This is a genomic window from Mesorhizobium sp. M7A.F.Ca.MR.245.00.0.0, assembly GCF_003997415.1.
Taxonomy (GTDB): domain Bacteria; phylum Pseudomonadota; class Alphaproteobacteria; order Rhizobiales; family Rhizobiaceae; genus Mesorhizobium.
Map to the genome: position 1 here is coordinate 282,472 of NZ_RZTE01000002.1, position 53,539 is coordinate 336,010.

The window sequence follows — 53,539 nt, forward strand, 5'->3', positions numbered from 1 at the left end:
GACCTTTTCGAAGACGCGGCCGTGCATCATCGACATGGTACCGCCGCCGCCACGGCCCTCGTCTCGTTCCCACGGCGTCTTTTCGAAACGGCCCGGCGACCACGAGGCCAGCGGCCCGCCAAGGTCCTGCTCGATCTGCTCGAAATTGGCGCAGATGCGTTCGCGCAGCGCCTCGAACCACAGCCGTGCCTTCATCTTCTTTTGTTCGATGTCGGCGGGTAGGCCTGCCGGTATTTCTGGTCTTTCCAAGTGCCGTCTCCGGTTGGGGCGGCGAGTCCCACAAATGACTCGTCTTTTGCCGGCGCGATCCCTAATCTCTTAAGGGCAAGGGTCAAGTCACTTTGGTTTTGCGCATGATCCTTTCCGAAACTCGATTCCGATTTCGGGTCATGCGCCAGGTGCAAGGAGTTGTTTCGTGCGCACCCCGGCAAGACCGCCGCTGGATGGCCTGAAGAAAAGGCTCGATCAAAGCCGTGCCGAGCGCGTGCGTATGCCGCGTGACGGTTTCCTGCGCGAGACCTTCGTGCTGCCGCGCTCCGATGCGCGGCTCAAGGCCAAGGAATGGTTCGAGCGCTTTCCCAAGCAGGCCTACTGGACCGAGATCGAAAGTTGGTTCGAGCGGCCGGGCGACCTCATCGAGTTCACCATCAGGCGGTTGCCAGCGGCTGACTAGGCTGTCCTCGAGAGAGGCGGAGCAACCAGCCTCCTTGCCCCTGTCCCCTCGCGCGCCAGCCGGTCGCCCTTGTTGCGCAGCGGGCATTTGTCGATGGACATGCAGCCGCAGCCGATGCAGTCGGTCAGCCCGTCGCGCAGTTTCTTCAACTGGGCGATCTTGTGGTCGAGCCCGTCGCGCCAGGCGGTCGACAGCAGGTTCCAGTCGTCGCGCGTCGGCGTGCGGCCCTCGGGCAGTGACGCCAGGGCTTCACCGATCTCGGCCAGCGAGATGCCGACCTCCTGCGCGACCTTGATGATCGCCACGCGCCGCAGCACGTCGCGGCCGTAGCGGCGCTGGTTTCCCGCCGTACGGTGGCTGCGGATCAGGCCGCGGGCCTCATAGAAATGCAATGCCGACACCGCCACACCGCTGCGCATGGCGACCTGGCCGACTGTTAATTCCGTGACAGCAGCCATTTCGCACTTTCCGCTTGACCTCAAGTTAAGTTGAGCTTGTAGCGAAGAAATATCGTTTGGGCAAATGCAGGAGAAGGCGATGTGCGCCTGGGTGAGAATAAGTGGAGAAAGCTCTGTCGTCGTCGACGACAGGGGTGATGTTGTCGATGGGTTGTGGATTCTATCCGAGTTGCCGGATGGCTTCGCCCGCCGCCATGGCGACGGAAAGCGCGACGTTGATGCTGCGCGCCGTACCCTGCATCGGGATGGTCAGCCGCGTATCCGCCGCCTGATGGACAGGATCCGGCACGCCTGCGGATTCCCGGCCGAACAGGAGTATGTCGCCTTCGGCGAAGATGAAGCTGGTGTAGGCCGTCGTGGCTTTGGTCGACAGCAGCACCAGCCGGCGCGAACCAGCCTTGCGCCATTCCTCGAAGGCGTGCCAGTCGACATGCCGGGTCAGGGCAGCCATTTCGAGGTAGTCCATGCCGGCTCGCTTGAGCGCTTTGTCGGAGAGCGGAAATCCGGCCGGTTCGATGATGTCGACGCCAAGTCCGAGGCACGCGGCGAAGCGCAGGATTGTTCCGGTGTTGCCGGCAATGTCAGGCTGGTAGAGCGCGATGCGGAGACGACAGTTCATTTCCGCGTCCTTCTAATAAGTGGCGGATCGGCCACAGCGGCCTGGCGGTTTTGGAAATTGCTGGACCTGCGGGTGGCCATTTTCTGCGAAGTCGGTTATACGGCCAGCATTGTCAACCCGAACCGATGGAGGGGTAATTCATGATGACCATGCACATCCAGCGCCCCTCTCGTGGGCTTACCTGCCTGCCGGCGGTTTCGGTACGACGATTCTCCTGACTCTCTAAGACTTGATCGCACCGATTCCCGCCGAAACGATTTTTCGGCTCTCGAAGGAATCCTGCGATGTTTTTCAAAAAGTCAAAAGGGCTGAACGCCCCATCTGAAGCTGTCCGGACCGACGATCGTCGTCATGTCCAGACCGACGCAATGCGTGCCTCCGGCCGAATGCCGGCGGACGATATTGCTTCGCCTTTTTATCTCGATTTTCACACGGAGGACGGACCGATGTTCGATCCCTACAGAATACCTGGCTCGAGGAGCCTGCATATCCATCGACTGCCGACCTGGGCGCTGCTGATCGGCGACACCTATTCGTCGGCGGTGCACGCCGAGGTTCGCCGCCGGCCGCATCGCGGCATGCTGCCGGATGTCGATTTTTCGCGCGCGGTTCCCGATCTGAGCCGGCCTTCGCTGGTGCGCCGGATCATCCGGCTGATCCGGCCGGGCGCGAAAAACCGGGCTGGCGGCACCGTGTCGTCAGGATCGTCTGGCGCAGCTGTCGGCGAAAAGCCCGCGAGCCCCTATATTGCGCGAAGCAGGGCCGACGGTCCGGGTGATTCCAGACCGTCGGCCCTTGACGCCATGGGTTCCGGGGATTTCGTACGCTCACGTGCCGCGTAAGCGGCAAACACATTTCACAGGCATAACCTATGTTGTTGTTTAGCTGGTTTGAAAAAAGGCTCGATCCGTTCCCCGCAGCGGAACCGGTCGAGCCGCCCAAGACGCTGGTTGCCTTCTGCCTGCATTATACGCGCGGCGCATGGCCCTATATCCTTTTCGACGCGGTGCTGGTGACGGCCATCGCGATCGCGGAAGTATGGATGTTCGGCTTCCTCGGCCGCATCGTCGACTGGCTGTCGGGACAGAATCGCGAAACCTTCCTGCAGACGGAAGCCTGGAAGCTCGCCGGCATGGCCTTCATCGTGCTGTTCGCGCTGCCGAGCACGGTATGGCTGCATTCGTTTCTCAACCAGCAGACGCTGATGGGCAATTATCCCATGCGCATCCGCTGGCAGGTGCACCGCTATCTGCTCAAGCAGTCGATGAGTTTCTACCAGGACGAGTTCGCCGGCCGCATCGCGACAAAGCTGATGCAGACGGCTCTCGCCGTGCGGGAATGCGTCATCAAGGTGATCGACGTCCTGAACTACGTTATCGTCTATTTCCTCGGCATGCTGCTCATCGTCGGCTCGGCCGACTGGCGGCTGGCCGCGCCGCTCGGCGTCTGGCTGGTCGGCTATATCCTTTTGCTGCGCTACTTCATCCCGCGGTTGGGCAAGGTCGGCGAGGAGCAGGCCAATGCGCGCTCGATCATGACCGGCCGGGTCGTCGATAGCTACTCCAACATCCAGACGGTCAAGCTGTTCAGCCATGCACGCCGCGAAGCGTCATTCGCCAAAGACGGCATGTCCGGCTTTCTCGAAACGGTCTACCGGTCGATGCGGCTGGTGACAGTGCTTTTTGGCTCGCTTTACATCCTGAATGCATTGCTCTTGTTCTCCGTCACCGCGATGGCGTTGTGGCTGTGGCTGGGGCAAGCAGTGACGATCGGCGCGGTCGCCGTGGTCATCGGCCTTGTGCTCAGGATGTGGGGCATGTCGCAATGGATCATGTGGGAAATGTCGGGCCTGTTCGAGAACATCGGCACGGTGCAGGACGGCATCGCCTCGATCTCGCTGCCGCGTCTTGTCGAGGACAGGCCGGACGCGAAGGAGATCAGCGTTTCCAGGGGTGAAATCCGCTTCGAGGACATCCGCTTCCACTACGGCAAGCAGAAGGGTGTGATCGAAGGCTTGTCGCTGGCGGTGAAGCCGGGCGAAAAGGTCGGCATCGTAGGCCGTTCCGGCGCCGGCAAGTCGACGCTGGTCAACCTGTTGCTGCGCTTCTATGACCTCGAAGCCGGCCGGATTCTGATCGATGGCCAGGAGATCGCCGGTGTGAAGCAGGATTCGCTGCGTGCGCAGATCGGCATGGTCACGCAGGACACCTCGCTGCTGCATCGTTCGGTGCGCGAGAACATCCTCTATGGCCGGCCCGATGCCTCGGAAGAGCTGCTTGTCGAGGCGGCGGGGCGCGCCGAGGCGCTGGACTTCATATCAGGGCTTTCGGATGCCGGTGGCCGGAAGGGCTTCGATGCCCATGTCGGCGACCGCGGGGTCAAATTGTCCGGTGGCCAGCGTCAACGCATCGCCATTGCTCGCGTTATGTTGAAGGATGCGCCAATACTTATCCTTGACGAAGCGACCTCGGCGCTTGATTCCGAAGCCGAGGCGGCGATTCAGGAGAACCTCTACAAGCTCATGCAAGGCAAGACCGTCATCGCCATCGCGCACCGGCTCTCAACCATCGCGGCGATGGACAGGCTGGTGGTGATGGACAAAGGCCGTGTCATCGAGGAAGGTTCGCACGAGGAACTCGTCGCCCGCGGCGGGCTCTACGCCCAGCTCTGGCAGCGCCAGTCGGGCGGGTTCCTGCTTGAGGGCGGTCCCGCCGACCCCGCCAACGATGCACTTGCAAAGGGCCAAGCAGCCGAATGATGACTGCCGTCTATCGCTGGTTCGAGAACTGGGTCTATCCGTTCAGGGAGCCAGCGAATCTTCGGCCACCGACCAGCGTCGGCGGTTTCCTCTGGCACTATGTCGGCCAGGCGAAGTTCGCCTTCTTCGCCATGCTGGTCATCGGCGGCATCGCGCCGCTGGTCGAGGCCGGCCTGTTCTACTTCGTCGGGCGGCTGGTCGATATTCTCGACCAGCTTCCCGCCGAGCGCAGCTGGCACGCACTGTGGGCCGCCGCCGGTCCTGAACTGGTTTTCATGGTCGTGGTGGTGCTGGTCATCCGCACCGTCGTCGTCGGCCTGTCGGCGCTGGTCGATGAGCAGACCATCACGCCGGGCTTCTACAACCTGGTGCGCTGGCAGGCACACCGGCATGTCTCGCGCCAGTCCTACGCCTTTTTCCAGAACGATTTCGCCGGCCGCATCGCGACAAAGGTCTGGCAGGCGGGGCAAGCCACCGGCGACCTGATGGAAAGCTTCATCGAGGTGGTCTGGTTCATGATCGTCTACACGGTGACGACGCTGGCGCTGGTCGCAGGCCTCGATCTCAGGCTGGCGGTGCTGGTGGTGATCTGGATTTCCGCTTTCGCTTGGCTGGCCAAGCTCTACTTGCCGGCAATCCGCAAGCATGCCGAGGAGACCGCCGAGGCCGGCTCGATGATCACCGGCCGCATCGTCGATTCTTATTCCAACGTGCAGACGCTGAAACTGTTCTCGGCCGACGGCGACGACCGCTACATCAGGAACGGTTTCGACATCTATCTCGACGCATTGCGCCCGTTCACCCGCCGGCTGACAGGCGTGCGCATGGCGCTGACGACGCTATCGGGCATCATGATCACGGCGATCGGCTGCTTTGCCGTTTATCTCTGGGTCGAGGGTTCGATCACCGTCGGCGCGGTTGCCTTCACGCTGTCGCTGGTGCTGCGGCTCAACATGCTGCTCGGCCGGCTGATGATGCAGCTCAACAGCATCTTGCGAAACCTCGGCGTGCTGGAGAACTCCAAGGCGCTGATTTCGCAGCCGCTCGGCCTCACCGATGCGCCCGACGCCAAGGAACTTGTGGTGGCAGGCGGGCGTATCGAGGTGAAGAACGTCGAGTTCCATTACGGCAAAGGGTTCGGCGTGCTGAACGGCATCGACCTTGTCGTCAAGCCGGGCGAGAAGGTCGGGCTGGTCGGACCGTCGGGCGCCGGCAAGACGACGCTCGCGAACCTGATCCTGCGGCTCTACGATCTGGAGGGCGGCTCCATCATGATCGATGGCCAGGACGTCTCCGATGTCACGCAAAATTCGCTGCGCGCCAATATCGGCGTCGTCAGCCAGGACACGGCGCTGTTCCACCGTTCACTGCGCGACAACATCAAGCTCGGCATGCCAGATGCGACCGATGCGGAGGTGATCGCGGCGGCGAAAAAGGCCGAGGCGCACGAGTTCATCCTGACCTTGCGCGACAACAGGGACCGCGCCGGCTACGAAGCCTTTGTCGGCGAGCGCGGCGTCAAACTGTCGGGCGGCCAGCGCCAGCGCGTGGCGATCGCCCGCGTGTTTCTCAAGGATGCGCCGATCCTGATCCTCGACGAAGCGACCTCCGCACTCGATTCCGACATCGAGGCGGCGATCCAGGAGAATCTGACGCGGCTAATGGAAAACAAGACGGTCATCGCCATCGCCCACCGGCTGTCGACGATCGCGGCACTCGACCGACTGGTGGTGCTCGACGGCGGCCGCATCGTCGAGCAAGGCACGCATGACGAGTTGGTAGCACTCGAGGGGCTCTATGCGCGGCTGTGGAAGCGGCAGTCCGGCGGTTTTCTCTATCACGAGGACAGCGTGCTCGAAGAGACACGCCCGGCGGAGTAGCTCCATGGGTGGATCAACAGGCGCCATCTCAGAGGTCGGCTACGTTCTCAAGCGGCTCCGGCCGACCATGCCGGCTTTCGACATGCTGAAGGAAGAGAGCCGGCAGGAAGGCTACTGGATGCTGGTGCGCCTGGCGGATGGCTGGGCAAGTGGCCGCAACAAGTTCCTGAAAAGGGGCGAGGCGCTGTACGGAGCCTGGGATGGAAGGGAACTCGCCGGCGTGTGCGGGTTGAACATCGATCCCTATTTCGAGGCCAGGGACCAGGGCCGGGTCCGGCACCTGTTCGTCAGTGCGCGCCACCGTCGCGCCGGCCTTGGCCGGATGCTGGTTGAAACCGTTATCGACAGGGCACGTCACCATTTCGCCGCGCTGAACACCCGCGCGCCGCAAGAGGCTTTTGGTTTTTACGCACGGCTTGGATTTACGCACGTGGAAGGCGAAGAATTCGTCACTCACCGCATGATTTTCGGGAAAGGAGGCTGAAATGTCCTTGCGTCCGCCATCTCATCTTGCCGGCGGCTCGGCCGCCGAAGCCGCGTTCGACGCGCTCGGCCATGAAATATTGGCGGAAAAGGCGGCAGCACTCGGCCGCGCCGGCCAGCGGGTAGAGGAAACGCTGGCCAGGCTGCGCGACAATGCCGACGAGCAACTGCGCCCCCGGCTGCTCAAGGATGCCGCCGAGGCGGTGCATGGCTATTTCATCCAGCGCGAGCTGTGCGGCTTGCGCAAGCACGATGCCGTCATTCGTGAATACAACATCCCGAAAGCGGTGCTGGCCAGGCTCGGCGCGAAATAGAGATCACTCCAGCCATTCGGTGATGAAGCTGCCGTTCTCGTGGATGTCGGTCGTCTCCAGCGGGCCTGGGCCGAGATTGGTGAATTTGTGCGGCGTGTTGGGCGGCACGATCAGGATCTGGCCGGCGGATGCCTCGATCTCCTGGTCGCCGACAGTGAACAGGCCGGTGCCCTGGCGGATGATGAAGATCTCCGCGTAGGGATGCGTGTGCAGGCGGGGGCCGCCGCCGACGCCAGGCAGATAGTTGAAGATCAGGCAGGAGTTGGAGCCGTAGGCGCCACATTGCAATTCGCCCTTCCAATGGTCGGAGCGAACAGACCAGGTGTCGCGGTCTATGACGTGTGCCATGATGGCAAGGATAGACCCGGCTGGCGCCTTGTGTCGAGCCGAACAGGGGCGTCGGATTTGCGGTTGTTTCCCGGTTGTTTAGCGATGTTTGGCGGCTATCCGGCGTCGCTTTGAGCGGTGGCGGATTTTGTCCCCGCGACAATCTGCCCTTGTGCCTTCACCCGTCTGGACAAAAACGGGCTTCACGCATAAACCGAAGTCCAAATGCCGGAGGAATTCGCAAGCCTGTTCGCCATGCGCTGTCGGGTTGGCGTAATTGAGCGGGGAACAAGGCTCAGCCACCGGCACGGAAGAGGCGAAAGGATCAGGCACCCGTGAGCGCAACCGACACCCAGGATCCCAACCGTCGTGATTTTCTCTACGTCGCCACCGGCATGGCCGCAGTGGTCGGCGCGGGTGCCTTCGCGTGGCCGTTCATCGACCAGATGCGCCCCGATGCCTCGACGCTGGCGCTCGCTTCCGTCGAAGTCGACGTCGCCTCGCTGACGCCGGGCATGTCGCTGATCGTCAAATGGCGCGGCAAGCCGGTCGTGGTCCGCAACCGCACCGAACAGGAAATGAAGGACGGCGAGGCCGTCAAGCTGGCCGATCTCAAGGACCCGATCGCCCGCAACGCCAATCTGCCGGCCGATGCACCGGCGACCGACGCCAACCGCACCACACCCGGCAAGGAAGCCTGGATGGTGATGGTTCAGGTCTGCACCCATCTCGGCTGCATTCCGCTCGGCCAGGAAGGCGATTTCGGCGGCTGGTTCTGCCCATGCCACGGCTCGGTCTACGACACGGCCGGACGCATCCGCCAAGGCCCGGCGCCTGAGAACATGGCGGTTCCGGTATTCAAGTTCATTTCCGATACCAAGATCCTTATCGGTTGAGGCAGGGGACATTTCGATGAGCGAGGGACACTCGACCTATACGCCCAAAACCGGTCTCGGACGCTGGTTCGACGCCCGTATGCCGCTGCCGCGGCTGGTCTATGACAGCTTCGTCGCCTATCCGGTGCCGCGCAACCTCAACTACGCTTGGACGTTTGGCGGCATCCTGTCGATCATGCTGGTGGCGCAGATGCTGACCGGCATCGTGCTGGCCATGCACTACACGGCCGACACCAATCTCGCCTTCGGCTCGGTCGAGAAGATCATGCGCGACGTGAATTCGGGCTGGCTGCTGCGCTACATGCATTCGAACGGCGCCTCGTTCTTCTTCGTCGCCGTCTACATCCACATCTTCCGTGGCCTCTATTACGGCTCCTACAAGGCGCCGCGCGAGCTGCTGTGGATCCTCGGCTGCATCATCTATCTCCTGATGATGGCGACCGGCTTCATGGGCTACGTGCTGCCATGGGGCCAGATGAGCTTCTGGGGTGCCACCGTCATCACGGGTTTCTTCAGCGCCATTCCGCTGGTCGGCGACTGGATCCAGCAGCTGCTGCTCGGCGGCTTTGCCGTCGACAACCCGACGCTGAACCGCTTCTTTGCGCTGCACTATCTGTTGCCGTTCATGATTGCCGGCGTCGTCGTTTTGCACATCTGGGCGCTGCATGTCGTGGGCCAGTCGAACCCGACGGGTATCGAGGTCAAGTCGAAGACCGACACTGTCGCCTTCACCCCCTACGCGACCATCAAGGACGCGTTCGGCATGATCGTGTTTCTGTTCTTCTTCGCCTATTTCGTCTTCTACCTGCCGAACTATCTCGGCCATCCCGACAACTACATCGTCGCCAACCCGCTGAAGACGCCGGCCCACATCGTGCCCGAATGGTACTTCCTGCCGTTCTACGCGATCCTGCGCGCCATCACCTTCAATGTCGGGCCGATCAACTCCAAGCTCGGCGGCGTGCTGTGCATGTTCGGCGCCATCGTCATGTTGTTCCTGGTGCCGTGGCTCGACACTTCGAAGGTACGCTCGGCCGTTTACCGGCCCTGGTACAAGCTGTTCTTCTGGCTGTTCGTGGCCGATGCCATCCTGCTTGGCTGGCTGGGCTCGCAGCCGGCCGAAGGCAGCTATGTGTTCATGGCGCAGATGGCGACATTGTTCTACTTCGCCTTCTTCCTGATCGCGCTGCCGGTGCTCGGCCTGATTGAGACGCCGCGACGGCTGCCGAACTCGATCACCGAGGCGGTCCTCGAGAAGAACAAGGGCGGCAGCGGACATCCGGCGGGCGCTACGGCGGCGCCGGAAACCAAAGGCTGAGCCGGTAGAGAATCTAAGGGGATTTGGCATGAAAAAGATTCTCACCTCGCTGGCGCTGGTCGGCCTCGTGGCCGTCGGCATCGGGTCGGCGGCGGCGGGCACTTGGGCGATCGCCGCCGAAGAGGCGCACAACGCCGCCGCGCCGACGCATTTCCCGATCCACGAGCCGAAGGAAATGGACTGGAGCTTCACCGGCCCGTTTGGCACCTATGACAAGGCGCAGCTGCAGCGCGGCCTCAAGGTCTACAAGGAAGTCTGCGCGGCCTGCCATTCGATGAACATGGTGGCGTTCCGCACGCTGTCGGACCTCGGCTATTCCGATGCGCAGATCAAGACGCTGTCGGCCGAGTACACGATCCATGACGGTCCCAACGATGCCGGCGACATGTTCGACCGTCCCGGCAAGCCGTCCGACCACTTCCCGCCACCGTTCGCAAACGACGAAGCGGCCGCCGCTTCCAATGGTGGTGCTGCTCCGCCCGACATGTCGCTGCTGGCCAAGGCGCGCGGCGTCGAGCGCGGCTTTCCGCAATTCGTCTTCGACATCTTCACCCAGTATGACGCGGGCGGGCCCGACTATATCCACTCGCTGCTGACAGGCTATAACGAGACACCGCCTGCCGGCATGGTCATCCCGGAAGGCACCCACTACAACCCCTATTTCATGTCGGGCGTGTCGCTGAAGATGCCCAACCCGCTGTCCGACGGCCAGGTGACCTATGATGACGGCGCGCCGCAGACAGTCGACCAGTACTCCCGCGACGTTTCCGCCTTCCTGATGTGGGCGGCCGAGCCGCATATGGAAGACCGCAAGAAGACCGGTTTTCGCGTGCTGGTGTTCCTGCTTCTGTTCGGCGCGCTGGTCTATCTCACCAAGCGCAAGGTGTGGGAAGGCGTGGCGCATTGAGCCACACAATCAAGTGATCGCGAAGGGCGCCGAGAGGCGCCCTTTTGCATTTCCGGAGGCTGGTCATGTCACATGGCCGTCACCGCATCCGGCGATCCTGTGCTGCTCTCATCAAAGGATCGCATTCATGAAAAGATACGCATCGCTCGCGGCAGGCCTGTTGCTGCTCATCGTCGGCTCGGCCGCGCAAGCGGAAGACGCCCAGCCCTTCATCACCAACAAGGATGTCGACCTGACGATGATCCTGCCGCCGCCGCCGGCAAACGATTCGGCACAAACCAAGGCCGAACTCGGCGAGGTGCTGACTTTGCAGGTCACGCGCACCCCGGAGATGGTCGCCAGCGCGGTGGCCGATGCCGAGGAGAATGTCTGGCGCTTTGCCGACGTGATGGGGCCGAAATTCAACAAGGAAACGCTGCCGAAATTCAGCGCCTTCTTCGATCGCGTGGTGGCTACCGAAGGCGCTGTCGTCGATCCGGCCAAGGATGTCTGGAAGCGCCCGCGCCCGCATCAGCTCAGCGATCTCGTCAAGCCTGCGGTCAAGCTGTCGAACTCCGGTTCCTGGCCTTCCGGACACGCCACCGTCGGCACGATGATGGGCATCATTCTGTCCGACATGGTTCCGGAAAAGCGCGCCGAGATCATGGCACGCGCGAGCAAATACGCTCACAACCGCGTGGTTGGCGGCATCCATTTTGCGTCCGATGTCGAGATGGGCAGGATTTCCGGCAGCGTCATTGCCGCGGTCCTGCTCAACCGGGACGACTTCAAGGCTGAATATGAAGTGGCCAGGGCCGAGCTTCGTTCCGATCTCGGCATGTAATCCTCGTCAGCCGGATTTAGACGGGAAGGGGCGCTTAAGGCGCTCCTTTCTTGTCTGCGCCATTGCTTAGGCGGAAGTTCGGCAATTAGTCCGTTGGCATGGCGGCATGAGGTTGATATTCGACGCATCGAACGGTGGCGAGAAGCTCGTCCCGCCATGGCTTTTGGATTTCGATGATGCGGCTCAGCGACTGTCACAACTTTTCCGATTTCCGCCACATGGCGCAGCGGCGGCTGCCAGGGCCGATCTTCAATTACATCGACGGCGCGGCGGACGACGAGGTCACCTACCGCCGCAACACCGAAAGCTTCGAGACCTGCGATCTGGTTCCCAACGTGCTGCGCGGGGTGAGCGAGGTCGACATGTCGGTGACGGTCATGGGCCAGAAGCTGGCGATGCCGTTCTATTGCTCGCCGACCGCCTTGCAGCGCCTGTTCCACCATCAGGGCGAGCGCGCGGTCGCCAAGGCCGCGGCCAAGTATGGCACCATGTTCGGCGTCTCGTCGCTTGGCACCGTCAGCCTCGAGGAGGCGCGCAGCATCAGCAGCAGCCCGCAGGTCTACCAGTTCTATTTCCATCGGGATCGCGGTCTTAACCGGGCGATGATGCAGCGCGCCAAGGCGGTCGGCGTCGAGGTGATGATGCTGACCGTCGACAGCATCACCGGAGGAAATCGCGAGCGCGACAAACGCACCGGCTTTGCCATTCCCTTCAAGCTCAACTTTGCCGGAATGGCGCAGTTCGCGCTCAAGCCGGCCTGGGCGATCAATTATTTCACGCATGAGGGGTTCAAGCTGCCGCAGCTCGACGAGCATGTCGACATGGGCGGCGGCACGATGTCGATCAGCCGCTACTTCACCGAGATGCTAGACCCGTCGATGACGTGGGACGATGTCGCCGAGATGGTCAAGCTTTGGTCGGGTCCGTTCTGTCTCAAGGGCGTTATGTCGGTAGAGGACGCAAGACGCGCCGTCGACATCGGCTGCAGCGGCATCGTGCTGTCGAACCATGGCGGGCGGCAGCTGGATGGCTCGCGGGCGGCGTTCGACCAGCTTGCCGAGATCGTCGATGCCGTTGGCGACAGGATCGACGTCATCATGGATGGCGGCGTGCAGCGCGGCACGCATGTGCTGAAGGCGCTGTCGCTCGGTGCCAAGGCCGTCGGTGTCGGACGCTACTATCTGTTCCCGCTCGCGGCGGCGGGCCAGCCCGGCGTCGAACGGGCCCTTGAGCAGATGCGGGTCGAGATCGAACGCGGCATGAAGCTGATGGGCTGCAGTTCGATCGAACAATTGTCGCGCAAGAACCTCCGTTTCAGGTAATCTCGACCCATGAAATCCTCCCTCGAAGACACATTGCTCGCCGCGATCCGTACCATTCCGGACTATCCCAAGCCAGGCATCCTGTTTCGCGACATCACCACGCTGCTCGGCAATGCGCGCGCCTTCCGCCGCGCCATCGACGAACTGGTGCATCCCTACGCCGGCCAGAAGATCGACAAGATCGCCGGCATCGAGGCACGCGGGTTCATCCTTGGCGGCGCCGTCGCCCATCAGCTCTCGGCCGGCTTCGTGCCGATCCGCAAGAAAGGCAAGCTGCCCTACGAGACGGTGCGCGTCGCCTATAGCCTGGAATATGGCCTGGACGAGATGGAGATGCACAAGGACGGCGTTGCTCCTGGCGAGAAGGTGATCCTTGTCGACGATCTGATCGCCACCGGCGGCACCGCGGAAGCGGCGGTCAAGCTGCTGCGCCAGATCGGCGCCGACATCCTCGCCGCCTGTTTTGTCATCGACCTGCCGGACCTCGGCGGTCGCGCCAAGCTCGAAGCGCTCGGCGTGCCGGTCAGGACGCTGATAGGGTTCGAGGGGCATTAGGTTTCTCCCTCGCCCCGTTTACGGGGAGAGGGAAGCGAAGCGAGCAACGCGAGCGGAGCAGGGTGAGGGGTAAGTACGACCGTCGAGTTTAAGACACCAACGCTGGCGCCGCCCCTCATCCGCCCTTCGGGCACCTTCTCCCCGTAAACGGGGCGAAGGAAAAAGCTACTCCACCTTCACCAGCACGGCGCTTTCGAACTCGAGCACCTTGTCGCCGGTGGAATCGAAAGCTTCCGAACGCAGCGCCAGAAGCCGCCAGCCGGGGCGTGAGGCAATCGGGCGGTGCGACAGCGCGGTGCGCGTGAAGGTGATGGCTTGCCCGGCATAGACCGGCTTCAGCCATTTCAGGTTCTTGAAGCCGGGCGAGGGGCCGAATTCCGGCACCGGACCGGGACCGCTCCACGCAGCGATCTCGGCGTCCATACGGTTTTCCAGATTGAGTTTCATCCAGTTCGCGGCCGTGTGCCAGCCAGACGCGCAGAGGCCGCCGAGCACGCTTTTCTTTGCAGCCTCCTCGTCGATATGGAAGATTTGCGGGTCGTATTTGCAGGCGAAGGCCTTGATCGCCTCGGGCTCGAATGTGTGCGAGCCGAGCGTGACGGTGGTGCCGATACGGAAGAACTCGTCCAGTGTCATGCTTGGCTCCCCGCGGCATCGCGCGTGAGGAACATGACCGAGTTCTCGAGCTCGAAGACGCTTTCGCCACGCTGGTTGAACAGTTCGCTGCGCATGGTGACGAAGCCGAGTTGCGGCTTCGATTTCGACAGGCGCTTGGCAACAACCATCAGGGTGCCGGTCAGTTGGTCGCCGGCCAGGACCGGTTTCTTCCATTTGACCTGATCGACGCCGGGCGCGCCCTGGCAGGTCGAGTCCAGCAGGAACGCGTCGCAGAGCATGCGCATGAACATGGCGCAGGTGTGCCAGCCCGACGCTGCCAGCCCGCCGAGGATGCTGGCCTTGCCGGCTTCCTCGTCGAGATGCATTGGCTGCGGGTCAAATTCTCCGGCAAATTCGACGATCTCGGCGGCACTCACGAGCTTCGAGCCGAGGTCGATCGATGCGCCCTCGATGAAGTCCTCATAGGCCCATGTTTTTATCTCTGCAGTCATGGTCTGGAATCCGGCTTGTCGACCCACGATCCCCAGGATCGAGGTTTCCGGATGCAGGCCGGCGTTCATTTGGTCAAGCGATTTTTACTGCGCCAGCCTGTGGCAGCCGATCGACAAGGCCACTCAGAGCCAGCCGCGGCGGCGGAAGTACCAGAAGGGCAGGATCGCCGACAGCACCATCATGGCGATGGCGAAGGGATAGCCAAGTTGCCATTTCAACTCGGGGATGATGTCGAAATTCATGCCGTAGATCGAGGCGACCAAAGTCGGCGGCAGGAAGATGACGGCGGCGACCGAGAAGATCTTGATGATGGCGTTCTGCTCGATCGAGATCATGCCGAGCGTGGCGTCTAGCAGGAAGGAGATCTTCTGCGACAGGAAGGTGGCGTGGTCGGCGAGCGACAGCACATCGCGCGATAGCGTCTTGATCCGCGCCTTGGTGTCCTTGCTCATCTTGGTGCGGGTCGAGGCATGGGCGAAGAAGCCTGCCAGCCGCTGCAGAGAGATAAGGCTGTCGCGGATCGAGGAGGCAATGTCCTCCTTGCGGCCGATGGCTTTCAGCAACTCCTGGAAATCACGGTTGCGCTTGGAAACCTTGGTCGAGCGCGCCTCGAAGATATCGCGCGAGATCGCCTCGATGTCGCGGCCGGCGCGTTCCAGAATGTCGGCGAGACGGTCGACGATCGCCTCCAGCAAGCCGATCAGAATGGTGTCGCCGCTGGTGCAGCCGGTCGCCACCTTTTCGGCGCGCTGCGGAAAGGTCTTGAAAGCTTTCGGTTCGTGGTAGCGCACCGTGATCAGCCTTGTGCCGGCGAGCACGAAGGTAACCGGGGACATCAAGGGATCGTCGATTTCGGTCTGGGCGGGCAGGGTGGCGGTCATGAAATAGGCGCCGTCCTCGACATAGAGGCGGCTCGAAATCTCGATCTCCTCCATCTCCTCGCGCGTCGGAATGGCAACGCCGAGCCAGCTCTCGATCGTCGCTTCCTCTTCCTTTGTCGGGTTGAATAGGTCCGCCCAGACGATGGTCTCGCTGTTTGCCAGGAGATCGTCGACGACGCGCAGGCGGTCATTGTCCACGACGAAGGCCTTGATCATCGCCTGATATCCCTTGCTGGGGCCAAAGGGTGCGTTCGGATTGACGCGTCGTGTTGGATTGCACGGTTCTCGACGTCAGCGCCGACCGTGCGTCTGCCGCTTAGACCTGTGACGTGACAAAATCAAGACAAGCGGCTGTCGGGCGGATGGCCGCCGTCGCCTTGGAAGCATGTATCGAGGAACTTCGCCGACAGCTTGCCGGGATGTTCTCGAGCGCTTCAGGCATCAGGTGTTGAACTTGAACAACAGCACATCGCCGTCCTGGACGACATATTCCTTGCCTTCGTCACGCGCCTTGCCGGCTTCCTTGGCCGCGACTTCGCCGCCCAGTGTGACGAAGTCGTTGTAGGAGATGGTCTGGGCGCGGATGAAGCCGCGCTCGAAATCGGTGTGGATGACACCGGCGGCCTGTGGCGCCTTATCGCCCTTATGGATGGTCCAGGCGCGCGTCTCCTTCGGCCCAGCGGTGAAATAGGTGATAAGATGCAACAGGTCGTAGCCGGCTCGGATGACCTTGTTGAGGCCGGGCTCGTCGAGGCCGAGCGAGGACAGGAATTCCATCTCTTCCTCGTCCGAGAGTTGCGCGACTTCGGCTTCGATCGCCGCCGAGATCACCACGGTGCCGGCGCCCTGCGCGGTGGCCATCTTCTCCACGGCCCTGGTGTGTTCGTTGCCGGTGGCGGCATCGGCCTCCGCGACATTGCAGACATAGAGCACGGGATGCGAGGTCAGAAGGTTCAGGCCCTGCAGGATGCGTAAATCTTCGGCTGAAATACCCTTGAGCAGGATGCGGGTCGGCTTGCCGGCCTGCAGCAGTTCGAGCGCTGCCTCCATCAACGGCAGCACGGTCGTCGCTTCCTTGTCCTTGCTGCCGGCGCGCTTGCGGATCTGGACGATGCGGCGCTCGATGCTGTCGAGGTCGGCGAGCATCAGCTCGGTCTCGACCGTCTCGGCATCGGCGACGGGGTCGATGCGGCCCTCGACATGGGTGATGTCGTCATCCTCGAAGCAGCGCAGCACATGCACGATGGCGTCGACCTCACGGATGTTGGCGAGGAACTGGTTGCCCAGCCCTTCGCCCTTCGAGGCACCGCGCACCAGGCCGGCAATGTCGACGAAAGAGATGCGAGTTGGAATGATCTCCTTCGACTTGGCGATCGCGGCGATCTTCTGCAGGCGCGGATCTGGCACCGCCACCTCGCCGGTGTTCGGTTCGATGGTGCAGAATGGATAGTTGGCGGCTTGCGCCGCAGCCGTTCTGGTCAACGCGTTGAAAAGCGTCGACTTGCCGACGTTGGGCAAGCCAACGATGCCGCATTTGAAACCCATTTTTGTTCGGTCCTATCGGGAAAATAGAAATTTGATCAGGGCTATGGGCGATAGGGGTGATCAACGTCAAGCCCTTCGGTCCCCTTGATGCTCAGTCCTTGCCGCCGAACAGCTTCTTCAGCATGGCGGCCATTGGACCGCTTTCCGGCAGCTTGACCACCGGCTGTTGAGGCCGTGCTTGGCGGACATGACTTTGCTGCTTGTGCGCCGACTGCTTCTGCGCTGGCTTTTCGGGCTCCGGCCCGGCCTTGCCCTGGACGGCGAGACTGGCCTTATTCATGAAGCCGGATTCGTCGCCCTTGACGATCATGGCGGCATTGTCGGCGATCGCGTCGAGCAGCGGGTCGAGCCATTCGCGGTCGGCTTTGGCGAAATTGCCGAGCACATGGTGCTGGACCATTTCCTTGACGCCGGGATGGCCGACGCCGATGCGCACGCGGCGATAGCCATTGCCGATATGACCGTCGATCGACCGGATGCCGTTGTGGCCGCCGGCGCCGCCACCGGTCTTGATGCGCAGCTTGCCTTCGGCAAGATCGATCTCGTCATAGAAGACGGTGAGCGCGGAAAGCTCGAGCTTGTAGAAGCGCAGTGCTTCGCCGACCGACTGGCCGGACAGGTTCATGAAGGTCTGCGGCTTGATCAGGACGATTTTTTCGCCGCCGAGCGTGCCCTCGGAAATGAGGCCCTGGAATTTCTTCGACCAGGGCGAAAAGGAATGGCGGCGGGCGATTGCGTCCGCCGCCATGAAACCGACATTGTGGCGGTTGTCAGCGTATTTCGCGCCCGGATTGCCGAGACCTGCAAACAGCAGCATCGCCTGCTCCGGGCGTGAAAGAGTTACTTCTCGTCGGCGGCAGGAGCCGCTTCAGGTGCAGCTGCTTCAGCCGTCTCTTCCGTCTCCGGCTTCATCGCCGACGAACCGGCAATGGTCGCGATGGTGAAGTCGCGGTCGGAGATCACAGGCTTGACGCCAGCCGGCAGCTTGACCGCCGAGATGTGGATCGAGTCGCCGATGTTGGCGCCGGTGAGATCGACGGTGATGAACTCCGGGATCGCATTGGCCGGGCAGTGGAACTCGACTTCGTGACGCACGATGTTGAGCACGCCGCCGCGCTTGATGCCGGGCGACTTGTCCTCGTTGATGAAGTGGACAGGCACGTCGACATTGACTTCGGTGTCCTTGCCGATGCGCAGGAAGTCGACATGGACAGGGAAATCCTTGACCGGGTCGAGCTGGAAGTCCTTCGGCAGGACCTGGATCTTCTTGCCGTCGACATCGATCGTGGCGATCGTGGTCAGGAACCCACCGCCATGGATCTTGTAGTAGATATCCTTGTAGGTGAGCGCAATAGCCAGGGGAGGCTGCTTGTCACCATAGATTACTGCAGGCACTTTACCGTTGCGGCGAACTGCACGGGCGGACCCCTTACCGACCTGTTCGCGTGCTTCGGCCTTGAGCTCGTAAGTGTCGTGGCTCATGGCATTTCCTTTCGGTTTACTGGAGCGCTCACGGTTGGCAGAGTGCCTGGACCGTAAACGTCGAAAGCCGACATACCCATGCATGATCTGGTCCGAAAACCGGAATCCACTTTTCGGGATCATGCGGGAAGGCGGCCTTCCGCCGCGTTGCCTCCAAGGGTGTCTACGCGGGTGGCGGCTCTATAGCGGAAGGCGGCCGGAGGTGCAAGCCAAAGGCACGCCCAGCCTGGTGCAGTCCAGGCGGTCGCTATCCGCGCTTTTCGATGACGGCATAAAGCACGTTGCGGTTCTCGCCGAAGAACACCCGCGCCTCGACGGTGTTGCGGTCGACGCTGGCATTGACGATGTTCCACATATCGACCTCCGATCGCAGCAGCAACACCCAGTCCATGAATGTCTCCCGGTAGCCGGCGTCAGGCGTGCCCTCGGCGTAGTTGGCAAACAGGAACGTCCCGTTCGGCTTCAGCATCTGCAGGCAGGTCTTCGTGAGTTTCACCGCGACGTTGTGGGCGAGGTAGTCGTAAAGGCCGGAGGCATAGATGAAATCGAACTTGCCGAGCTTGTGACCCCGCGTGAGCACGGTTCGCACCGAGCCGTCGATGGCTTCGACCGCGGTGCCCTGGAAGTCGCGCGCGATCAGCCCAACGCTCTGGGGATCCTGATCGAGCGCAACCCAGCGCTTGAGACGGCCCTCCGTCAAGGCGACCGAGCGATTGGCCTCCCGCAAATGGCCGGCCGCGATCGCCAGGACCTCGGATTGCGGTCCATTCTTGACCGCAATCTCGTCGACATATCGGGTCAGGAGGTCGCGTCGTTCCCGTGCCGCGACGCATGAGGGTACGTTCTGGGTATGGCTATAGAGCGCCTTGCCGATCTCCGAGGCGTTGGCCACGCTCTCTGCCACGTGCGGATCGCAATAGATGTAATCAAGCAACTGCGCGTCGCCGGAATAGCCCCTGGGCTTGGTGAAGGACCAGTGCGTCAGCGGATCCTCGAGAAAATACTTCAGGATCGGATGGTTCTGCGCCACCGGTATCAACGCATGCCAGACGTCGGGATGAACCTTGGAATGCAGGCCATTGAGGAAGGACAGCAAGCGACCGACGATCTCGGCGGGGTTCTTGTCCTGTTCGATCTGCTGCTGTGTCGCGTGGAGAATGAGCGCCAGCTCCGCGCGCGCGGTTTCGAACGCTTCGCCATGATGCTCGAGCTTTCCCCGAGGCAGCGTGCCGGCGAGCATCGCGGCAGTAATCAAGCTTTTGCCATCAAGAACGGTCTGCACGCCATCACTCCATAGTTAACAGTCGGTTAACTTATTGCGTAGAATGCTCCATTTGCCAATGTCGGGCTGACGGCATTTTATCGTTATGATTAATTTCCCGCCAACCATGTTCCTCTTTAGACGGCTTCCGGCCCGAATTCCGGGTTCGAGTTAACGGAAACTTGTCTTGCGCGATTGCATTTGTTTGCCCGGCGTCGCAATCGCCGTCGCGTCCCAAAGGAGCCGGCCCGCGTGGGGGCAGAAGCTGGAAATGAGTTCGGAAAACAAAATCCCTTTCAAACGGGGTCTATTGTGATGAACGAACACCTGTCCTCCGTATTGGTCGATACGGTTGATGCGGAGCCGTACGAGCCGCGCTATGAACTGAGCGCCGACGAGCTCCGCACCCTTTACCGCACCGAAGCGCAGGCGACGCGAAGAGGAGAAGCCAGGCCAGGGCTCTGGATTGCGGTTGCGATCTATCTCTTGTTTTCGGCAACGGATCTGCTGCTGATCCCGGATGTTGCCGCCTACACGATCACGGCGCGCTTCGCAGTCGGCTTGAGCGCGCTTTTGATCCTCGAAGCACAGCTTCGCCGGGGGATTGGAACGGAATGGCTCGACGTGACCTGCGCCGGAGCCATCATCTTCGGCTATGTTGGTTGGTTGTGCCCAGCGGTTCTTGGCGCGGACAAGGAAAGCGTCTCTTACTACATGGTCTTTGGGACCATATTCATGATGAGCGCAAATCTTTTCTTTACGTTCAATTTCAAGCTTTCTATCGTAACCTCGGCAATAATATTGTGTATACTTTACATCGTGAATTATTTCGTTCCTTCAACCCTTACATACAAAATGGTATTCGGGGCTTTCTATATATCCTGTTTCACGTTCACCTCGTATGTGAACTGGAAGCTGAATGAGGAACGCTACAACGTCTTTCTGAATGCCCTGGAAGCCAAGATCCAGCACAATGAGGCGACCGAACGCGGCAAGGCCCTGCTGAGGTTGTCGCGGACCGATCCGCTGACGGGTCTGGAGAACCGGCGCGCGATCGACGAGAAGCTGCGGGACTACTGGAGCGATTGGCAAAAGGTCGGTACCAGCTTCGGGGCGATCCTCATCGACGTGGACTTCTTCAAGAAATTCAACGACTGCTACGGCCATCAGGAAGGCGACCGCTGCCTGATCCATGTCGCCAATGCCCTTAGCGACATGATCAAGCAGTATAATGGCTCCATCGGCCGCTATGGCGGTGAAGAGTTCATCGTCCTGGCTCGCATGGAGAAAAAAGAGCAGATACTGGATATAGCGGAAGCCATTTGCAGCACGGTCGAGAACCTGGCGCTGACGCACGAACTGCGGCGCGACGGCGTCTCGATCGTAACGGTGAGCGTTGGCGCCGCATTCACCAGGACGCAGACCGGCGCCAAGCTGGAGAAGATCATCCACGAGGCCGATCGCGCTCTCTATCTGGCAAAAGCCGGCGGCCGAAATTGTGCCCGGCTGTTCGATCCAACCGATCCGCAAAGCAGCGACGAGAGCGAGAACATCGCGGCCTTGCTGAAGATCGCGATCGGCCAGAATCTCGTTTCACTGGTTTATCAGCCTATTCAGGATGTCAAATCGGACCGGGTTGAAGCGGTGGAGGCTCTGATGCGCCTCAAAATGCTGGACGGCACATCGGTTCCGCCGAGCCTGTTCATTCCCGTCGCCGAGCGAACCGGCGCGATCCTGGAACTCGGGCGCTGGGCGATAAGGACGGTGTGCGCCGAACTCCTGGCTGACGACCACGTCCGTGTCGTCAGCGTCAACGTCTCCCCGATCCAGCTTAAGACACCTGGCTTCGCAACGTCTGTCGCGACCATTCTGGGCGAAACCGGCGTCGCCGGCAGCAGGCTGGCCTTCGAGATCACCGAAGGGCTGGAGATGGAGATGCACTCGGACATTCTGCGCTGCATCAGCGACCTGAAGCTGCTCGGGATCAAGATATGGCTTGATGATTTCGGGACGGGCTTTGCGGGCCTTTCGTGGCTTCGCCTGATCGATTTCGACACGGTGAAGATCGACCGATCGTTTCTGCACGACTGCAGCTCCCTGAGCGGCAAGGCGATGCTGCAGGACATCATCACCCTGGTTCGAAATCGCGGCCACAAGATCCTGGTCGAAGGGGTGGAAACCGACGAACAGATGGCTTTGATGCGCGAATTCGGCATAGACAAGATCCAGGGCTTCCATGTCGGCCGCCCCGCTCCCGCCGCCAGTTTCCAGGCAAAGCGGGCCATGCGCAAACGGTCATTTGCCGTGCTTAAGTCCGCATGATGGTGGCCTCTTTCCGACGTTTGGCTTAGCCGCCCTCAAAAGCCGTGCTGATTGCAATCAACCCATGACTGGGCCAAGCGGCTACGTAGGGGCTACCGGTCGCCGGTCAACGCGTTGCGTAGCGCCTGGATCTGCCGGTTCAAGGCATCGAGCTCGGCCAGCGTCATGCCCGAGCGTTCGACCAAGGTCTCGTTCAGACAGTTGCATTGGACCAGCAGCGCGCGTCCGGCTGATGTCAGGTCGACCTGCACCTGGCGTTCGTCGGTCTGGCTGCGCTGGCGGGTCACCAGCCCGGCTTGCTCCATTCGCTTCACCAGCGGCGTGACGGTGCTCGATTCCAAAGCCAGCCGGTTGGCGATGGTGCCGACCGACATCCCATCGGCCTCTCCAAGTGCGTTCAGCACCAGGTACTGCGGATAGGTGATGCCCATCTCGTCCAGCATCGGCTTGTAGGTGCGGTTTATCGCCATGCTGGTGGCATAGAGCGTGAAACAGAGCTGATTGTCCAACGGGAGAGGCACGGCGCATTCCTTTTGCCAATATGGGCATCAATTCGATACCACGAAAAATGATATCGCGATATATATTTTTGTGGACAAGGGTTTTGTGCCGCGCTAGCTATATGTTATCGCGATATTGTTTATCGCGGAAATAACCACAAGGAGATTGAGATGACCTCGCAAACCAAGCCCAGCTCCGGCAGCGGTACGATCACCACCAAGGACGGAACGCAGATTTACTACAAGGACTGGGGGACCGGGCAGCCTGTCGTCTTCCATCATGGCTGGCCGTTGAGCAGCGACGATTGGGACGCCCAGATGCTGTTCTTCTTGGCACAAGGCTACCGTGTCATTGCCCATGATCGGCGTGGCCATGGGCGCTCGACCCAGACGGATATCGGCAACGAAATGGACACCTATGCCGCCGATGTCGCGGAACTCGCCGCTTATCTCGACCTCAAGAATGCCATTCACGTCGGACATTCGACCGGCGGCGGCGAAGTGGCCCGCTATGTTGCCAACTATGGCGCCGGCGGCCGTGTCGCCAAGGCGGTGCTGATCGGCGCGGTGCCGCCAATCATGCTCAAGACTGCCGCCAATCCCGGCGGCCTGCCGATCGAAGTGTTCGACGGCTTCCGCTCCGCCCAGGCAGCCAATCGCGCCCAGTTCTTCCGCGACGTTCCATCAGGTCCGTTCTACGGGTTCAACCGTCCGGGCGCGGACATCTCGCAGGGCGTCATCGACAATTGGTGGCGCCAAGGCATGATGGGCGGCACCAAGGCGCATTATGATTGTATCAAGGCTTTCTCGGAAACCGACTTCACCGAGGATCTGAAGGCAATCGACGTGCCTGTCCTGGTCATGCACGGAGACGACGACCAGATCGTTCCGATCGCCGATTCGGCGCTGCTGACGATCAAGCTGCTCAAGAAGGGCGAGCTCAAGGTCTACAAGGGCTTCCCGCACGGCATGGCCACGACCCATGCAGACATCATCAACGCCGACCTGCTGGCCTTCTTCAAGGCTTAAGGCCATGGCCCACAAAAATGCACCCGTCATCAGGCGGGTGCATTTTTGTGACAGCGGCAGACCCGCCTGATCTAGGCGGCCGCCTGCGCTTTGCGCGCTTCCTTCATGTTTGGCAGGAACACGGTGAGCAATCCAAGAAACGGCAAATACGAGCAGATCTGGAAGACGAAATCGATGCCCTTCATATCGGCGACGATACCGAGCACGGCCGCCGCGATGCCGCCCATGCCGAAAGCGAAGCCGAAGAAGATGCCGGCGATCATGCCGACGCGGCCCGGCACGAGTTCCTGCGCAAAGACGACGATGTTCGAGAAGGCAGAGGACAGGATCAGGCCGATCAGCACCGTCAGCACCATCGTCCATTCCAGATTGGCGTAGGGCAAGGCGAGCGTGAAGGGCAGCACGCCGACGATGGAGAACCAGATCATCGCCTTCTGCCCGTAGCGGTCGCCGAACGGGCCGCCGAGCAGGATGCCCAGCGCCGAGGCACCGAGGAACAGGAACAGCATGACTTGGCTCATCTGCACCGAAACGCCGAACTTATGCATGGAATAGAAGGTGTAGTAGCTGGCGAGGCTGGCGATGTAGGCATTCTTGCTCAGCACCAGCAGGGTCAGCACGATCAATGCGTTCATCACCTTGCGGCGCGGGAAGGGCGAAACGAAGCTCGCCGCCTTGCGGGTGCCCTGTGCGGCACGCAGCCGGCTGTACCAGCCGCCGACCTGCCACAAAACGATGATGCCGATCAGCGAGCCGACGGCGAACCAGGAAATGCTGGTCTGGCCGAACGGCACGACGATGAAGGCTGCCAGCAGCGGCCCCATGGACTGTCCGAAATTGCCGCCAACCTGGAACAGCGACTGCGCCAGGCCGAAGCGGCCGCCGGAGGCGAAGCGGGCGATGCGCGAGGATTCCGGATGGAAGATCGCCGAGCCGATGCCGATCAGCGAGGCGCCGATCAGGAGCAGCGAATAGTGCCCGGCATAGGCGAGCACAATCAGGCCGATCAGCGATGACGCCATGCCGTAGGGCAGCGAATAGGGCATCGGCCGTTTGTCGGTGATCATGCCGATCACAGGCTGCAGCAACGACGCGGTCACCTGGAAGGTGAAGGTCAACAAGCCGATCTGCCAGAAATCGAGGCCATAATTCTCTTTCAGGAGCGGGTAAATGGCCGACAGCAGCGACTGCATGATGTCGTTGATGCAGTGGCAGAAGCTCACCGCCAGGATGACGGTGAAGGCCGTCGCCTGGGCTGAAGCGTGACTGGTGGTCGCCGGTGGGGCGACGCTGGCGGCTGTCGTATCGGTCAAGGTAGGCTCCGTGGTCTTTTTGGCGGGCAGGCCCGCAGGCAGTTGACGAACGCACCTGCGGCCGCCTTGTCGGACGCTCCTGTGGAGCGCTTGGGACCGGTGCCTTATAAGCTGCTTGCGGGATGACTTCTTTCGTGGTTTGGTCCAATAGTTTCGCAAGTGGGCCATATCGGATGCCGCACGGCAAAGAAGTCTTTCACGCTGGCAACGCCAATCTCGGCCAGTTGCACGAGAGCCGCTGGCAGTGGCTTGAGCAAGTGGCCGGGCCGGCGGTGGCATTGCCGACCGAATATCCCGATGGCTACCGTGTGCCGCAGCACCGCCACAGCCGCAGCCAGCTCTTGCATGCGCTTGTCGGCGTGGTGCTGGTGACGACGCGCTACGGACGCTGGATGGTGCCGCCCGACCACGCGATGTGGATTCCAGCCGGCACCGAGCATTCCGTCGAGATGCTGGGCGATGTCTCGATGCGTTCGGTCTATGTCATGCCACAGGCGATCCCCGGGCTGCCCGAAGGCTTGCGCGTCGTCGGCGTCACCGACCTGATGCACAGCCTGATCGTGGAATCGGAAAAGCTGCCGCAAGGCGGCGTTCTGGAAGGACGTGGTGGGCTGATCATGAATCTTTTGCTGCACGAAATCCCGACCTTGCCGGAACGGCCGCTCGGCCTGCCATTCCCGTCTGACCCAAGGCTGTCGGCGCTGTGCCGGCGCTTCGTCGCAGCACCATCGCCGCACGCGACGATCGACGAGTGGGCCGATGCCGCCGGCATGAGCCGCCGCTCCTTCACGCGCGCCTTCCAGCGCCAGACCGGCCTGTCGCTGTCGACATGGCGCCAGCAGGCCTGCCTGTTCGCGGCGCTGCCCAGGCTGGCGGACGGCGAGCCGATCACCAGGGTGGCGCTCGATCTCGGCTATGACAGCGTGCCGGCCTTCATCACCATGTTCAAGCGCATGCTGGGGACCTCGCCGCGCGGCTATATGCGCGGCGCACGAGAAAGCGTCGAGGTCGCTCGTCGCCTGGTCGGCCCGGTTCGGTTGGAAAGCCCTGCGCCGTAACGGCAGGTGCTGTTCTAGAGCATTTCACCGTTTCACGGAAACGGCGAACTGCTGTAACTCTTTGTTTTGACGCAATTCTCTAGGGAAAGCGCTACGCGCTTTCCCGGGAAAACCGCTTCACACTTTTCCTAGAATTGCTCTAGCTGGAATTGCTCTAGTCGAACAGGCTCGACACCGATTCCTCGGTCGCGGTGCGCGAAATGGCTTCGCCCATGAGGTCGGCGATCGAGATGACGCGGATGTTGGGCGCGTCGAGCACGCCCTGGGTGGGCTGGATGGAATCGGTGATCACCAGTTCCTGCAGCTTCGAGCCGCTGATGCGGGCAACCGCACCGCCCGACAGCACACCGTGGGTGATATAGGCGGTGACACTGGTGGCGCCGTTGGCCAGCAGTGCATCGGCGGCGTTGCACAGCGTGCCGCCGGAATCGACGATGTCGTCGATCAGCAGGCAATCCTTGCCGGCGACCGCGCCGATGATGTTCATGACTTCCGATTCACCGGGCCGTTCGCGGCGCTTGTCGACGATGGCCAGTTGCGCATCGAAGCGCTTGGCCAGCGCACGGGCGCGGACCACGCCGCCAATGTCGGGCGAGACCACCACGACGTTGCCGAGTTGCTTGTATTTGGCCTTCACGTCGCGGGCCATCACCGGCACGGAAAACAGATTGTCGGTCGGAATATCGAAGAAGCCCTGGATCTGGCCGGCATGCAGGTCAAGTGTCAGAACGCGGTCGACACCGGCGCGGGTGATCATGTTGGCGACCAGCTTGGCCGAGATCGGCGTGCGGCCGGAGGCGCGGCGGTCCTGCCTGGCGTAGCCGAAATAGGGGATGACCGCCGTGATGCGCTTGGCCGAGGAACGCATGAAGGCATCGATCATGATGAGCAATTCCATCAAATGATCGTTGGTCGGGAACGAGGTCGATTGCAGGATGAAGACATCCTCGCCGCGCACGTTTTCCTGGATTTCGACGAAGATTTCCTGGTCGGCGAAGCGCCTGACCGTGGCTTTGCCCAGCGGGACGTTGAGGTACCGGGCGACCGCTTCGGCCAGCACCCTGTTGGAATTGCCCGCGAAGAGTTTCATGCACGGTTCCTGGTGGAGGATGATGAGACCTGACGGACTCGCTTGCGCCCTTTAACCGGGCTTTTAGCGGCCCGCGCCGGTATTGCAAGCGCCGAGATCGGGAATCCGCCGGCTAAACTCAAGAAAGCTCCGCGCCATCGCCGGGCTGCAACGGGGAGCAGCGGACTTGCGCTGCTCCTTCTTCTCGTTGGGCATTGGATTTTCCCAAAACCGTCTCCACTTTTGGGCCCGATGCCTCTAGCCCGCCTTGCCGCCGAGCCAGGCCGCGAATTGGTCGATGGTCTGGTCGGCGATCGTCTGCATGGTGGCCGGCGAGACCCCCTTCCAGCTGTCGCCGCCCGCGCTGGCGTCGGAATTGACCGACGGGGCCTTCTGCTGACCATTGATGCGGTGCAGCCGGTTGCCGGCGGGGTCATAGACATCCCAGACATAGATGACGGTGGTGTCGGCGCCTTCCGACATCGTCGAGAAATAGCCCTTCAGCACATGTGTCACGGTCTGGTCGGCGCTGCCGGCGAGCGTGATACCGCGCTGCCTGGCGCGGGTCTGCAACTCCGCCGTAAGAGGTGTCGCGGCTTCCACCGAAGCGCCGACGATCGGCGCGATCTGCAGGCGGGTCTTCGACAGGATGGCAGCGCTTTGGGCTGATGTGACCGGTGCCGCGGTGGTTGCGGGAGCGCCCGCCGTGCTGGTGGCGGGCAGCGTCTGGGTCGACGTCGCCGGCGGAGTGATCGCCGACGGTTCGAGCACGTCCTTTGCGTTGGTGCAGGCGGCAAGAGCCAATGCCACAAGCAATGACACGGTCGTCACATGCGATCGTCTCATTTGCCTTCTAACTCCTTGGCGAAGAACGCCTCCCATTGTGGATTCACTGTACGATCAAGTCGAGATCATGGCGGGACAGCGGCTTGGGCTGGGATTCGGTGGTCAGGTAGGTGCGGCCAAGCGTCATCGCCGTCTCGGTATCGGAGTCCATGATGATCATATGGGCGAACAGCGTCATGTTGGGCGCGATCGGTTCGGGATTGCCCTGGTAGAACATCGGCATGTCCATCCAGGACGGGGTGAAGCGGGCGCCGACCGAATAGCCGCAGGCGTTCAGCCGGTGCTTGGTCAGGCCGTGTGCCTCCATGGTGCGGGCATGCGCATCGAAGACGTCGCCGAAGCTGTTGCCCGGCGTCATCGCCTTTTCGACAGCCAGGAGTGCCGCGCGGGCGGCGTCGAACAATTCCTGATGGCGCTTCGACACCTTGCCGGTCAGCACCGTGCGCATCATCGGTGCGTGGTAGTGGTTGAAGACGCCGGCCCATTCGAGCGTCAGCTGGTCATTTTTGGTGAGCTTGCGGCGGCCGGCCTTGTAGCGGCACAGCAGCGCATCGACGCCGGAGCCGATGATGAATTCGTTGGCCGGATAGTCGCCGCCGCCGGCAAAGATCGCACCCTGCATGGCGGCCAGGATCAGGGCTTCGTCGCCGCCTTGCTTGATCAGCGGCAGCGCCGCGTCGAGCGCATCGTCGGAGAGATTGGCGGCCTTCTCGGCCTTGGCGATCTCGGCCGGACTCTTGAACAGGCGCAGCCGCCCGACAATGCCGGACGCATCGGCGATCTGGCCGAAGGTCTGCAACTGCTCGTCCAGGCGGCGGCCATTGAACGCGGTCAGGCCATGGGTGTCGTATTCGACACCGATGCGGGCGCCGAGCAGGTCGAGTTCGTTGAGCAGATTGCGCAGGTCGACCGCCGGATTGGCGCCGTTGCGGTCCGTCCACAAGACGATGTTGTCGATAATCGAGGTCTGACGCGCCTGGCGCAGGTCGGCCGAGCGGGTCAGCAGCACCATCGAACCGTCGGCTTTCACCACCAGGCACTGGAAGAAGCAGAAGCCGAACGTGTCGTAGCCGGTCAGCCAGTACATGCTTTCCTGCGCGAACAGCAGGATGGCGTCGAGCTTCTTTTCGGCCATCTCGATGATCAGCCGGTCGCGCCGCGCGTCAAATTCAGATCGTTCAAAATGCAGCGCCATTATTCCCTCTCCAAGACGATTGCCGAAACCTGCCGGCCGTAATCGGGCTCCTTGCGATGCGTGGTGCGCCGGTAGGAGTAGAACAGGCCTTCCTCGGCGTAAGTGCAGCGGTCGAGGCCTTCAGCCGTCACGCCGGCCTCGGCCAGCCGGTCAACCGTGTAGCGGTTGAGGTCGAACATGGCATGGCCGGCATTGGCGGACGGCGCGAAATAGAGGATATTTTCGGCGTCGGCTTCGACAAAGCGGGCGACGAATTCCGGGCCGACCTCGTAGTTGGCAGGGCCGATGGAGGGGCCTAGCACGGCGATGATGTTTTGGCGCCGGGCGCCGAGGCTTTCCATCGCCAGGATGGTGTTTTCGAGCACGCCGGTGAACGCGCCTTTCCAGCCGGCATGCGCAGCGCCGATGATGCGCGCCTCAGCATCCGCGAACAGCACGGGACCGCAATCGGCGGTCGAAGCGCCGATGGCGATGCCCGGCCGGTCGGTGACGATGGCGTCTGCCTTGGGCCGCTCACCGGCAAAGGGCTCCCTGGCGATGATGACGTCGGGCGAATGGGTTTGCCAGGCGGTCAACAGATGGTTCGCCGGCACGCCCATCCAGGCGGCGACGCGGCCGCGGTTCTCGGCGACCAGCGCCTGGTCGTCATTCGATCCGGTGCCGATGTTGAGGCCCTGGTAGATGCCGCTGGAGACACCGCCGATGCGGGTGAAATAGCCGTGGCGGATGCCTTGTGCCTGCGCCTTGTCCAGCAGCGGCGACCGAACGGGATCCGGTTTGGTCTGATTCAGCATGCGGGCGTTGTTGTCCGTGTGGGCGGTTTCGTCAAGAAGAAGGTGCTTGGTCGAGAACAGGCGCTGCAAAGCGCGGACGGGAGATTGGGAGGGGCGGCGGTAAAAAGTCAATCCGCCCCGGCGAAGGGCCGAACCGCCACGCCGCGAGGCAGTACCGCAAGCACCTTGAACAACTCGCCCATGGCTTGCGGCCCCGCGAGGCGCTCGACGTCGCCGGCGATCCTTTCGCGCGCCGCCTGGCCGGCATCGGCGCCAAGCCGGCCGGCGCGCTCGAGGATGCCCATGCCGAGCAGGAAGTCGCCCTGTGTCGTCAGATGGGCCTCGAGGCCATGTGCACGCACGATCGCGGCCAGGGCGGCGAAATCGACATGGGAGGTGAGGTCGGCCTCACCGGGATTAGCCAGCACATCTTCGTGATCGTGGCTGCGCAAGGCCTGCAGCGTGTCCCCGACACCCGGCTGGAGATGGCCATAGTCGAGAAACAGGCCAGCGCCGCCATGCCTGGATATGCGCTCGGCGATCGTTGCCATGAGCGCGGTGCGGGCAGGCGCCACTTCGGCGATCGAACCTTGCGGCGCTTGGGTGGCATCGGCGGGCAGCAGCGTCGGGTCGACCGAGCCGGCGCCGGCGAAGAAGCAAAGGTCGTTGGTCTCGTCGAGGCCGACCATGCGCTCGCGCCAGCCGGCGCCCGCGCGGACGTACTGGCGGATGGGCACGGCGTCGAACAGTTCATTGCCGACGATGAACATCGGTTGCTGCGGCAAGGTCTCGATGGTTTCATGCCAGCCAACCGCGAAGGGTGTGGCGCCAAGCGTCTGCTTTTGCACCTCGGTCAGGCGCGGGCTGGTCTCGATCATGGCGAAGGTGTCGCCGCTGGCCAGATCAGGATCGAGCCGCGACAGCGTACGCAGCATGTCCTTCATCAGCGTGCCGCGGCCGGGGCCGATCTCGGCGATGGTGGCCGGCAGCGGCCGGCCGCTCGCCTGCCACGCCTGGTACATCCACACGGCGACCAATTCGCCGAACATTTGGCTGATCTCCGGCGCGGTGATGAAGTCACCGGCCGCACCAAAAGGCTCGCGCGTCGTGTAGTAGCCGTCCGCCGGGTCGAACAGGCACATCGCCATGTATTCGTTGATCGGTATCGGCCCCAGGGCCTCGATCAGGTCGACGATGCGGGTCTTCAGCCGTGTCATGCCGGCTGCGGCTGCGTCACCGGCTTGGCGGTCAGCATCGCCCAGATGCCGGCCAGCACCATCGGCGTCGACAGGATCATGCCCATGGTCAGCCAGTTGGTGCCGAGGAGATAGCCGAGCTGCTGGTCGGGCTCGCGGAAGAACTCGACGAAGATGCGCGACAGGCCGTAGCCGCAGATGAAGGCGCCGCCGACGAAGCGCGGCGTCGTCAGCTTGAGGCGCGAATGGGTGAGAATGCGCAGCACGAGGAACAGCACCACGCCTTCGAGAAGCGCCTCGTAGAGCTGGCTCGGGTGACGGGCAAACGGCCCGCCATTGGGGAATTCGAAAGCCCAGGGCACGTCGGTTGGGCGCCCCCACAGCTCGGAGTTGATGAAGTTGGCGACGCGCACCAGGCCAAGGCCGACCGGCACGCCGGCCGCCACGACGTCAAACAGCGACCAGGTGCGGATGCCGCGCTTAATGGAAAACAGCGTCATGGCGAGGATGACGCCAAGCAGGCCGCCATGGAACGACATACCGCCTTGCCAGACCGCCAAGATATCGAGCGGGTGGGCGATGTAGCGTGGCAGATCATAGAACAGCACATAGCCGGTGCGGCCGCCGAGCACGACGCCGATGGCCGCCCAGACGATGAAGTCGTCGAGATCCTCCGGCTTCATCGGCAGGACGCCGTTCGGCCACAGCCTGGCATTGCTGGCAAGCCGCTTGGCATACCACCAGGCGAACAGGATACCGACGATATAGCCGACGCCATACCAGTGCACCGCCAGCGGCCCGATCTGGATGAGGATCGGGTTGATGTTGGGGAAGGGCAAGGAGGCCAGCGGCAGCAGGAAATATTCGTTCAACGGGGAACTCTCATTGCGAAACGCGTTTGCGCGCGGACCATGCGGCAGGGTTTTGGCAGGGTCAAGGCAAGGTGGGCGCCCTCGACTTGATGCCGCAGCGCGGCGCAACATGCTTGCATTCGACGCGCAGCGCCACTACGTCAATTTGTGCAAGCGCGAGGATTTGCCATGTCGACCGGACCGAACCGCATTCTCGATGAATTCGCCAAGCTGATGACCGACGCCGCCGGCGCCGCCCAGGGCGTGCGCCGGGAGGTGGAGACGGCCTTCAAGGGGCAGGCCGAACGCATTCTCAACACCATGGACGTGGTGCAGCGCGAAGAGTTCGAAGCCGCGCGCGAGATGGCCGCCAAGGCGCGGGAAGAAAACACTCGCCTTGCCGCCCGCATCGAGGCGCTCGAGGCGAAGCTTGCCGAACTGGCCGGCGACGCCACACCTGCGACGGCGGCCAAGCCGCGCACAAAAAAATAATCGTTAAACTTTTCCACATAGCCCGATCCTGAAAAGCGCTTTGCCGTGAATCGCTTAACGGCATTGCATGAATCTTTGTGACAGCGGCTTTCCACATGCGAATGACGCAGTGCGAAAAATTGGGCTGTTCACGCGACTCCCGATCAATAGACTGAATTTGTTGCATGATTCGGAGCAGGGTCATGCGACCGGGCGGTGGGGTCCGGTCTGGGGTCTTTGCGTCGAGAAGGTAGTCTTTTGCGCGAAGAAAGTCCTGGCCGTCCGAGTTCTAGACAAGATTGTTCGTTGTGTGTGCCCTCCCGCGGAGCGTGTGGCGGCGCTCGTACAGAACGACAGGAAGCATTCCATGGAACTTCTCGAACTCGAATTCTCCCGCGAAATCCATCCGGTGGATGTTATCGAGCAGGTGGCCCACAACAATGACTGGTCCTTTGAGCGGGCCGGCGACGACGAGATTTCGATCTCGGTTGCCGGAAGCTGGACCGACTATCACGTCTCCTTCTCGTGGATGGAGGATTTCGAGGCGCTGCACCTGGCCTGCGCCTTCGACATCAAGGTGCCGGAGACCCGCGCGCTGGAAGTGATGCGGCTCTTGTCGCTGATCAACGAGCAGATGCTGTTTGGCCATTTCGACCTCTGGGAGCAGGAGGGCGCGATCATGTTCCGCCAGTCGCTGCTGCTGGCCGGCGGGGTCGAGCCGTCGAGCCAGCAGGTCGAAGTGTTGCTGTCCTCGGCGCTGGAAGCCTGCGAATGCTATTTCCAGGCGTTCCAGTTCGTCGTCTGGTCGGGAACCTCGGCCAAGGACGCCCTGGCCGGCGTGCTGTTCGAGACCTACGGCAACGCCTGAGTCCCCGCAAGGCAGACAAGAACCAAGATGAGTTCGAACAGCGAGCGCAAGCCCGAGATCAGTTTTGCCGATTTCGATCGTGTCGACATCCGCGCCGGCACGATCGTCGAGGCCGAGCCGTTTCCCGAGGCGCGCAAGCCCGCATTCAAGCTGAAGATCGATTTCGGCGCCGGCATCGGCATCAAGAAATCGTCGGCGCAGATCACCAAATATTATACACCGGAGACGCTGATCGGCCGACAGGTGTTCGCGGTGGTCAATTTCCCGCCGCGCCAGATCGGTCCATTCATGTCGGAAGTGCTGACGCTCGGCTTTCCCGACGAAGAGGGCGCGGTGGTGCTCGGCGCGATCGAGCGCAAGGTGCCGGATGGCGGCAGGTTGTTTTAGGCCGCCAGCTTGCGCGTCGTTCCCAGCGCTTCCTCGACCGTGTCGAGGAACATCTCTGCACAAGCCTTCCAGCTGTAGCGCATGGCGCGTTCGCGTGCTTCGGCACGGTCTACATTGAGCGCGGCAAGCGAGGCCTCGCGCAGATCGTTGGAGACCGCGCCGCCAAAGCCGTCGCCGACAATGTCGATCGGCCCGGTCACCGGATAGGCGGCAACCGGCGTGCCGCTGGCCAATGCCTCGATGATGACGTTGCCGAACGTGTCGGTGCGGCTCGGGAAGACGAAGACATCGGCCGAGGCATAGATCTCGGCCAGTTCGTCGTTGGGGCGATGGCCGAGGAAATGCGCTTGCGGATATTTTGCCTTCAGCCTGGCAAGCTCGGGGCCTTCGCCGACGATCACCTTGCTGCCCGGCAGGTCGAGGTCGAGGAAGGCGGAGAGGTTCTTTTCGATGGCGACCCGGCCGACGCAGAGGAAGACAGGGCCGGGAAAGCCGAGATCCTTCTTCTTGTCGGGCCGGAAATGGTCGGTGTCGACGCCGCGCGTCCACGGCCGCAGCTTGGTGAAGCCGCGCGCCGAGAGGTCGTCGGCGAGCGACTGGGTGGCGACCAGCGTGCCTTGGCCGGAATTGTGGAAATCGCGCAGCCAGCGATAGGCCCAGCTTTCCGGCACCGGGAGCCGTGCGCTGAGATATTCGGGGAAGCGCGTGTGATAGCTGGTGGTGAACGGCCGGCCGGCATTGCGGCAATAGCGCCGCGCCATGATGCCGAGCGGTCCTTCGGTGACGATGTGGATGTGGTCGGCCTTGCCTGCGTCGATCAGGCGCGCGACATGGCCGGGCGTGGTCAGCGCCAGCCTGATGTCGGGATATGTCGGCAAGGGCAGGGTGCGAAAGATGTTCGGCGTCAGGAAATCCACGGCGACATCGAAAGATTTCAGCGTCTCGGTGAGTCGCTCCAGCGTGTGGACAACGCCGTTAACCTGCGGCCGCCAGGCATCGGTGACCATCAATATGCGCATGGCGGCCCTTTGCAGGAAAGGTCGACGGTTGCCTTGAGACGATGCCGGAACGGCGACCAGACCGCTGCTCTCGCTTCGCTCCAGCGCACCCGGACGGGCACGGGGTCGAAGTGAGGCGGCAAGGTCGAATCAATTGAGGTCGCGCGCTTCATGCGCGTTCTTGATCATGGTTTCATGACGGGCGGATGAAGCCTGTTTCCACTTTCGGTATCGTGCCGGTTATGCGGGAACCTTGATGATAGCGCGCAGTCCGCCGAGCGGGCTGTCTTCAAGGGTGATGTCGCCGCCATGGGAACGGGCGATGTCGCGGGCGATCGACAGGCCGAGCCCGGTGCCGCTGGCATCGAGGTTGCGGGCCTCGTCGAGCCGCACGAAGGGTTTGAACACGTCTTCGCGCCGGTCGGCGGGGATGCCCGGACCATCGTCGTCGATGGTGACCAGCAGCGAGCCGCGGCCATGGGTGGCGTTGACCTCCACCGTCTTGGCATAGCGGAAGGCGTTGCCGATGACGTTGGACATCAATCGGGCAAAGGCGTTCGGCCGCACATGCACATCGGGGTCTCCGGCAAGCGTCGTCGACAGCTTGCGCTTGCGCAGCCTGGCTTCCTCGCCGAGCTTTTCGAAATAAGCCTCGAGATCGAACCGTCCGGCGTCTTCCGAAGCCTCGCCGCGGGCAAAGGCGAGATAGCCTTCGAGCATCGACTGCATGTCGTCGATGTCCTGATCGAGCGCGGCCTTGGTCTCGGCCTTGCCGCCGGAAAGCGCCAACTGCAGCTTGAAGCGGGTGAGGATGGTTCGCAGGTCATGGCTGACACCGGTCAGCATGGCGGTGCGCTGCTCGATCTGGCGCTCGATGCGCTCGCGCATCTGCATGAAGGCAAAGCCGGCGCGGCGAACCTCCTCGGCGCCGCGCGGCCGGAAGTCACGCGGCATCGGCCGGCCCTTGCCGAAGCTTTCGGCGGCTTCGGCAAGCATCAGGATCGGCCGGATCTGGTTGCGCAGGAAGGGAATGGCGATCATCAGGAGCACCAGCGAGGTGCCGACCATCCAGATCAGGAAGATGTGGGTGTTGGAGGCATAGGCCTGGCTGCGGCGCACGAAGACGCGCAGCACCTTGCCCTCGAGCTGCACGCGCACCTCGACGATGTTGGAGTTGCCGACCGTGTCGATCCAGAACGGGCGGTTAATCTGGCGGGTGATCTCCGACGAGAGAACATCATCCAAAATCGAGAAAAACGGTTTTGGGCCAGGCGCGGGCAGCGGGTCGGGCGGCAAGAGGTCGACCTTCAACTGCATGCGGTCCTGGGCGATGCGTATGATGTTGGTGTAGTCGGCATCGCGCGGATAGGTTTCGATCAGGTCGATGATGGCGGCGATGTCGCGCACGGTGGCCTGCGACAGGCGCTGCGTCACGGTTGCCCAATGACGTTCCATGAAGACGAAGGCGACGACCGATTGCAGCAGTATCATCGGCGCGATGACGATGATCAGCGAGCGAGCATAGAGCCGCTTGGGCATATACAGCGAGACGAGGCGCCAGAAGCGGTTCCAGGCGCGCGGCACCGCCTTCAGCGTCCGCGCGGCGCGTACGCTCAAGCCGCCATTGCCCGGCTGTTCCAGTTCCGTGGTTGCCATTCGCTCATTTCGCTTGCCCGCAGCCGCTCAGCAGGCCGCAGGCGGCATTCTATTCCACGCTGAGCCGATACCCAATACCGCGCACGGTCTGCAGCCAGACCGGGTTGGACGGATCGCGCTCGATCTTGCGGCGCAGCCGGTTGATCTGGACGTCGATGGTGCGCTCGCCGACCTCCGAATCGTCACCGACAAGCTCGTGGCGGGGTATCGTCTCGCCGGCCCTTGCCGCGAAGATCGCCAGGATCTCCTGCTCGCGGTCGGTCAGCTTCAGCGCCTCGCCGCCACGCTTCAACTCGCGCCGGGCGATCTGGAAGGTGTAGGGGCCGAAGACCAACTGCTCGACCTTGGGCGTGGTCGCCGGGCCACCACGGCGAAGGATGTTGTTGATGCGCAGGATCAGCTCGCGCGGATCGAACGGCTTCGGCAGGTAGTCGTCGGCGCCGGCCTCTAGCCCTGAGATGCGGCTGTCGGTCTCCGACAGGGCCGTCAGCATCAGGATCGGTACGTTCTTTTCGGCCCGCAGCGACTTGGTCAGGTCGACGCCCGTTTCACCGGGCATCATGACGTCCAGCACCAGAAGGTCGAAGTCGAGGCCGGCAAGCTTGCGCCTGGCTTCGCCGGTATTGCCGGCGACGGTGACGCGAAAGCCGTTTTCGGTCAGATACTGCTTGAGAAGATTGCGGATGCGGGTGTCGTCGTCGACGACAAGCAGATGCGGCGCGTCGTCGTCCGGCGCGGCCGCGTGATCGACCCGTTCAGTGCTCTCCATGGCTTTTCCCTGACATTTTTGCGGACCCAACGTCGATCTGCGCCCTCAGTTCCGGATTGACCATCGCTTCGAGGAACCGTTCCACCAAGGTCCGTTCGGTTACTCCGGAATCCCCCAATGCAGCATGGATGCGGCGCGACTGTGGCCGCGCCAGCGCCAGCGCCAGCGCACGGCCCTTGGCGGTCGGATAAAGTTCGCGCTGTCGGCGGTCGCGCGGACCTTGCAACTGCACGACATGGTCGGTGTCGATCAACTGCTTGAGCACACGGGCCAAGCTCTGTTTGGTGATCTTCAGCACGTCGAGCAGTTCGGCTACCGTCAGGCCCGGCCTGCGGTTGACGAAATGCAGCACCCGGTGGTGGGCCCGGCCAAAGCCGTAGTCGGCCAGGATCTGGTCCGGATCGGAGGTGAAGTCACGATAGGCAAAGAAGAGCAGCTCGATAATGGCGAAGTCGATGCCGTCCTCGACCGACATCGCGGTCCTGATCGGTTTTCCTGCGGCTGGGCTTCGATCCGTCATTATTTCTCCGTGGGAAAGAGAGATTATGTCAGTACTATTGACGTAATTTCCCTGCAATGGTAATTTTTGACAAGCTTTTGGGCGGATTGCGAACGAAAAGGCAAGGGAAGCCGGTTTTTCCGGAATTTCCTGAGTTTGCCAGAGCGCAATTATCCGCTTACGCTCCACCATAAAAGCCGCTTTGGGCGGCCGACACGAACACACAACGATACAACTATCCGGGCTGCCGCCCGTGGGAGGTTACCATGGCATCCGTTCCCTTCGATCAACTCGATGGCTTCATCTGGATGAACGGCGAATTCGTCCAATGGGGTGACGCCAGGATCCATGTGCTGACGCACGGGCTGCATTACGCCAGCGCCGTTTTCGAGGGAGAGCGCGCCTATGGCGGTGAGATCTTCAAGCTCAACGAACACACCGAGCGCCTGCATGAATCGGCACGCCTGCTCGGTTTCAATATCCCCTATACGGTGGCCGAGCTCAACGACGCCTCTTCCACGCTTCTCAAGAAGCAGGGTTTCCAGGACGCCTATGTCCGGCCGATTGCCTGGCGCGGCAGTGAGCAGATGGGCGTCTCGGCGCAGAACAACCGCATCAACTGTGCCATCGCCATCTGGCAATGGCCGAGCTATTTCGATCCTGCGCAGAAGCTGAAAGGCATCCGTCTCGATGTGGCGGAATGGCGCCGGCCCGACCCGCGCACCGCGCCTTCCAGGTCGAAGGCCGCCGGCCTCTACATGATCTGCACCATGTCCAAGCACGCCGCCGAGGCCAAGGGCTATGCCGACGCCATGATGCTCGACTGGCGTGGCCAGGTCGCCGAAGCGACCGGAGCCAACATCTTCTTCGTCAAGGAGGGCAAGATCCACACACCAAAGCCCGACTGCTTCCTCGACGGCATCACCCGCCGCACGGTCATTGGGCTGGCCAAGGATCGCGGCCTGGAGGTGATTGAACGCGCCATCCTGCCGGAAGAGCTGGAAAGCTTCGAGCAGTGCTTCCTGACCGGGACGGCGGCGGAAGTGACGCCGGTTTCCGAGATCGGGCCTTACCGATTCGAGGTCGGCGAAATAGCCAAGAATCTTATGAATGACTATTCTGCGGCCGTTCAGCCCAAGCACGCGATCGCCGCAGAATAACGAAAGTCACAGCTTTTTTAGGAAGTAGGGGCGGTTTTCGGGCCGCCCCTTTTATTTCAGCGTTTCTGCATTTGACTTTCGTCCAATTCGGCGTCTCATGATGGTGTCGGCCCGGGAGGCTGACAGCTATGGAGGGACTAATCATATGGACATGAACACGCTTCTTCCGATCATCATACAGGTGATTACTGGCGTCATCGGTGGTCAGGCGGTCGGTGCGGCGCTCAAGACGGCGGCGATGGGTCAGCTTCCCAAAATCCTGGGCGGAGCCATTGGCGGCGTCGGCGGTGCGGCGATCCTCGGCAGCCTGCTGGGTGGCGGTGCGGTCGATCCGGCGGCTGCGGCAGCAGCAACGAGCGGTCTCGGCAGCGCGCTGAACCTGCAGAACATCGTCGGCGGCGCCGGCGGCGGCGCGATCCTGACCGCCATTCTCGGCGCGGTCATGGGCGCCATGAAGAAGTAGGCGGGCCGTTTCGGTCTTTTCAAATGGGCGGCTTCGGCCGCCCATTTCCGTTTTCGGAGCTACCGATTGTTCGTCTTTCGAGGGTGGACGCCCTTTGTCCGCGCCTCTACATCACCCGTGAACATCGAAAGGACGATCATGGGTCAGCTCAATGCCGGCATCGTGCCGGTCACACCGTTCCAGCAGAATTGTACCATCCTGTTCGACATGGATGACAAGCATGGCGTCGTCGTCGATCCTGGCGGCGATATCGACAAGGTGCTGGCGGTGCTGAAGGACAATGCGATCTCAGCCGGGGCGATCTGGATAACGCATGGCCACATCGACCATGCCGGCGGCGCAATGGAGTTGAAGGAGGCGCTCGGCGTCGAGATCATCGGTCCGCATGAGGCCGACAAGTCGCTGCTCGACAATCTGGAAAACCAAGGCAAGCGCTACGGCATCGCCGGAGCGCGCAACTGCGTGCCCGACCGGTTCCTGTCCGAAGGCGAGACCGTGTCGTTCGGCGGCCATGTGTTCGAGGTGCTGCACTGCCCCGGCCATGCACCAGGTCACGTCGTCTACTACAACCGCGCGGCCAAGTTCGTCCATGTCGGCGACGTGCTGTTCCGCGGCTCGGTCGGCCGCACCGACCTGCCGGGTGGCGACCATGCTGCACTGATCGCTTCGATCAAGGACAAGCTCCTGCCGCTCGGCGACGACATCGGCTTCATTTGCGGCCACGGTCCCGGCGGACGTTTTGGCGAGGAGAGGCGGACCAATCCGTTTCTCGTTTAGAGCAATTCACTATTTCACGGAAACGGCGGGGCCGCTCTGACCCTTTGTTCTGACTCAATTCCCAAGGGAAAACGCTTTGCGCTTTTCCCGGGAAACCGTTTCACACTTTTCCTGGAATTGCTGTAGGGCGTGCCGATATTCGCCTGCCCCAATCCTGTGATGCTCCAAACAAAAAAGCGCTGGCCTTGCGGTCAGCGCTTTTCTGTTGGGGCAGGGAAGCCCTGGTTTAGTTCGCCGTGCAGAAATGCTGTTCGCCGTCATTGCCAGTGAACGTGCCGGTGCGGGAATTGAAGGTGCGGTAGCGGTCCGAGCAGTATTCGTACCAATCACGCGTCCACGGCTCGGCATAACGATCAGCGTAGACCACCCGCGGCTCCGCATAGTAGCGGCGGACCGGGGCCGGGCGCACCACCACGTCACGATCGTAGTAACCGTCATCGTAGTAGCGGTCAGCGTCGGGCGGCGGGCGGTCATTGGCCAATGCGCCACCGATCAGCGCACCGGCCGCGAGGCCGAGCACGCCGGCGGCAATGGCATCGCCGTTGCCATGATGGCCATGATGACGGCGCCAATCACGTGCGTTGGCGGCGGGCAAGGCCGAAAGCGTGGTGGCGACCACGGCAGCGGCCAGGACGGCGGTCTTGAAAATTCGGTTCATCTCGGTCTCCTTCGTGCCGGCCCGTGTAGTTTCGGGGATGCGGTCCGGCTTTACCAAAGACTAATATGCAACCGTGGCTGAACGGGGGCTGAACGGATTTCGACGAATTTATTCACAACAGGCGTCAAAGGTCACACGCCCTCCAGGGAGCGAAAACCATCGCCGGTCCAAGCCGGCTCAGCCGACCGACAGGTTGACGGCCTTGGGTCCCTTACCGCGCTTGTCCGGCTCGGTGTCGAACGACACTTTCTGGCCATCCTCCAGGCCGGGAAGGCCGGACGCCTGCACGGCTGAAATATGGACGAAAACATCCTTCGCGCCATCATCGGGCGTGATGAAGCCGAAGCCCTTGGCATGGTTGAAGAATTTGACGGTGCCGGTCTGCGGCATGGGAAGCTCCTTTGTCCCATAAACTCCAGTCTCGGGCCGGCAAATGCCCGAGTGGAAATTTGTCCTTTATTTTAGCGTCATCGGCAAGAGAAAGTTTTGCGGGCGTCTAAAGCACGTTGCGGCACGCTTTGGGTCTTTGTTTTATGCAAGTCGTTGCCCAGAACCTGGCGGCTTGGGCGACATCACCGGCCCGCGCCTTCGATAAGGAAAAGGCGCGACGAAGATCGCCGCGCCTTTCAAAATTCAGATCCCTCTCCAGGCCAGGTGCAGGCATGGAGCCTCCGTCGCACGTCCGAGTGACATGCGGCGCCGATGGCTCAGGCTGCGCGGAGGTTGACGGCCTTGGGGCCCTTGCCCATGCGGTCCGGCTCGACGTCGAAGGTGACCTTCTGGCCGTCGACGAGCGTGCGCAAGCCGGAGGCTTCGATCGCGGAGATATGGACGAACACATCCTTGGCGCCACCATCGGGCGTGATGAAACCGAAGCCTTTGGTCGCGTTGAAGAATTTAACGGTGCCGGTCTGGGCCATTGGGGAAACTCCTTCACCCGTTCAGTCTTTGGTGGTCCCGCCCGCCGCCTGGCGCAAAGGGCAGTTCCCGGTGGTTGCTTCGGCAGTCATGCATTGGCGCATGGTCAAACCCCCCGCCGAAAACGGGGCCGTCAGAGATTCACAGTATCGGGGAAAGGTCGTCCAAAACGTTCCGCTCTCCGGGTCGCAAATGCCCGAACACGGAATTTATCGCACGGAAACGTGATGGTTGCAAGATACCGCCGCGGGCCGCCGTACTGGCGCATCCCGACGCATCAATCGACTGACCTGAGCATCGATGGGCTCGGCATAGGCTTGCTTGCCGGCCGGGTCATCGGCCAGAGCCGGGCCACGAATGGGCCAGACATCGCGGCGCGCTGACCTCCCTTGCGGTCCAGGCGCCGTTATCGTTTGCCGAGCTCAAACGGGGGTTGCATTTGGCAAGGGAATGGCGAGGATCGGTAACCGGGGACCGATCGTGGGAGATCATCATGAAATTTCTGGCGGCAATCTTTTCGCGGCAGGGTTTTGTCATCTTGTTGCTGTCGGCAATTCTTGCCGCCTGCACCGTTGTCGTCGATGAGGGACCAGGGCCACGCCCGCGTCCGCCACGGCCCGAGCCGCAATATTGCAGCAAGCAGTACGAGCCGGTCTGTGCCCGGCGCGGCGGCGATCGCCAGACCTTCGCCAATGCCTGTCTTGCCGACCGGGCTGGCTACCGCATCGTGCGCGACGGTCCGTGCCGCGACAGCGGCGGTGGCGGTGGCGGTGGCGGTGAAGAGCAGACGTTCTGCACCCGCGAATATGCTCCGGTCTGCGGCCGCCGGCATGGCGCGATGCGCACCTTCCCCAATTCCTGCGAAGCCCGCGCCGCGGACTATCGCGTCGTTGGCGACGGGCCGTGCTGAGAACGCTGCGCGTTGTTGAGGACGACAGGCGTCAAGCCGTTGGCTTCACCTGGCGACAGTAGGCGATGAACTCGGACGCGGGCATGGGTTTGGCGAACAGCCAGCCCTGGCCGTAGTCGACGTCGCGCGCCGCGAGGTAGTCGGCCTGCGCCTGCGTTTCCACGCCCTCGGCAACGATCTTCAGCTTCAGTGTCTTGGCCATGTCGATGATATGCGGGGTGACGGAACTGGTGGCGGAATTCGTGCTGATCGTATCGATGAACGATTTGTCGATCTTGAGCGCATCGAGCGGCAGCCCCTCGAGATAGGACAGGCTGGAATAGCCGGTACCGAAGTCGTCGATTGCCACTGCGTGCCCCAGTTCGCGGGCACGAATGAGCGTCGAGCGCGCCGAGTTGATATCGACGAAACCTCGCTCCGTGGCCTCGAGCCAGATTTGCTGGGGCCGGATTCCGGTGTGCTGCAACGCCTTTTCGATAATAGGCAGGACCCGCGCGGTGCCGACATCGGTTGCGCTGAGATTGATGGCGATGTGAAGCGAGCGATCGGCGACCAGGAGCCTGTTCAGGTCGAACACAACCATCGCAATGACCTGATCGGTGATCGCCGTGATCAGGCCGCTCTCTTCCGCCAGCGGAATGAAAAGATCGGGCCGTACCAGGGAGCCATTCGGCCGCTTCCAGCGCACCAGCGCTTCCGCGCCGATGCAATTGCCGGTCCTGAGCTCGACGATCGGCTGATAGTGGACGATGAATTCGTGCTTGCGCACGGCGATCTGCAATTCTCCCAAGGGCGAAAGCCGCCTTCGTGACAGCCACACAACCACGCCGATGATGAAGGCAGCCATGAAGGCGCCGAGCGGGAGCAGCATGAATTGCTGCTTGCGAACGCTGCCCAGGATTTGGCTTGTCGGTTCGGTGGCGACAGCAATCCAGTCCGTCCCGCGCGCCGTGGCAAACAAGAGATCGTCATCGATGCCTTCGCCGGGACCGGCGATGATCTTCTCGATACGAGCAGGATTCGGGCCGTTCAATGCGCCAAGCAGGATGCCCGTTTGCGTCGTCAAGGCGAGCTGGACACCAGGATCGACGATGACGTCGACAAAGCGTACCGGATCGACAAGGACGTTGTGATCCCTGTATCGCAGCGCCATCAGAAAATGGTCATCGCTCATCACCGGCTGCATGCGGGCGGTGACGGCAATGCTGTCCCTGGTGGTGAAGTCAGGGGTGGATTGCGCAACGCGCCCTTCGGTCGGTCCCCAGGAAGAGCATTTGAGCAGGCCGTTTTCGAAATAGCCCATTTCTTCGATCGGGCGCGTGTTGATGGTGAGTTGCCGCATACGGGCTATATGGTCCGCCGAACAGCGGATGCCGGTGAACTGGTCGATCTGCCGCAAGGCGGCGGTCGCATCGTTGAGCGAGATGTCGGCCCTGGCGATGGCGCGGCTGGCGAACAGCTGCAGCCGCCCATGTTCCTTTTGGACGGCCTGAATCCAAGCGAGATGAAACATAGCTGCGATTGGCAAGATGGCGCCCAGCATGGCCAACACCACCGCCGTCACGATGATGCGCGACCTGTCCATGCGCCTCCTGCTTTCGGGTATGAGCGGCGATCGTGGGTGGTCGCCCGCAACGTCTCGGCCACCAATCGCGGCAGCGGCCCGGTTCAGGCGGATCTTAGGGCCTCGATCTTACGTGAACTTTAATGGAGTCGTGGGGCAGCACCGCTGCTCTAAACCGGATAGGCGCCGTCGGCCGGGCCGGCATAGAGCTCGCTGCCACTGTCGTCGCAGATGCGCAGGCGATCGGGGATTTGCGGCATCGCCAGCGTGTGGAACAGCGCGGTGGCGTCCTGCAGCGCGGCGCGCAGGTTCGGCGCCTCCAGCGATACCTTGTCGAGAGTGGCTTCGTCGGCGTCGCGCAACCGGTAGAACTCGATGACGAAATTCAAGCGCGCCTCCGTGGTAGAGCATTGCGCAGGCCTGTCCAGTCAATTCGCCACCTCACAGAGGACGACGGAAAGGGCGCACGAGGCGCGCCCTCCAGTTTGTCAGCCTTTCGACTTCGGCTTCAAGCTGCTCTCCGCCTGCTTGACCGACGAACCGAACGGGGAGGCGGGCTTTGCCACGACCTTGTCCTTCTTCGGCTTGCGTGTCTCGCGGTTGCTACGCTGTTGACCTTTGGACATGTCGTGCTCCTGCTTCAGTGTTGGCTTGGCGGTGGGGTCTCAGACGAGCGGGTTGCTGGCAACAACGGGGTTGTCGGCAACAACCGGATCTGCCGGTTCGAGATTGTCTTCGGTGGTGACCCGCTCATAGGTCTCCTGCTCGCTGCGGATGCGGTATTGCGGCGAACCATCCTTGACCGGCAGCCTGCTCTTGATCTGGAACAGTTCGGCGGTCTTCTGGACGAGGCCGGTGCGGCTCTTCATGCGCACGGTCTGACCGATTGCAAACTGGTGCGCGGGCGTGTCGGTGCGCGGGCGCGCATTCTGCTGGAAACGGATCATGCTGCATTCTCCCTGTCGCGCTTCAGCGCTGTTTCGAGTTCGAGGTAATCGATGGCGACAAGCTGGCTGGTGGGCGGGCTTTTCGCTGCCCTTGCCGGCAGATGGATGAAAGTGGCGACGCGGCGCCAGGCAAGCCGCGACATGCCCTCGATCAGCTCTTCGTCGTGGTCGATGTCGTAGTCGCCGGCAGGCAGCTGCCCTTCCAGTCCGCCGAGCACGAAAGGTGCGGTGAAGTGCGCGATGGAGTGGGTGGTGCGGTCCGGCATTGTCTTACCTATGCAAAGCAGCGGTCCTGAAAACAAAAAAGCGGGGACGAGCCCCGCTTTCCTATTTCCGGCAGTCGCTGGAAATAAGCCTCTTTCGAGAGCTGCCAGTACATCCGTGGTCAGCGTTCATCGAATTCGGCCGGATCAGATCAATTGCAAATTGGCGGCCGACTCGCGGCCCTTGGTGTCACGCTCCAACTCGAACTGCAGCTTCTGGCCTTCGGCGAGGCCGGGGAAGCCGGCGCGCTCCAGTGCGCTGACATGGACAAAGACGTCCTTGCCGCCATCGGTCGGCTGAATGAAGCCGGTCTGACCATTGTAGAACTTCACGGTTCCGGTGTTCATGTCGGTCTTTCGAAGAAAGAGAATGGTCGCGCGGAGCGAATATGCCGCGCGCCCGGTATCGATGATTTGGAATGAGATTGGCGGGCCGAGAACCTCTGACGCCGCGAGATGCCAATTCTGGCCCAAAGCGATCCTGCACAGATAGGTCTTTGTTGTAATTTAATCAAGGCGTTTTAAAATAAAAATGGGCTTCATTCAAAAAATTGCGCGCTGTAACTATCAGAAAAATGATGATACAAATTCGTACAATTCAAAAACTGTTTGAAGCTTAGCGGGAATAATTCTCCCGGTATTTTCATTTTTCTTGTGAGTTGAAGAAGGAGACCTCGAGATGTCCGTAAAGACGCCAACAGGCACCCCCGTAACGATCACGCCGGTCGCAAAGCCGGTAATGGCAAAGCCGATGGTTGTCCTGTCGCCGCGGCTGACTGTCAGAAGTGACGAGGCGGCAAAGCGAAGGATCGCCGACACCGATGGAACGGTTCGGCGTGCCAGGCAGGTTGCCGAGACCAATCGCCTGATTTGATCTTTCCGCACCGACGAAAGGGCGAGACAGCAAGCGAAGCCTTGAACCTGGCGCGCCAATGGCCTAGATCGCCACAGGCGGATAAAACACGGCAGGTTTCCCATCAACAGAGATCAAAGACGAGCGGCGGGTGCGGGAGCCAGGTCTGGCGCAGGCGGACAGCCGCCGCTGGGCCTCGACCAGTATGTGCAGCAGGCGTTGCAACTGCATCAGGCGGGGCGCCGGCAAGAGGCTGAGACGATCTACCGGCAGGTGCTGGCGCGTCAGCCCAAGCATGCGGCCGCGGCGCATTTCCTGGGACTGCTGCTGCACCAGACCGGGCGCAGCGAAGAAGGGCTGGATCTCATCGAACGGTCGGTGAGCCTGCAGCCGACGAATCCCGATTTCCTCAACAATTTCGGTACGGTGATGCGCGACCTCGGCCGCCCTGCTGCGGCCATCGATTTCTTCCGCGGTGCGGTGGATCTGCGGCCGGACCAGCTCGCGGCGCGCGACAATCTCGGCTCATCGCTGAAGCAGGTCGGCCAGTTCGAAGAGGCCGAAGAGATTTATCGCGGCACGGTTGCACGCAACCCATTTCACGTGCGCGCCCGCATCGGGCTTGCCGAAACCCTGCAGGAAGCCGGGCGGCTGGATGAGGCGCTCGCCGTCTTCCGCGAAGCGCTGGCGATACGCCCCAAGGATGCCGACCTGCTGCACGGGCTCGGCGTCGGGCTGATGGAAAAGGGCAAGCTCGACGAGGCGGCCGACCTGTTCCGGCAGGCGTTGGCGATCAACCCCGCCATGGCCACAGCCTGGCTGATGCTGACGCAGGTCAAGCGCCAGAAGGAGCGCGACAGCGAGCTTGGGGGCATGGAAGCCCAGCATGCCAAAGCGCCGCAGGACAGCCTGGCACGCATGCAGCTGTCCTTCGGACTCGGCAAGGCGAATGACGATCTCAGGGATTATGGCCGGGCCTTCGACTATTTCGCCGAAGGCAATGCGATCCGCCGCAAAGGCATCAACTACGACCAGGCCAGGACGCGGGCCGAATTCGAGGCGATGAAGGCCACCTTCGATGCCGGCTTCTTCGAGAAGCACAGGCCCAGCTCAATCAGCGACGACACGCCGATCTTCATTGTCGGCATGCCGCGTTCGGGCACGACGCTGGTCGAGCAGATCATTGCCAGCCATCCGGAGGTCTATGGCGCAGGCGAGCTCAGCATCTTGAAGAAGGCGGTCGGCAGGCAGTTCCCGGCGACCATGCCGGGTGGCTTCCCATGGGGCGTATCGGATATGGGCGATGCGGATTTTGCCGAGGCAGGCCAAGCCTATCTCGACATGCTGCATGCCCGCTATCCGAACATGCGTCACGTCACCGACAAAATGCCAGGCAACTTCCTGCTTGTCGGCTTCATCCACATGATGATGCCGAAGGCCAGGATCATCCACTGCGCGCGCGATGCGGCGGCCACCTGCCTGTCGATCTACAAGGTGCATTTCCGCGGCGACAGCCATCGCTATGGCTACGATCTCGGCGAGCTCGCCGACTTCCACAATCTCTACACCGACATCATGAGGCATTGGCACACGGTGCTGCCGGGCGTCGTGCATGATGTACGCTACGAGGATTTTGTCGCCGACCAGGACGGACAGACGCGGGCATTGATCGCTCATCTTGGCCTGCCCTGGGACGACGCGGCACTATCGTTCCACGAGACCGACCGACCGGTTCGCACGGCTTCAGCCGCACAGGTGCGCCAGCCGATGTATCAGGGATCGGTCGATCTGTGGAAGCGCTATGGAGACCGGCTCAAGCCGCTGCTGGACAAGCTGGATTAGCGCAACGCTATCTAGCTGATCGTGGCCTTAGCGATGGCCTAAGCACCCGCGTCGTGATCCTAAGGTCTTCGCGACGGAGCTTCGCTCCTGCTTCGCCCTAGGATGACGAAGCTGAGAGGCTTCTTCTAATCTGTTACCGGCTGCTCAAAGCTCAATGAATGGCTTGAAGCCACCGAAGATCATGCGCTTGCCGTCGAACGGCATGTCCGCCCAATCGGCCTTCAAGCGGGGATCTGCCATCACCTTGGCCATGACGGCATCGCGGCTCTCCCGCGACTCATAGACGGCCCAGGCGAAGACGACGATCTCGTCGTCCTTGGCCTGCACGGCACGCGGGAAGGACGTGACCTCGCCATAGGGCACGTCGTCGCCGATGCATTCGACATAGGCGAGCGCGCCGTGTTCCCTCCAGATAGGCCCTGCGAGGTTGGCCAGCTTCTTGTAGTCATCGAGTTTTGCCTTGGATACGGCAAGTACGAAACCATCGACATAGGACATTTTGGATCTCCTCCTGGAAGTTCACAGGGCCTCACCGGCGCCGGCCGGTGAGGGGCTCGGGCCATCGGCGGCAGATCAGGCTTTCTTCACCGGCGCGTTCATCGCCCATTCGACCCCGAACGGGTCGCGCATATTGCCCCACTGATCGCCCCAGAACATGACTTGGAGCGGCACGGCGACTTCGCAGCCGGCATCGACGGCGCGCTTCCACCAGGCTTCGATGTCGTCGCTGCCGAGGTGAAGCTGCATGGTGTAACCCTGCGGCTTGACGGCGGGCATTCCGTTTTCCGGATAGAAATCGGAGAGCATGAGGGTCGAGCCATTGATGTGGAGGTGAATGTGCATGGTGCGGCCTTTTTCGTCCGCCGGGTAGGCAAAGACCTGCTCCGCGCCGAAGGCCTTCTTGTAGAATTCGGCAGCCTTGAAGGCGCCATCCAGCTGCAGATAGGGGGTCAATCCGCCGAGCACTTTGGCCGCGGGCTGAACGGGGGTCTGATCAGTCATTTGTTGTTCCTCTTTGCGTTTGGCCTTGCGAGCCATAGGACGGATCGGACGGCGGCGATCCTACATGGCGGCGAAATTTTTTTGGCGGTCGCCCTTGATAATCCCGGACAGCCGCGGGCTCGAGCGAGAGGCGTGAAACGAACTTGCGTCGGCGGCGCCCAATCAGAGCGCAATTCTCTCGGCTCGCAGGCTAGAACAGATGGATCACGCGAACGCCTCTTCAACCCCAGGACGACAATGATCCTCTACTATCAGACCCACTCACCCTTCGCGCGCAAGGCGCTCGTCTTTGCCCATGAGGCCGGCATTGCCGATCGGCTGGAGGTCATTCATCACGAGACCAGTCCGACCCTGCGCAATGCGCGCGTCTACGCCGAATCCCCTCGGCAAAGTGCCGGTGCTGTTGCGGCCCAACGCGTCGCCGATCTTCGATTCCGATGTTATCTGCGCCTATCTCGACACACTGCATGACGGCCGCAAGCTGCTGCCGCAGGACGGCGAGGCGCGCTGGCAGGCGTTGCGGCTTCAGTCGGTCGCCCAGGGCCTCGCGCAGACAGGCATCGCTTTGCGCTGGGAGACAGAAAGGAGACCCGAAAAGCTGCGCTATGGTGCTCTCGCCGACGGATACCGGGAAAAGATCGAGGCGAGCTACGACTGGATCGAAAGCGCGCTGGACGACGAGGCACCGCTCCATGTCGGCCACATCGCCTTGGCCACCACGCTGTCCTGGATGGCGTTCCGCCACCTGCCGCCTTTTCGCTCGCGGGCGCGGCTGACGCACTGGTTCGAGGCTTTCGAAAAACGCGTATCGATGCAGGCGACACCGCTTTCAGGTGATACGCATGACTGACTGGCGCCTCGCGAGGTCAGGGGCGGCGGCCGTTCTGCGCGTCGAAGACGTCCGGAAAGCCGATATCCTTGCGTAGCGAGGCCGGCAGCGAAAGCAGGATGCGCTCGCTGCGGTGACGAGCGCGCGCTGCCGCATACCGGGTTGCGACGCGACCGATGGATGAAAGAACCGACATGATAATTCTCCCTGGGTTGGCGCCGGCATCATCGTGTCGGCATCCCAAGGACGCGATGGGCTGAGGCTATCCGACAGACCGTCGAGATTTTTTATCGCGGCGTCTGATGGTCTGTCCGAATGCTGCCGTGCGGACCTACGCAACCCTGAGCGTAGGGATCGCTGAAACATCAACTTCACGCTCTGCGTGCCAAGCATCGAAAGCCGCTTGCATTCGAAGCCAGATCGCGGCGCCGTCGCCGAACAGCTTCCCGAGGCGAGCGGCCACAGCCGGCGAAACCGGCTTCTTTTCGCGGATGATGTCATAGAGCTGCTGCCGGGAGATCCCGAGCAGATTTGCAATTTCCACCTTGGTCTTTCCAGTTGCCGGGATAATGTCCTCAAGCAGCGCTCCCGGGTGGGAGGGACAACGCTCAATAGGACGCGTCGGCTCGTGCACGGTCATAAGTCGAACTTCTCCAATCTGGCCGCCTCAGTGATATTGCTCGAAATCGACGCGGGCGGCGTCCTTGCCGTCGAACTCGAATGTGATGCACCACGGGCCGTTGACGTGGACCGTGTAGCGGATGGGATCGAAGCCTTTCAGCGGGTGGAAATCGAAGCCGGGGAGGTTCATCTCCTCCGGCTTCTTCGAAGCTTCCAGGCGGTCAAGCCGGACAAGAATGCGCTTGTGCATCTTGGCGTCGATCTTGCCGGTCTTTCCGGTTCGAAAGAGGTCCGACAGCGCCTTGTTCTTGAAGGACTTGGTCATCGATATGTGTAAACAGATTGCTTACAAGAAACAAGGTCTGTAAGCAAATAATTTACATGCCAGTCGACCTCCGTTGGCCTCATCCTGCCGTTTCGGCCACTGAGCGGAAGAACTCCTCGGGGTCCTCGACTTCGGTCAGCTTTCGTTTGTCGATCAGCCAGAAGCGGTTGCCGATGGCGCGGATGAAGGAGCGGTCGTGCGAGGCGAGCACACAGCTTGCCTGATGCGCCAGGAGTTCCGCTTCCAGCGCTTCCTGGCCGTCGATGTCGAGGTGGTTGGTCGGCTCGTCCAGCAGATAGAAGTTGGGATTGGCGAGCCTCAGCGCCAGCATCATCAGCCGTGCCTTCTGGCCGCCGGACAGCACGCCGATCTTTTTCTCCTGCATCTCGATGACCACGCCGGCGCCGGCCAGCAACGACCGTGCGCGCTGCTCGCCGACATCGTAGCGGCGCGAGACCATCGCCAGCGGCGTGTCGTCGCCGCTGATGCCCGACAGCGCCTGATCGCTGTAGCCGAGCACCGTTGACGGCGTCACCTTCACATTCCGCACCGTGTCCGGTTCGACAATGGCATTGCGGATCAGGGTGACGAAGCGCGACTTGCCGACGCCGTTGCGGCCTAGCAGCACGATGCGGTTGCCCTGGCAGATGTGGCGCTTGCCGGTCCGAAACAGCAGCGTGCCATCGGGTGTTTCGACAGCCGCGTCATCGAGCGTGATCAGCACTTTGGCGTGGGTGCCGCGATTGGCCAGTTTTATGGCACCCGCCGACTTCTCGCGATGCGCCGGGTTCGCCGCTTCCTCCAGTTTTTCGGCCCGCTGGCTGAGTTGCCTGGTCTTGACCGTCAGCAGGTCGCTGCCTGAATTGATGCCGATGTTGTTGAGCTTGGCCGCCTGCCGGCGCAATTGCTGCGCCACCTTCATGTCGCGCTGGAACTTGCGCTCGGTCGAGGCGTCGACCTCGTCGAGCGCCCGCCTGGCGCGGGAATAGGGCAAGGCAAACACGGGCGACTGTTCCGGGCGCAGGAACAGCGTCCGGTTGGTGGCGGCGTCGAGAAAGGCGCGGTCGTGGCTGGCAATGACGACCGGCACCTCACGCGGCAATGCGTTGAGCCAGGTTTCCAACTGGCTGATGCGAGCAAGGTCGAGATGGTTGGTCGGCTCGTCGAGCAGCAGCACGTCCGGATCTGTCACCCAGGCGCGGGCGATCAGCGCCAGTCTCTGCCAACCGCCGCTCAGCGCCTGCATTGGCCGCTCGCGCATCGGCTCCGGCACGTCGAGTGAATCGAGAACCACGTCGACGCGCCACAACTCGCTTTCAGCCTGCTCGGGCGGCAAGGCGTCGGCCACGACCTGATGGAAGCTGCGGCTGAGAAGGGCCGGGGCAATGGATTGCTCGACATGACCGACGCGCAGGCCGCGCGTGCGGGTGATGTCACCGGAGGTCGGCTCCATCTCGCCGGTCAGGCATTTCAGCAAGGTCGACTTGCCGCGGCCATTGGCGGCGACAATGCCGAGCCGGTCGCCGGAGCCGATGGTGAGGTCGAGATTGGCAAACAGCGGCGCACTCATGGTGACGCCGAGGGATTTGAGGCTGATCAGGGCCATTTTGATTTCTCTGGTCTTGCCGGAGACATCTCCGGTCCACTTTGACGGTGCGCGTGCTGGCCATCAGGCTCGGCGTTGCAACACCACGAAGGGCAGACCAAAAAATCGAAGCGGGAAAAACCCGGACCGTCCCTGGTCAGCCCTGCAAGCTAGCTCGCAGGGCAGAAATCGGGCCACGCTGACGATGGTGACGATGAAACGTAAACACGTGAGCCCTCCTTTCAAGACGTTCGAGTGTGTGGAGCGATTACACCAAAGGCGAGGCTGGTGGCAAGGGGGGCGGCCCAGGAGGGAGCGATGCGGTGAAGCTGCCAATCTCCCCCTAGTGGGGGAGATATCCGGCAGGACAGAGGGGGGCGCTGTCCCGCCGGCATTTCGAATAATTTGAACCTACTTCCCCGGCCGTCCCGTCTTCCCCGGCCGGCGTTTGTCGCGGCGTGCGTCGCCTGGATCCTCGTATGAGCCGATGCCGGCGCGCTGGCGAACGATTGGCTTAGCGGAATCGTCGCGTTCCTTCGCGCCCCCCTCTGCCCTGCCGGGCATCTCCCCCACTTGGGGGGAGATTGGCTGCGGCTTGGCCGGCACTTTTCCTTCGACCGGCTTTTCCGTCCGCCGTACAGTCATTTCATCGAGCGAGTTCTTCTTGAACAGTGGCTTGGTGACGTCGCCGGGAATGCCGAAGTCGGAGCCGTGCGCCTCTTCGGCCGACTGTTTCTTGAACAGCGAGCGTGACACCGCGCCGGCCGGCGTCGGCATGTCGGTGCCCGGGCCCATATCGTCGATCGAGGGTTTCGAAAACAGCGGCTTCTTCACCGGTACGGCGCCGTCGGCGCCCATCTCGTCGAGATCAGGCTTGCGGAAGAGGTTGGGCCGGGCAGCCTTGGCCGCCTCTTCTGCGGCACGCGCCGCGTCGAGCTTGCGGAAACGCTCCTGTTCCTCTGCTGTCCGATGTTTGGCCACGCCCTTGTTGTGCTTGCCCTTTTCGCGGCCTGAGGCAGGACTTTCCATATCGGCGTATTTGGCCAGTGGGTCTTCGGAGATGGACAATTCCATCTCTCGCAGACGCTTGATCTCGTCGCGGATACGAGCCGCCTTCTCGAAGTCGAGATTGGCGGCGGCATCGCGCATCTGTTTCTCCATCGCGTCGAGATGGGCCTTCAGATTGTTGCCCATCATGGCGCCGGCGCTGTCGGTGAACTGCGAGATGTCGGCGCGGACATGGTCTTTTTCGTAGACCGAATCCAGGATGTCGGAGATGCGCGACTTGACCGATTCCGGGGTGATGCCGTTGGCCGCGTTCCACTCCACCTGCTTTTCGCGGCGGCGGTTGGTTTCGGCCATCGCCCGTTCCATCGAGCCGGTCACCTGGTCGGCATAGAGGATGACCTT

65 protein-coding genes and 1 pseudogene (2 of these 66 running past the window's edge) are annotated in these 53,539 nt (G+C 62.0%); 25 read left to right on the plus strand and 41 right to left on the minus strand.

Going from position 1 to position 53,539, the window contains the following annotated elements:
* Positions 1-249 carry the 5' portion of an oxygen-dependent coproporphyrinogen oxidase gene (gene hemF / locus EOB80_RS04365; protein ID WP_127326781.1) on the minus strand. 666 nt of this gene lie to the left of the window's left edge, so 249 of the gene's 915 nt are visible here — the first part of the coding sequence; the start codon lies at positions 247-249; the stop codon falls past the left edge of the window.
* Positions 250-415: 166 nt separating this feature from the next.
* On the opposite strand from hemF, the gene EOB80_RS04370 reads away from it, so the two are divergent.
* On the plus strand, positions 416-673 hold the full coding sequence (locus tag EOB80_RS04370) for a hypothetical protein (protein ID WP_013529975.1): 258 nt from the start codon (positions 416-418) through the stop codon (positions 671-673).
* On the opposite strand, the gene soxR is transcribed toward EOB80_RS04370, so the two are convergent.
* Entirely contained in the window at positions 670-1,131 is a 462-nt protein-coding gene (gene soxR / locus EOB80_RS04375) for a redox-sensitive transcriptional activator SoxR (protein WP_127326782.1), read from the minus strand. The two genes, EOB80_RS04370 and soxR, sit on opposite strands and share 4 nt — an antisense overlap.
* A 160-nt stretch (positions 1,132-1,291) precedes the next feature.
* Positions 1,292-1,750, minus strand: coding sequence for a tRNA (cytidine(34)-2'-O)-methyltransferase (locus EOB80_RS04380; RefSeq protein ID WP_127326783.1), 459 nt, complete (start codon positions 1,748-1,750; stop codon positions 1,292-1,294).
* Between the two features lie 446 nt (positions 1,751-2,196).
* Between EOB80_RS04380 and EOB80_RS04385 the strand changes: the two genes are divergently transcribed.
* Genes EOB80_RS04385 through EOB80_RS04405 form a run of 5 tightly spaced genes read left to right on the plus strand, consistent with a single transcriptional unit; the run spans position 2,197 to position 7,185 of the window.
* Positions 2,197-2,592, plus strand: a complete 396-nt coding sequence (locus EOB80_RS04385) for a hypothetical protein (RefSeq protein ID WP_127326784.1) — start codon at positions 2,197-2,199, stop codon at positions 2,590-2,592.
* A 29-nt stretch (positions 2,593-2,621) separates the two neighbouring features.
* Positions 2,622-4,508 (plus strand): ABC transporter ATP-binding protein, encoded by a 1,887-nt coding sequence (locus EOB80_RS04390; protein ID WP_127326785.1) that lies wholly within the window; start codon positions 2,622-2,624, stop codon positions 4,506-4,508.
* Entirely contained in the window at positions 4,505-6,388 is a 1,884-nt protein-coding gene (locus tag EOB80_RS04395) for an ABC transporter ATP-binding protein (RefSeq protein ID WP_127326786.1), read from the plus strand. Before EOB80_RS04390 ends, EOB80_RS04395 begins: the two co-directional genes overlap by 4 nt.
* Positions 6,389-6,392: 4 nt before the next feature.
* Complete coding sequence (locus EOB80_RS04400; RefSeq protein WP_127326787.1) at positions 6,393-6,872, plus strand: GNAT family N-acetyltransferase; 480 nt, start codon at positions 6,393-6,395, stop codon at positions 6,870-6,872.
* Between the two features lies 1 nt (position 6,873).
* Positions 6,874-7,185, plus strand: coding sequence for a DUF6665 family protein (locus EOB80_RS04405; RefSeq protein WP_127326788.1), 312 nt, complete (start codon positions 6,874-6,876; stop codon positions 7,183-7,185).
* Positions 7,186-7,188: 3 nt separating this feature from the next.
* On the opposite strand, the gene EOB80_RS04410 is transcribed toward EOB80_RS04405, so the two are convergent.
* Positions 7,189-7,533, minus strand: a complete 345-nt coding sequence (locus EOB80_RS04410; RefSeq protein WP_127270961.1) for a cupin domain-containing protein — start codon at positions 7,531-7,533, stop codon at positions 7,189-7,191.
* Positions 7,534-7,847: 314 nt separating this feature from the next.
* Between EOB80_RS04410 and petA the strand changes: the two genes are divergently transcribed.
* The 6 genes from petA (at position 7,848) to EOB80_RS04440 (ending at position 13,333) form a co-directional block, all read left to right on the plus strand.
* On the plus strand, positions 7,848-8,408 hold the full coding sequence (petA, locus tag EOB80_RS04415; RefSeq protein ID WP_127270959.1) for a ubiquinol-cytochrome c reductase iron-sulfur subunit: 561 nt from the start codon (positions 7,848-7,850) through the stop codon (positions 8,406-8,408).
* Between the two features lie 16 nt (positions 8,409-8,424).
* Positions 8,425-9,726, plus strand: a complete 1,302-nt coding sequence (locus tag EOB80_RS04420) for a cytochrome b N-terminal domain-containing protein (RefSeq protein WP_127326789.1) — start codon at positions 8,425-8,427, stop codon at positions 9,724-9,726.
* Between the two features lie 28 nt (positions 9,727-9,754).
* Complete coding sequence (locus EOB80_RS04425) at positions 9,755-10,633, plus strand: cytochrome c1 (protein ID WP_127326790.1); 879 nt, start codon at positions 9,755-9,757, stop codon at positions 10,631-10,633.
* A 127-nt stretch (positions 10,634-10,760) separates the two neighbouring features.
* A complete protein-coding gene (locus EOB80_RS04430) occupies positions 10,761-11,456 on the plus strand; it encodes a phosphatase PAP2 family protein (RefSeq protein WP_127326791.1) in 696 nt (231 codons plus the stop codon).
* A 176-nt stretch (positions 11,457-11,632) separates the two neighbouring features.
* The gene (locus EOB80_RS04435) at positions 11,633-12,778 is read left to right on the plus strand and encodes an alpha-hydroxy acid oxidase (RefSeq protein WP_164762514.1); all 1,146 of its coding nucleotides are present in this window, start codon (positions 11,633-11,635) and stop codon (positions 12,776-12,778) included.
* Positions 12,779-12,787: 9 nt separating this feature from the next.
* Positions 12,788-13,333, plus strand: a complete 546-nt coding sequence (locus tag EOB80_RS04440) for an adenine phosphoribosyltransferase (protein WP_013529989.1) — start codon at positions 12,788-12,790, stop codon at positions 13,331-13,333.
* 165 nt (positions 13,334-13,498) lie between these two features.
* Here the strand turns inward: EOB80_RS04440 and EOB80_RS04445 are convergent, their stop codons facing one another.
* The 7 genes from EOB80_RS04445 to EOB80_RS04480 all read right to left on the minus strand — a co-directional run bounded on the left by EOB80_RS04445 (position 13,499) and on the right by EOB80_RS04480 (position 19,633).
* Positions 13,499-13,969, minus strand: coding sequence for a MaoC family dehydratase (locus EOB80_RS04445; RefSeq protein ID WP_127326793.1), 471 nt, complete (start codon positions 13,967-13,969; stop codon positions 13,499-13,501).
* Positions 13,966-14,442 carry a MaoC family dehydratase gene (locus EOB80_RS04450; protein ID WP_127269625.1) on the minus strand — a complete coding sequence of 159 codons (477 nt, stop codon included), beginning with the start codon at positions 14,440-14,442 and terminating at the stop codon, positions 13,966-13,968. The genes EOB80_RS04445 and EOB80_RS04450 overlap by 4 nt, the downstream gene beginning before the upstream one ends.
* A 123-nt stretch (positions 14,443-14,565) precedes the next feature.
* Positions 14,566-15,540, minus strand: a complete 975-nt coding sequence (gene corA, locus EOB80_RS04455) for a magnesium/cobalt transporter CorA (protein ID WP_127270555.1) — start codon at positions 15,538-15,540, stop codon at positions 14,566-14,568.
* Between the two features lie 225 nt (positions 15,541-15,765).
* Positions 15,766-16,869, minus strand: a complete 1,104-nt coding sequence (gene ychF / locus EOB80_RS04460; protein ID WP_127270552.1) for a redox-regulated ATPase YchF — start codon at positions 16,867-16,869, stop codon at positions 15,766-15,768.
* 91 nt (positions 16,870-16,960) lie between these two features.
* Positions 16,961-17,686, minus strand: a complete 726-nt coding sequence (gene pth / locus EOB80_RS04465) for an aminoacyl-tRNA hydrolase (protein ID WP_127270550.1) — start codon at positions 17,684-17,686, stop codon at positions 16,961-16,963.
* 23 nt (positions 17,687-17,709) lie between these two features.
* A complete protein-coding gene (locus EOB80_RS04470; protein WP_127270548.1) occupies positions 17,710-18,351 on the minus strand; it encodes a 50S ribosomal protein L25/general stress protein Ctc in 642 nt (213 codons plus the stop codon).
* Between the two features lie 247 nt (positions 18,352-18,598).
* The gene (locus EOB80_RS04480; protein ID WP_127320866.1) at positions 18,599-19,633 is read right to left on the minus strand and encodes a class I SAM-dependent methyltransferase; all 1,035 of its coding nucleotides are present in this window, start codon (positions 19,631-19,633) and stop codon (positions 18,599-18,601) included.
* A 294-nt stretch (positions 19,634-19,927) separates the two neighbouring features.
* Between EOB80_RS04480 and EOB80_RS04485 the strand changes: the two genes are divergently transcribed.
* Positions 19,928-21,934: an EAL domain-containing protein gene (locus tag EOB80_RS04485; protein WP_127267870.1), complete on the plus strand. Its 2,007-nt coding sequence runs from the start codon at positions 19,928-19,930 to the stop codon at positions 21,932-21,934.
* 92 nt (positions 21,935-22,026) lie between these two features.
* On the opposite strand, the gene EOB80_RS04490 is transcribed toward EOB80_RS04485, so the two are convergent.
* Positions 22,027-22,455: a MarR family transcriptional regulator gene (locus EOB80_RS04490; protein WP_127326794.1), complete on the minus strand. Its 429-nt coding sequence runs from the start codon at positions 22,453-22,455 to the stop codon at positions 22,027-22,029.
* 150 nt (positions 22,456-22,605) lie between these two features.
* Between EOB80_RS04490 and EOB80_RS04495 the strand changes: the two genes are divergently transcribed.
* Positions 22,606-23,463, plus strand: coding sequence for an alpha/beta hydrolase (locus tag EOB80_RS04495; protein ID WP_127326795.1), 858 nt, complete (start codon positions 22,606-22,608; stop codon positions 23,461-23,463).
* Positions 23,464-23,534: 71 nt separating this feature from the next.
* Here the strand turns inward: EOB80_RS04495 and EOB80_RS04500 are convergent, their stop codons facing one another.
* Complete coding sequence (locus tag EOB80_RS04500) at positions 23,535-24,776, minus strand: MFS transporter (protein ID WP_128361821.1); 1,242 nt, start codon at positions 24,774-24,776, stop codon at positions 23,535-23,537.
* Between the two features lie 173 nt (positions 24,777-24,949).
* On the opposite strand from EOB80_RS04500, the gene EOB80_RS04505 reads away from it, so the two are divergent.
* On the plus strand, positions 24,950-25,834 hold the full coding sequence (locus EOB80_RS04505) for a helix-turn-helix transcriptional regulator (protein WP_127326796.1): 885 nt from the start codon (positions 24,950-24,952) through the stop codon (positions 25,832-25,834).
* A gap of 154 nt (positions 25,835-25,988) precedes the next feature.
* On the opposite strand, the gene EOB80_RS04510 is transcribed toward EOB80_RS04505, so the two are convergent.
* The 7 genes from EOB80_RS04510 to lgt form a co-directional block, all read right to left on the minus strand.
* Positions 25,989-26,924: a ribose-phosphate pyrophosphokinase gene (locus EOB80_RS04510; protein ID WP_013530002.1), complete on the minus strand. Its 936-nt coding sequence runs from the start codon at positions 26,922-26,924 to the stop codon at positions 25,989-25,991.
* A 63-nt stretch (positions 26,925-26,987) separates the two neighbouring features.
* Positions 26,988-27,119 (minus strand): hypothetical protein, encoded by a 132-nt coding sequence (locus tag EOB80_RS35815; RefSeq protein ID WP_281057917.1) that lies wholly within the window; start codon positions 27,117-27,119, stop codon positions 26,988-26,990.
* 42 nt (positions 27,120-27,161) lie between these two features.
* Positions 27,162-27,749, minus strand: coding sequence for a hypothetical protein (locus EOB80_RS04515; protein WP_127326797.1), 588 nt, complete (start codon positions 27,747-27,749; stop codon positions 27,162-27,164).
* Between the two features lie 43 nt (positions 27,750-27,792).
* Positions 27,793-28,944, minus strand: coding sequence for a Xaa-Pro peptidase family protein (locus tag EOB80_RS04520; RefSeq protein WP_127270541.1), 1,152 nt, complete (start codon positions 28,942-28,944; stop codon positions 27,793-27,795).
* The gene (gene pgeF, locus EOB80_RS04525; RefSeq protein ID WP_127326798.1) at positions 28,944-29,738 is read right to left on the minus strand and encodes a peptidoglycan editing factor PgeF; all 795 of its coding nucleotides are present in this window, start codon (positions 29,736-29,738) and stop codon (positions 28,944-28,946) included. Before pgeF ends, EOB80_RS04520 begins: the two co-directional genes overlap by 1 nt.
* Positions 29,739-29,845: 107 nt before the next feature.
* Positions 29,846-30,934, minus strand: a complete 1,089-nt coding sequence (locus tag EOB80_RS04530) for a class I SAM-dependent methyltransferase (RefSeq protein ID WP_127326799.1) — start codon at positions 30,932-30,934, stop codon at positions 29,846-29,848.
* Positions 30,931-31,785: a prolipoprotein diacylglyceryl transferase gene (lgt, locus tag EOB80_RS04535; RefSeq protein ID WP_127326800.1), complete on the minus strand. Its 855-nt coding sequence runs from the start codon at positions 31,783-31,785 to the stop codon at positions 30,931-30,933. The genes EOB80_RS04530 and lgt overlap by 4 nt, the downstream gene beginning before the upstream one ends.
* A 168-nt stretch (positions 31,786-31,953) precedes the next feature.
* Here lgt and EOB80_RS04540 point away from each other — a divergent pair, with 168 nt between their 5' ends.
* From EOB80_RS04540 to EOB80_RS04550, 3 genes are all read left to right on the plus strand, one after another.
* On the plus strand, positions 31,954-32,256 hold the full coding sequence (locus EOB80_RS04540; protein ID WP_013530008.1) for an accessory factor UbiK family protein: 303 nt from the start codon (positions 31,954-31,956) through the stop codon (positions 32,254-32,256).
* Positions 32,257-32,602: 346 nt separating this feature from the next.
* Positions 32,603-33,103 (plus strand): YbjN domain-containing protein, encoded by a 501-nt coding sequence (locus EOB80_RS04545; RefSeq protein WP_013893499.1) that lies wholly within the window; start codon positions 32,603-32,605, stop codon positions 33,101-33,103.
* A 27-nt stretch (positions 33,104-33,130) separates the two neighbouring features.
* Entirely contained in the window at positions 33,131-33,490 is a 360-nt protein-coding gene (locus EOB80_RS04550) for a tRNA-binding protein (RefSeq protein ID WP_127261686.1), read from the plus strand.
* On the opposite strand, the gene EOB80_RS04555 is transcribed toward EOB80_RS04550, so the two are convergent.
* From EOB80_RS04555 to EOB80_RS04570, 4 genes are all read right to left on the minus strand, one after another.
* Positions 33,487-34,509 (minus strand): glycosyltransferase family 1 protein, encoded by a 1,023-nt coding sequence (locus EOB80_RS04555; protein ID WP_127326801.1) that lies wholly within the window; start codon positions 34,507-34,509, stop codon positions 33,487-33,489. The two genes, EOB80_RS04550 and EOB80_RS04555, sit on opposite strands and share 4 nt — an antisense overlap.
* A gap of 219 nt (positions 34,510-34,728) precedes the next feature.
* The gene (locus tag EOB80_RS04560; protein ID WP_127268417.1) at positions 34,729-36,144 is read right to left on the minus strand and encodes an ATP-binding protein; all 1,416 of its coding nucleotides are present in this window, start codon (positions 36,142-36,144) and stop codon (positions 34,729-34,731) included.
* Between the two features lie 49 nt (positions 36,145-36,193).
* Positions 36,194-36,913: a response regulator transcription factor gene (locus tag EOB80_RS04565; RefSeq protein WP_127326802.1), complete on the minus strand. Its 720-nt coding sequence runs from the start codon at positions 36,911-36,913 to the stop codon at positions 36,194-36,196.
* Entirely contained in the window at positions 36,900-37,433 is a 534-nt protein-coding gene (locus EOB80_RS04570) for a MarR family transcriptional regulator (RefSeq protein ID WP_027039379.1), read from the minus strand. Before EOB80_RS04570 ends, EOB80_RS04565 begins: the two co-directional genes overlap by 14 nt.
* Positions 37,434-37,678: 245 nt before the next feature.
* Here EOB80_RS04570 and EOB80_RS04575 point away from each other — a divergent pair, with 245 nt between their 5' ends.
* The 3 genes from EOB80_RS04575 (at position 37,679) to EOB80_RS04585 (ending at position 39,812) form a co-directional block, all read left to right on the plus strand.
* Positions 37,679-38,572, plus strand: a complete 894-nt coding sequence (locus tag EOB80_RS04575) for a branched-chain amino acid aminotransferase (protein ID WP_127326803.1) — start codon at positions 37,679-37,681, stop codon at positions 38,570-38,572.
* Positions 38,573-38,717: 145 nt separating this feature from the next.
* Positions 38,718-39,035 (plus strand): hypothetical protein, encoded by a 318-nt coding sequence (locus tag EOB80_RS04580; RefSeq protein WP_023809804.1) that lies wholly within the window; start codon positions 38,718-38,720, stop codon positions 39,033-39,035.
* A gap of 138 nt (positions 39,036-39,173) precedes the next feature.
* Complete coding sequence (locus EOB80_RS04585) at positions 39,174-39,812, plus strand: MBL fold metallo-hydrolase (RefSeq protein WP_127326804.1); 639 nt, start codon at positions 39,174-39,176, stop codon at positions 39,810-39,812.
* Positions 39,813-40,038: 226 nt separating this feature from the next.
* On the opposite strand, the gene EOB80_RS04590 is transcribed toward EOB80_RS04585, so the two are convergent.
* The 3 genes from EOB80_RS04590 to EOB80_RS04600 all read right to left on the minus strand — a co-directional run bounded on the left by EOB80_RS04590 (position 40,039) and on the right by EOB80_RS04600 (position 41,390).
* On the minus strand, positions 40,039-40,470 hold the full coding sequence (locus tag EOB80_RS04590; protein WP_127268420.1) for a BA14K family protein: 432 nt from the start codon (positions 40,468-40,470) through the stop codon (positions 40,039-40,041).
* Positions 40,471-40,647: 177 nt separating this feature from the next.
* Positions 40,648-40,860, minus strand: coding sequence for a cold-shock protein (locus tag EOB80_RS04595; RefSeq protein ID WP_013530020.1), 213 nt, complete (start codon positions 40,858-40,860; stop codon positions 40,648-40,650).
* A gap of 317 nt (positions 40,861-41,177) precedes the next feature.
* Positions 41,178-41,390, minus strand: coding sequence for a cold-shock protein (locus EOB80_RS04600; protein WP_006202520.1), 213 nt, complete (start codon positions 41,388-41,390; stop codon positions 41,178-41,180).
* A 225-nt stretch (positions 41,391-41,615) separates the two neighbouring features.
* On the opposite strand from EOB80_RS04600, the gene EOB80_RS34440 reads away from it, so the two are divergent.
* Both EOB80_RS34440 and EOB80_RS04605 read left to right on the plus strand, forming a co-directional pair.
* On the plus strand, positions 41,616-41,771 hold the full coding sequence (locus tag EOB80_RS34440; protein ID WP_164748816.1) for a hypothetical protein: 156 nt from the start codon (positions 41,616-41,618) through the stop codon (positions 41,769-41,771).
* Positions 41,772-41,881: 110 nt separating this feature from the next.
* Positions 41,882-42,298, plus strand: a complete 417-nt coding sequence (locus tag EOB80_RS04605) for a Kazal-type serine protease inhibitor domain-containing protein (protein ID WP_127326805.1) — start codon at positions 41,882-41,884, stop codon at positions 42,296-42,298.
* 31 nt (positions 42,299-42,329) lie between these two features.
* On the opposite strand, the gene EOB80_RS04610 is transcribed toward EOB80_RS04605, so the two are convergent.
* The 7 genes from EOB80_RS04610 to EOB80_RS34450 form a co-directional block, all read right to left on the minus strand.
* A complete protein-coding gene (locus EOB80_RS04610; RefSeq protein WP_127326806.1) occupies positions 42,330-43,883 on the minus strand; it encodes an EAL domain-containing protein in 1,554 nt (517 codons plus the stop codon).
* A gap of 149 nt (positions 43,884-44,032) precedes the next feature.
* Positions 44,033-44,251: a hypothetical protein gene (locus EOB80_RS04615; RefSeq protein ID WP_127270522.1), complete on the minus strand. Its 219-nt coding sequence runs from the start codon at positions 44,249-44,251 to the stop codon at positions 44,033-44,035.
* A gap of 99 nt (positions 44,252-44,350) precedes the next feature.
* On the minus strand, positions 44,351-44,488 hold the full coding sequence (locus EOB80_RS34445; RefSeq protein ID WP_164482279.1) for a hypothetical protein: 138 nt from the start codon (positions 44,486-44,488) through the stop codon (positions 44,351-44,353).
* 39 nt (positions 44,489-44,527) lie between these two features.
* Positions 44,528-44,809 (minus strand): hypothetical protein, encoded by a 282-nt coding sequence (locus EOB80_RS04620; protein ID WP_127323161.1) that lies wholly within the window; start codon positions 44,807-44,809, stop codon positions 44,528-44,530.
* On the minus strand, positions 44,806-45,075 hold the full coding sequence (locus EOB80_RS04625) for a hypothetical protein (protein ID WP_127326807.1): 270 nt from the start codon (positions 45,073-45,075) through the stop codon (positions 44,806-44,808). Before EOB80_RS04625 ends, EOB80_RS04620 begins: the two co-directional genes overlap by 4 nt.
* 144 nt (positions 45,076-45,219) lie before the next feature.
* The gene (locus tag EOB80_RS04630) at positions 45,220-45,420 is read right to left on the minus strand and encodes a cold-shock protein (RefSeq protein ID WP_127326808.1); all 201 of its coding nucleotides are present in this window, start codon (positions 45,418-45,420) and stop codon (positions 45,220-45,222) included.
* Positions 45,421-45,639: 219 nt separating this feature from the next.
* On the minus strand, positions 45,640-46,005 hold the full coding sequence (locus EOB80_RS34450; RefSeq protein WP_164762508.1) for a hypothetical protein: 366 nt from the start codon (positions 46,003-46,005) through the stop codon (positions 45,640-45,642).
* A gap of 139 nt (positions 46,006-46,144) precedes the next feature.
* On the opposite strand from EOB80_RS34450, the gene EOB80_RS04640 reads away from it, so the two are divergent.
* Positions 46,145-47,767 (plus strand): tetratricopeptide repeat-containing sulfotransferase family protein, encoded by a 1,623-nt coding sequence (locus tag EOB80_RS04640; protein WP_245466240.1) that lies wholly within the window; start codon positions 46,145-46,147, stop codon positions 47,765-47,767.
* Positions 47,768-47,911: 144 nt separating this feature from the next.
* On the opposite strand, the gene EOB80_RS04645 is transcribed toward EOB80_RS04640, so the two are convergent.
* Together EOB80_RS04645 and EOB80_RS04650 are read right to left on the minus strand one after the other, a co-directional pair.
* Positions 47,912-48,265, minus strand: coding sequence for a DUF1428 family protein (locus EOB80_RS04645; RefSeq protein WP_023809794.1), 354 nt, complete (start codon positions 48,263-48,265; stop codon positions 47,912-47,914).
* A 75-nt stretch (positions 48,266-48,340) separates the two neighbouring features.
* Positions 48,341-48,769, minus strand: a complete 429-nt coding sequence (locus EOB80_RS04650) for a glyoxalase/bleomycin resistance/extradiol dioxygenase family protein (protein ID WP_127268665.1) — start codon at positions 48,767-48,769, stop codon at positions 48,341-48,343.
* Positions 48,770-49,006: 237 nt separating this feature from the next.
* On the opposite strand from EOB80_RS04650, the pseudogene EOB80_RS04655 reads away from it, so the two are divergent.
* A pseudogene (locus EOB80_RS04655) lies at positions 49,007-49,619 on the plus strand (glutathione S-transferase family protein).
* 16 nt (positions 49,620-49,635) lie between these two features.
* Here EOB80_RS04655 and EOB80_RS04660 read toward each other — a convergent pair.
* The 5 genes from EOB80_RS04660 to uvrB form a co-directional block, all read right to left on the minus strand.
* Positions 49,636-49,794: a hypothetical protein gene (locus EOB80_RS04660; RefSeq protein WP_127268662.1), complete on the minus strand. Its 159-nt coding sequence runs from the start codon at positions 49,792-49,794 to the stop codon at positions 49,636-49,638.
* A 135-nt stretch (positions 49,795-49,929) separates the two neighbouring features.
* Complete coding sequence (locus EOB80_RS04665; protein WP_127268663.1) at positions 49,930-50,238, minus strand: HigA family addiction module antitoxin; 309 nt, start codon at positions 50,236-50,238, stop codon at positions 49,930-49,932.
* 27 nt (positions 50,239-50,265) lie between these two features.
* Positions 50,266-50,544, minus strand: coding sequence for a type II toxin-antitoxin system RelE/ParE family toxin (locus EOB80_RS04670; RefSeq protein ID WP_127326810.1), 279 nt, complete (start codon positions 50,542-50,544; stop codon positions 50,266-50,268).
* Positions 50,545-50,623: 79 nt separating this feature from the next.
* Positions 50,624-52,150 (minus strand): ABC-F family ATP-binding cassette domain-containing protein, encoded by a 1,527-nt coding sequence (locus EOB80_RS04675; RefSeq protein ID WP_127326811.1) that lies wholly within the window; start codon positions 52,148-52,150, stop codon positions 50,624-50,626.
* 390 nt (positions 52,151-52,540) lie between these two features.
* On the minus strand, positions 52,541-53,539 hold the 3' portion of the coding sequence (gene uvrB / locus EOB80_RS04680; protein WP_127326812.1) for an excinuclease ABC subunit UvrB. 2,178 nt of this gene lie beyond the right edge of the window; the window shows 999 of its 3,177 coding nt (coding positions 2,179-3,177); its start codon lies beyond the right edge, outside the window; the stop codon is at positions 52,541-52,543.

Coding starts and splice junctions, on each gene's coding strand:
- soxR (WP_127326782.1), bottom strand. CDS start 1,131: ATGGCTGCTGTCACGGAATTAACAGTCGGCCAGGTCGCCATGCGCAGC.
- EOB80_RS04380 (WP_127326783.1), bottom strand. CDS start 1,750: ATGAACTGTCGTCTCCGCATCGCGCTCTACCAGCCTGACATTGCCGGC.
- EOB80_RS04385 (WP_127326784.1), top strand. CDS start 2,197: ATGTTCGATCCCTACAGAATACCTGGCTCGAGGAGCCTGCATATCCAT.
- EOB80_RS04390 (WP_127326785.1), top strand. CDS start 2,622: ATGTTGTTGTTTAGCTGGTTTGAAAAAAGGCTCGATCCGTTCCCCGCA.
- EOB80_RS04395 (WP_127326786.1), top strand. CDS start 4,505: ATGATGACTGCCGTCTATCGCTGGTTCGAGAACTGGGTCTATCCGTTC.
- EOB80_RS04400 (WP_127326787.1), top strand. CDS start 6,393: ATGGGTGGATCAACAGGCGCCATCTCAGAGGTCGGCTACGTTCTCAAG.
- EOB80_RS04405 (WP_127326788.1), top strand. CDS start 6,874: ATGTCCTTGCGTCCGCCATCTCATCTTGCCGGCGGCTCGGCCGCCGAA.
- EOB80_RS04410 (WP_127270961.1), bottom strand. CDS start 7,533: ATGGCACACGTCATAGACCGCGACACCTGGTCTGTTCGCTCCGACCAT.
- EOB80_RS04420 (WP_127326789.1), top strand. CDS start 8,425: ATGAGCGAGGGACACTCGACCTATACGCCCAAAACCGGTCTCGGACGC.
- EOB80_RS04425 (WP_127326790.1), top strand. CDS start 9,755: ATGAAAAAGATTCTCACCTCGCTGGCGCTGGTCGGCCTCGTGGCCGTC.
- EOB80_RS04430 (WP_127326791.1), top strand. CDS start 10,761: ATGAAAAGATACGCATCGCTCGCGGCAGGCCTGTTGCTGCTCATCGTC.
- EOB80_RS04435 (WP_164762514.1), top strand. CDS start 11,633: ATGCGGCTCAGCGACTGTCACAACTTTTCCGATTTCCGCCACATGGCG.
- EOB80_RS04440 (WP_013529989.1), top strand. CDS start 12,788: ATGAAATCCTCCCTCGAAGACACATTGCTCGCCGCGATCCGTACCATT.
- EOB80_RS04445 (WP_127326793.1), bottom strand. CDS start 13,969: ATGACACTGGACGAGTTCTTCCGTATCGGCACCACCGTCACGCTCGGC.
- EOB80_RS04450 (WP_127269625.1), bottom strand. CDS start 14,442: ATGACTGCAGAGATAAAAACATGGGCCTATGAGGACTTCATCGAGGGC.
- corA (WP_127270555.1), bottom strand. CDS start 15,540: ATGATCAAGGCCTTCGTCGTGGACAATGACCGCCTGCGCGTCGTCGAC.
- ychF (WP_127270552.1), bottom strand. CDS start 16,869: ATGGGTTTCAAATGCGGCATCGTTGGCTTGCCCAACGTCGGCAAGTCG.
- pth (WP_127270550.1), bottom strand. CDS start 17,686: ATGCTGCTGTTTGCAGGTCTCGGCAATCCGGGCGCGAAATACGCTGAC.
- EOB80_RS04470 (WP_127270548.1), bottom strand. CDS start 18,351: ATGAGCCACGACACTTACGAGCTCAAGGCCGAAGCACGCGAACAGGTC.
- EOB80_RS04485 (WP_127267870.1), top strand. CDS start 19,928: ATGAACGAACACCTGTCCTCCGTATTGGTCGATACGGTTGATGCGGAG.
- EOB80_RS04495 (WP_127326795.1), top strand. CDS start 22,606: ATGACCTCGCAAACCAAGCCCAGCTCCGGCAGCGGTACGATCACCACC.
- EOB80_RS04505 (WP_127326796.1), top strand. CDS start 24,950: ATGCCGCACGGCAAAGAAGTCTTTCACGCTGGCAACGCCAATCTCGGC.
- EOB80_RS04510 (WP_013530002.1), bottom strand. CDS start 26,924: ATGAAACTCTTCGCGGGCAATTCCAACAGGGTGCTGGCCGAAGCGGTC.
- EOB80_RS35815 (WP_281057917.1), bottom strand. CDS start 27,119: ATGCCCAACGAGAAGAAGGAGCAGCGCAAGTCCGCTGCTCCCCGTTGC.
- EOB80_RS04515 (WP_127326797.1), bottom strand. CDS start 27,749: ATGAGACGATCGCATGTGACGACCGTGTCATTGCTTGTGGCATTGGCT.
- EOB80_RS04520 (WP_127270541.1), bottom strand. CDS start 28,944: ATGGCGCTGCATTTTGAACGATCTGAATTTGACGCGCGGCGCGACCGG.
- pgeF (WP_127326798.1), bottom strand. CDS start 29,738: ATGCTGAATCAGACCAAACCGGATCCCGTTCGGTCGCCGCTGCTGGAC.
- EOB80_RS04530 (WP_127326799.1), bottom strand. CDS start 30,934: ATGACACGGCTGAAGACCCGCATCGTCGACCTGATCGAGGCCCTGGGG.
- EOB80_RS04540 (WP_013530008.1), top strand. CDS start 31,954: ATGTCGACCGGACCGAACCGCATTCTCGATGAATTCGCCAAGCTGATG.
- EOB80_RS04545 (WP_013893499.1), top strand. CDS start 32,603: ATGGAACTTCTCGAACTCGAATTCTCCCGCGAAATCCATCCGGTGGAT.
- EOB80_RS04550 (WP_127261686.1), top strand. CDS start 33,131: ATGAGTTCGAACAGCGAGCGCAAGCCCGAGATCAGTTTTGCCGATTTC.
- EOB80_RS04555 (WP_127326801.1), bottom strand. CDS start 34,509: ATGCGCATATTGATGGTCACCGATGCCTGGCGGCCGCAGGTTAACGGC.
- EOB80_RS04560 (WP_127268417.1), bottom strand. CDS start 36,144: ATGGCAACCACGGAACTGGAACAGCCGGGCAATGGCGGCTTGAGCGTA.
- EOB80_RS04565 (WP_127326802.1), bottom strand. CDS start 36,913: ATGGAGAGCACTGAACGGGTCGATCACGCGGCCGCGCCGGACGACGAC.
- EOB80_RS04570 (WP_027039379.1), bottom strand. CDS start 37,433: ATGACGGATCGAAGCCCAGCCGCAGGAAAACCGATCAGGACCGCGATG.
- EOB80_RS04575 (WP_127326803.1), top strand. CDS start 37,679: ATGGCATCCGTTCCCTTCGATCAACTCGATGGCTTCATCTGGATGAAC.
- EOB80_RS04580 (WP_023809804.1), top strand. CDS start 38,718: ATGGACATGAACACGCTTCTTCCGATCATCATACAGGTGATTACTGGC.
- EOB80_RS04585 (WP_127326804.1), top strand. CDS start 39,174: ATGGGTCAGCTCAATGCCGGCATCGTGCCGGTCACACCGTTCCAGCAG.
- EOB80_RS04590 (WP_127268420.1), bottom strand. CDS start 40,470: ATGAACCGAATTTTCAAGACCGCCGTCCTGGCCGCTGCCGTGGTCGCC.
- EOB80_RS04595 (WP_013530020.1), bottom strand. CDS start 40,860: ATGCCGCAGACCGGCACCGTCAAATTCTTCAACCATGCCAAGGGCTTC.
- EOB80_RS04600 (WP_006202520.1), bottom strand. CDS start 41,390: ATGGCCCAGACCGGCACCGTTAAATTCTTCAACGCGACCAAAGGCTTC.
- EOB80_RS34440 (WP_164748816.1), top strand. CDS start 41,616: ATGGTTGCAAGATACCGCCGCGGGCCGCCGTACTGGCGCATCCCGACG.
- EOB80_RS04605 (WP_127326805.1), top strand. CDS start 41,882: ATGAAATTTCTGGCGGCAATCTTTTCGCGGCAGGGTTTTGTCATCTTG.
- EOB80_RS04610 (WP_127326806.1), bottom strand. CDS start 43,883: ATGGACAGGTCGCGCATCATCGTGACGGCGGTGGTGTTGGCCATGCTG.
- EOB80_RS34445 (WP_164482279.1), bottom strand. CDS start 44,488: ATGTCCAAAGGTCAACAGCGTAGCAACCGCGAGACACGCAAGCCGAAG.
- EOB80_RS04620 (WP_127323161.1), bottom strand. CDS start 44,809: ATGATCCGTTTCCAGCAGAATGCGCGCCCGCGCACCGACACGCCCGCG.
- EOB80_RS04625 (WP_127326807.1), bottom strand. CDS start 45,075: ATGCCGGACCGCACCACCCACTCCATCGCGCACTTCACCGCACCTTTC.
- EOB80_RS04630 (WP_127326808.1), bottom strand. CDS start 45,420: ATGAACACCGGAACCGTGAAGTTCTACAATGGTCAGACCGGCTTCATT.
- EOB80_RS04645 (WP_023809794.1), bottom strand. CDS start 48,265: ATGTCCTATGTCGATGGTTTCGTACTTGCCGTATCCAAGGCAAAACTC.
- EOB80_RS04650 (WP_127268665.1), bottom strand. CDS start 48,769: ATGACTGATCAGACCCCCGTTCAGCCCGCGGCCAAAGTGCTCGGCGGA.
- EOB80_RS04660 (WP_127268662.1), bottom strand. CDS start 49,794: ATGTCGGTTCTTTCATCCATCGGTCGCGTCGCAACCCGGTATGCGGCA.
- EOB80_RS04665 (WP_127268663.1), bottom strand. CDS start 50,238: ATGACCGTGCACGAGCCGACGCGTCCTATTGAGCGTTGTCCCTCCCAC.
- EOB80_RS04670 (WP_127326810.1), bottom strand. CDS start 50,544: ATGACCAAGTCCTTCAAGAACAAGGCGCTGTCGGACCTCTTTCGAACC.
- EOB80_RS04675 (WP_127326811.1), bottom strand. CDS start 52,150: ATGGCCCTGATCAGCCTCAAATCCCTCGGCGTCACCATGAGTGCGCCG.